This window comes from Flavobacterium sp. AJR, from assembly GCF_002156885.1.
Taxonomy (GTDB): Bacteria; Bacteroidota; Bacteroidia; order Flavobacteriales; family Flavobacteriaceae; genus Flavobacterium.
The window spans coordinates 1-46,849 of the sequence record NZ_NCWQ01000024.1 but is presented as its reverse complement, the minus strand read 5'-3'; the positions used below and the strand labels follow the sequence as shown (position 1 = coordinate 46,849).

38 protein-coding genes are annotated in these 46,849 nt (G+C 32.4%); 16 read left to right on the top strand and 22 right to left on the bottom strand.

Features of this window, described 5'->3' with window-relative positions; genetic code table 11:
- Positions 1-607, top strand: a 607-nt coding sequence (locus B8T70_RS08095) for a Crp/Fnr family transcriptional regulator (protein WP_242667440.1), incomplete at its 5' end; no start/stop codon positions are given.
- A 133-nt stretch (positions 608-740) separates the two neighbouring features.
- Here the strand turns inward: B8T70_RS08095 and B8T70_RS08090 are convergent.
- The 4 genes from B8T70_RS08090 to B8T70_RS08075 all read right to left on the bottom strand — a co-directional run bounded on the left by B8T70_RS08090 (position 741) and on the right by B8T70_RS08075 (position 4,126).
- A complete protein-coding gene (locus B8T70_RS08090; protein ID WP_052259575.1) occupies positions 741-1,289 on the bottom strand; it encodes a HutD family protein in 549 nt (182 codons plus the stop codon).
- A gap of 262 nt (positions 1,290-1,551) precedes the next feature.
- A complete protein-coding gene (locus tag B8T70_RS08085; protein WP_242667439.1) occupies positions 1,552-2,094 on the bottom strand; it encodes a GNAT family N-acetyltransferase in 543 nt (180 codons plus the stop codon).
- A gap of 19 nt (positions 2,095-2,113) precedes the next feature.
- Complete coding sequence (locus B8T70_RS08080; RefSeq protein ID WP_086894549.1) at positions 2,114-2,941, bottom strand: hypothetical protein; 828 nt, start codon at positions 2,939-2,941, stop codon at positions 2,114-2,116.
- Positions 2,942-3,073: 132 nt separating this feature from the next.
- Positions 3,074-4,126 carry a serine hydrolase gene (locus tag B8T70_RS08075; protein WP_086894548.1) on the bottom strand — a complete coding sequence of 351 codons (1,053 nt, stop codon included), beginning with the start codon at positions 4,124-4,126 and terminating at the stop codon, positions 3,074-3,076.
- A 443-nt stretch (positions 4,127-4,569) separates the two neighbouring features.
- Between B8T70_RS08075 and B8T70_RS08070 the strand changes: the two genes are divergently transcribed.
- From B8T70_RS08070 to B8T70_RS08060, 3 genes are all read left to right on the top strand, one after another.
- The gene (locus B8T70_RS08070) at positions 4,570-4,974 is read left to right on the top strand and encodes a helix-turn-helix domain-containing protein (protein ID WP_086894547.1); all 405 of its coding nucleotides are present in this window, start codon (positions 4,570-4,572) and stop codon (positions 4,972-4,974) included.
- Positions 4,975-5,253: 279 nt separating this feature from the next.
- Positions 5,254-6,342 (top strand): DNA cytosine methyltransferase, encoded by a 1,089-nt coding sequence (locus B8T70_RS08065; protein WP_086894546.1) that lies wholly within the window; start codon positions 5,254-5,256, stop codon positions 6,340-6,342.
- A complete protein-coding gene (locus B8T70_RS08060; RefSeq protein ID WP_086894545.1) occupies positions 6,342-7,421 on the top strand; it encodes a restriction endonuclease, SacI family in 1,080 nt (359 codons plus the stop codon). The genes B8T70_RS08065 and B8T70_RS08060 overlap by 1 nt, the downstream gene beginning before the upstream one ends.
- A gap of 288 nt (positions 7,422-7,709) precedes the next feature.
- Here the strand turns inward: B8T70_RS08060 and thrC are convergent, their stop codons facing one another.
- From thrC to thrA, 3 genes are all read right to left on the bottom strand, one after another.
- Positions 7,710-8,999, bottom strand: coding sequence for a threonine synthase (gene thrC / locus B8T70_RS08055; protein ID WP_086894544.1), 1,290 nt, complete (start codon positions 8,997-8,999; stop codon positions 7,710-7,712).
- 118 nt (positions 9,000-9,117) lie between these two features.
- Positions 9,118-10,038 carry a homoserine kinase gene (locus tag B8T70_RS08050; protein ID WP_039116325.1) on the bottom strand — a complete coding sequence of 307 codons (921 nt, stop codon included), beginning with the start codon at positions 10,036-10,038 and terminating at the stop codon, positions 9,118-9,120.
- A gap of 189 nt (positions 10,039-10,227) precedes the next feature.
- Positions 10,228-12,675, bottom strand: coding sequence for a bifunctional aspartate kinase/homoserine dehydrogenase I (gene thrA, locus B8T70_RS08045; RefSeq protein WP_086894543.1), 2,448 nt, complete (start codon positions 12,673-12,675; stop codon positions 10,228-10,230).
- Between the two features lie 639 nt (positions 12,676-13,314).
- Here thrA and B8T70_RS08040 point away from each other — a divergent pair.
- The 7 genes from B8T70_RS08040 to B8T70_RS08010 all read left to right on the top strand — a co-directional run bounded on the left by B8T70_RS08040 (position 13,315) and on the right by B8T70_RS08010 (position 21,690).
- Positions 13,315-14,391 (top strand): hypothetical protein, encoded by a 1,077-nt coding sequence (locus tag B8T70_RS08040; RefSeq protein WP_039119598.1) that lies wholly within the window; start codon positions 13,315-13,317, stop codon positions 14,389-14,391.
- A 187-nt stretch (positions 14,392-14,578) separates the two neighbouring features.
- Positions 14,579-16,093: a histidine ammonia-lyase gene (hutH, locus tag B8T70_RS08035; RefSeq protein WP_086894542.1), complete on the top strand. Its 1,515-nt coding sequence runs from the start codon at positions 14,579-14,581 to the stop codon at positions 16,091-16,093.
- Between the two features lie 48 nt (positions 16,094-16,141).
- Positions 16,142-16,786: a DUF47 domain-containing protein gene (locus B8T70_RS08030; protein WP_035627329.1), complete on the top strand. Its 645-nt coding sequence runs from the start codon at positions 16,142-16,144 to the stop codon at positions 16,784-16,786.
- 34 nt (positions 16,787-16,820) lie between these two features.
- The gene (locus tag B8T70_RS08025; protein ID WP_039114616.1) at positions 16,821-18,161 is read left to right on the top strand and encodes an inorganic phosphate transporter; all 1,341 of its coding nucleotides are present in this window, start codon (positions 16,821-16,823) and stop codon (positions 18,159-18,161) included.
- Positions 18,162-18,484: 323 nt separating this feature from the next.
- Positions 18,485-19,489, top strand: a complete 1,005-nt coding sequence (locus tag B8T70_RS08020; RefSeq protein ID WP_086894541.1) for a GlxA family transcriptional regulator — start codon at positions 18,485-18,487, stop codon at positions 19,487-19,489.
- 51 nt (positions 19,490-19,540) lie between these two features.
- Entirely contained in the window at positions 19,541-20,173 is a 633-nt protein-coding gene (locus tag B8T70_RS08015; RefSeq protein ID WP_086894540.1) for a DJ-1/PfpI family protein, read from the top strand.
- Positions 20,174-20,289: 116 nt separating this feature from the next.
- Positions 20,290-21,690: an SMI1/KNR4 family protein gene (locus tag B8T70_RS08010; RefSeq protein WP_242667438.1), complete on the top strand. Its 1,401-nt coding sequence runs from the start codon at positions 20,290-20,292 to the stop codon at positions 21,688-21,690.
- A 121-nt stretch (positions 21,691-21,811) separates the two neighbouring features.
- On the opposite strand, the gene B8T70_RS08005 is transcribed toward B8T70_RS08010, so the two are convergent.
- The 4 genes from B8T70_RS08005 to B8T70_RS07990 all read right to left on the bottom strand — a co-directional run bounded on the left by B8T70_RS08005 (position 21,812) and on the right by B8T70_RS07990 (position 26,956).
- Positions 21,812-22,207 (bottom strand): tautomerase family protein, encoded by a 396-nt coding sequence (locus B8T70_RS08005; protein WP_086894538.1) that lies wholly within the window; start codon positions 22,205-22,207, stop codon positions 21,812-21,814.
- Between the two features lie 94 nt (positions 22,208-22,301).
- Positions 22,302-22,814, bottom strand: coding sequence for a DUF421 domain-containing protein (locus tag B8T70_RS08000; protein ID WP_039114609.1), 513 nt, complete (start codon positions 22,812-22,814; stop codon positions 22,302-22,304).
- Between the two features lie 92 nt (positions 22,815-22,906).
- Positions 22,907-24,277 (bottom strand): 30S ribosomal protein S6--L-glutamate ligase, encoded by a 1,371-nt coding sequence (gene rimK / locus B8T70_RS07995; protein WP_039114607.1) that lies wholly within the window; start codon positions 24,275-24,277, stop codon positions 22,907-22,909.
- A gap of 132 nt (positions 24,278-24,409) precedes the next feature.
- Positions 24,410-26,956, bottom strand: coding sequence for an ATP-dependent Clp protease ATP-binding subunit (locus tag B8T70_RS07990; protein WP_039114606.1), 2,547 nt, complete (start codon positions 26,954-26,956; stop codon positions 24,410-24,412).
- Positions 26,957-27,213: 257 nt separating this feature from the next.
- Between B8T70_RS07990 and gyrA the strand changes: the two genes are divergently transcribed.
- Complete coding sequence (gene gyrA, locus B8T70_RS07985) at positions 27,214-29,859, top strand: DNA gyrase subunit A (protein WP_039114604.1); 2,646 nt, start codon at positions 27,214-27,216, stop codon at positions 29,857-29,859.
- 47 nt (positions 29,860-29,906) lie between these two features.
- Positions 29,907-31,175, top strand: a complete 1,269-nt coding sequence (locus B8T70_RS07980; RefSeq protein WP_039120423.1) for a tetratricopeptide repeat protein — start codon at positions 29,907-29,909, stop codon at positions 31,173-31,175.
- 97 nt (positions 31,176-31,272) lie between these two features.
- On the opposite strand, the gene nth is transcribed toward B8T70_RS07980, so the two are convergent.
- The 3 genes from nth to B8T70_RS07965 are packed head-to-tail and all read right to left on the bottom strand — an operon-like array spanning position 31,273 to position 33,222.
- Complete coding sequence (gene nth / locus B8T70_RS07975) at positions 31,273-31,911, bottom strand: endonuclease III (protein WP_086894537.1); 639 nt, start codon at positions 31,909-31,911, stop codon at positions 31,273-31,275.
- A 2-nt stretch (positions 31,912-31,913) separates the two neighbouring features.
- Positions 31,914-32,306 carry a peptide-methionine (R)-S-oxide reductase MsrB gene (gene msrB / locus B8T70_RS07970; RefSeq protein ID WP_039114599.1) on the bottom strand — a complete coding sequence of 131 codons (393 nt, stop codon included), beginning with the start codon at positions 32,304-32,306 and terminating at the stop codon, positions 31,914-31,916.
- Positions 32,307-32,355: 49 nt separating this feature from the next.
- Positions 32,356-33,222, bottom strand: a complete 867-nt coding sequence (locus B8T70_RS07965; RefSeq protein WP_039114598.1) for an alpha/beta hydrolase — start codon at positions 33,220-33,222, stop codon at positions 32,356-32,358.
- Positions 33,223-33,426: 204 nt separating this feature from the next.
- Between B8T70_RS07965 and B8T70_RS07960 the strand changes: the two genes are divergently transcribed.
- Entirely contained in the window at positions 33,427-34,236 is an 810-nt protein-coding gene (locus B8T70_RS07960) for a M48 family metallopeptidase (RefSeq protein ID WP_039114596.1), read from the top strand.
- Between the two features lie 110 nt (positions 34,237-34,346).
- Here the strand turns inward: B8T70_RS07960 and B8T70_RS07955 are convergent, their stop codons facing one another.
- Positions 34,347-36,044, bottom strand: coding sequence for a hypothetical protein (locus tag B8T70_RS07955; protein ID WP_039114594.1), 1,698 nt, complete (start codon positions 36,042-36,044; stop codon positions 34,347-34,349).
- Positions 36,045-36,336: 292 nt separating this feature from the next.
- Between B8T70_RS07955 and B8T70_RS07950 the strand changes: the two genes are divergently transcribed.
- Entirely contained in the window at positions 36,337-37,668 is a 1,332-nt protein-coding gene (locus B8T70_RS07950; protein ID WP_086894536.1) for an MFS transporter, read from the top strand.
- Positions 37,669-37,725: 57 nt separating this feature from the next.
- On the opposite strand, the gene B8T70_RS07945 is transcribed toward B8T70_RS07950, so the two are convergent.
- The 7 genes from B8T70_RS07945 to B8T70_RS07920 form a co-directional block, all read right to left on the bottom strand.
- Complete coding sequence (locus tag B8T70_RS07945) at positions 37,726-39,372, bottom strand: serine hydrolase (RefSeq protein ID WP_086894535.1); 1,647 nt, start codon at positions 39,370-39,372, stop codon at positions 37,726-37,728.
- A complete protein-coding gene (locus B8T70_RS23580; protein ID WP_123912086.1) occupies positions 39,293-39,574 on the bottom strand; it encodes a hypothetical protein in 282 nt (93 codons plus the stop codon). The genes B8T70_RS07945 and B8T70_RS23580 overlap by 80 nt, the downstream gene beginning before the upstream one ends.
- A gap of 48 nt (positions 39,575-39,622) precedes the next feature.
- The gene (locus tag B8T70_RS07940) at positions 39,623-40,747 is read right to left on the bottom strand and encodes a serine hydrolase (RefSeq protein WP_086894534.1); all 1,125 of its coding nucleotides are present in this window, start codon (positions 40,745-40,747) and stop codon (positions 39,623-39,625) included.
- A gap of 50 nt (positions 40,748-40,797) precedes the next feature.
- Positions 40,798-41,529, bottom strand: coding sequence for a head GIN domain-containing protein (locus B8T70_RS07935; RefSeq protein WP_039114592.1), 732 nt, complete (start codon positions 41,527-41,529; stop codon positions 40,798-40,800).
- A gap of 30 nt (positions 41,530-41,559) precedes the next feature.
- Positions 41,560-42,621, bottom strand: coding sequence for a hypothetical protein (locus B8T70_RS07930; protein ID WP_086894550.1), 1,062 nt, complete (start codon positions 42,619-42,621; stop codon positions 41,560-41,562).
- Entirely contained in the window at positions 42,605-43,141 is a 537-nt protein-coding gene (locus B8T70_RS07925; RefSeq protein ID WP_086894533.1) for an anti-sigma factor, read from the bottom strand. Before B8T70_RS07925 ends, B8T70_RS07930 begins: the two co-directional genes overlap by 17 nt.
- A gap of 92 nt (positions 43,142-43,233) precedes the next feature.
- Complete coding sequence (locus tag B8T70_RS07920) at positions 43,234-43,788, bottom strand: RNA polymerase sigma factor (protein ID WP_035627285.1); 555 nt, start codon at positions 43,786-43,788, stop codon at positions 43,234-43,236.
- A 306-nt stretch (positions 43,789-44,094) separates the two neighbouring features.
- On the opposite strand from B8T70_RS07920, the gene lon reads away from it, so the two are divergent.
- A complete protein-coding gene (gene lon, locus B8T70_RS07915; protein WP_039114589.1) occupies positions 44,095-46,548 on the top strand; it encodes an endopeptidase La in 2,454 nt (817 codons plus the stop codon).
- The last annotated feature ends 301 nt before the right edge of the window (positions 46,549-46,849 follow it).

Genomic DNA, 46,849 nt, shown 5'->3' with positions numbered 1-46,849 from the left:
AGTTATAATGTTTTTGCTAAAAATGAAAAATAACCATATGTATAAATTATTAAGGGATAATATTGAGCGCAAAATTGCCCTTACAGATACTGAATGGGATATAATTATAGAAAAAACAGAATTTATTAAACTGAAGAAAAACGAGTTTCTACAAATTCAGGATTCTAATAGTGTATATGAAGGTTTTATTTTAAAAGGAGCATTTAAAATCTATATCCTAAACGAAAGCGGAAGTGAAAGTGTTCTCTTTTTTGCTTTCGAAAATGATTGGATGTGTGATATTGAAAGCTTCTATCATCAGAAACCAACTAAATACAATATTAAAGCAATAGAAGATAGCGAAATATTAGTAATTAATAAATCTAATAAAACGTTATTATTTAAAGAAGTGCCAAAGCTAATTCAGTTTCATATAGCAATGGTAGAAAGAGCCAATATCCTTATACAAAACAGACTTCTTGACGTTTTAAACAAAACATCCAAACAACGTTATCTTGAATTTATAAAGACTCATCCAGACAAAACCCAAAAAATAAATAACAAAAATTTATCCTCATACCTTGGAGTTTCACATGAGTTTTTATCGAAGATAAAGAGAAATGTTTAGCTCTTTTTTTAGGTTCAAAGTGGCAAAGGCTCTAAGGTTTGAACGGCATAATGTTAATGATTCTCAAAACTTTTTTTCTTTGCGACTTAGCGTCTTAGTGAGATAACATCTTAACGAACTTTGCGGTTAAATTTTAAAAATCCAATATTCCATAGAGGCATTCATCAGAAAAATGAAGCATTATATTCTCCTTTTTTTGATTTTCAATGACTAATAAATCATAAGGTTCTAGGTAGTATGGCTTCTCATTAATTTTAATAACTGTTGTATATAAAGGATATAAAATTACTATCTGAGCATTACAACTCTGATTACTATTCGTTATTTTTAGTTTGTGATGGGATACTTTTTCAGAAACCATCCAATTAAAATCAATACCTTTTGTATAAGAAGTCACTTCATCATCCGAATTAAATTCCATGATTTCATATTTCTCATATGTTTTTTTTTCTTTGTTTATCTCAATCTGCAAGCCGTTATCAAGCATAACCAAGTATCGGTAATAACCCTTAAATTTGGTAAACTCTGAAGGCTCTTTCTCTATTGTAGCACTGCTTATCCTGAATATAAAATCCCTATCGGTATAGTTTGCCGTTTTCGGATATATCAGATATTCATATGTCAATCCACCACTCCAAATAGAGGCTGTACAATCTTTTTTAGGCAAAAGGTGTATGTTCATTATTTTGTTATTTTTTCTAAGGTTCAAAGGTTTTCTGTAGAGACGCACCGCAGTGCGTCTAAAGGTTCAAAGGTTCAAAGGTTCAAAGGTTCAAAGGTTCAAAGGTTTGAAAGGCACAAAGTTACTGATAACCAAAGCTTTTTTTCTTTGCGACTTAGTGTGTTAGCGTGATAACACTAATATCTTAGCGAACTTCGCGTATCTCTTTGTGACCTTTGCGGTTAATTTTTTCGGGTGACTTATAAACTTTGTGGTTAAACAATTAAACCTTTTTCTCTAATACAACAAACTCCAAAGGTTCTTCTGCAACAGTAACATGAACATCACTTTCAGGAAAAGGTTCTCTTACTCCCGTATCTACATAACCATTACGTTTGTACCAAGCAACGAGCTCTTCACGAACAGATATCACTGTCATTATGATTTTAGGCAAACCCAATTCTTTAGCGTGAATTTCGGCTTGATGTAATAATTTTTTTCCAATACCACTATTTTGCAGTTCAGGCGAAACCGTAAGCATTCCTAAATAGAGTTTATCCTCTTTTTCTACTAACAAAACGCAACCGATAATCAGGTCATTCTCAGTAAATTTTAAGATAGTATTTTTCGTCCCGAAGTTTCGGGATTGAAGAGTTTCACTTAATTCTTCTTCAGTTGTTCTTTTTCCTTCTAATAAATTAGCCTCGGTAGTCCATCCTTTTTTAGATGATTCTCCGCGATAAGCAGAATTTATTAATGTATTTAATGCTGGAATATCTTGTAATGTTGCTTTTGTAATCATGGGTGAAATAGAATGGATTATCATTTTTGTTTTTATTGTTACTTTATTCAAGAGAATAGGCTGTGATAGTTTTTTTGAAAAGCGAAGGAACATAGACTATTTTTTTCTCGTAATCCAGTCCAATATCTCCCGAATAATACTCTTCTTTTCTTGTATCTGAAAGTATTTCTTTTGAGCCATCTTTATTTACATAATAAATAACTCCAGTCCAGCAACTCACAACAAACTCTCCTTTTGCTATTTGCTCAATTCCATCTGTATTTTCATCCATACCGTCTGTCAAAAGGTGCTTGTTCTTTTTATTATCCATTTTGTATAATGAACCATTGTCTAGATAATATAAATCATTATTGATGAATTTTAGACCATTTGGTTTATTTAGGTTTTCCAAATAAACACTTGCAATATCATTTTCTAATTTGAAAATTTTACCAACTTTTGGATCAGATACATAAACAACTCCTTTTTTATCAACAGTTACATCGTTTAATATTTTGGAATCATCAACGGTTATTTTTTTTAGTATTTTTTGTTGTTTTATATCAATAATTACAATTTCTGTAAGGTCGGCTACAAATAATTTATCTTTGAATTTTGCCATTCCTTTTGGAGCATTTAAGCCAGATATCCAATTTAAATTAATGATTTTTCCGTCAGTTGTTAATTTTGCGATACTTCCTTTTCCATCACGTTCAGCTGGTGAACCATCCATTAAAGAGCTATATAATACCCGATCTGTTTTATCATAAAATACCGATTCTGGAATTGGTAAAATACTATCTGTTACCCAAATTCTTTTTAAAGAATGTTGAGCAATACTTGAAAAACTTATTATAAATAGCAATAAAACATAAAAAGTATTTTTTTTCATTTTGATTGGTTTTTGGTTCGTTTTTTTAGCAATGCTGGTCAATTCGATAAATTAAATAGCTATCGAAACTTCATGTAATCTAAATATTTTTATATTGATAATATTTCACAGTTATTGAGTTCTTATGTCTGATTAATTCAATAACCCACTATTCAATACGATTTTTCGAATTTCAGCTTCAAAATAATAAGAAATATCAAAATTATCAAAGGTTTGGTTTTCCAGAACAATGATACTTGTTTTTGTTTCAGGATAATACAAATTAACAGAAGTAAATCCTTGATCAGGTACAATTCCGGTATGACCAAATTCTTTAATTTTAGTTTCGTCGTTTACACGAATGCCATAACCATATCCAATTTCTTTATCGCCAAAAACTGGGTGTTGGTTGGTAATTGTATAAGTGGTCATTCGGGCGTAGGTAGCTTCTTTTAAAAGTTTACCATTATGTAGTAAATCATTCCAAATAGCCAGATCTTTAACCGTGCTAACAAGTCCTGCAGCAGGAACTCGATCTTTAGGAATGATAACACCTATAATTTCTTTGGTTGTATTGTCTTTATGATATTGACGACCGTTTACAACTTCATCTTGGTTATCTGCATTTGGGAAAAAACTATCTTTCATTTTGTTCACTTTGAACAATTCGTTTACGACAGTTTCATAGGTTTTATTAGTTACCCTTTCGATAATCTGACCTAACAAAATATAATTCAAATCGGTATATTTAAATTCAGTTCCAACAGCAAAGGCAGTTGGTTTTTCTAAATCTACAATTCCTGAGGTATGATTTAATAAATTTTCGACTGTAACAGTACTTGTCCAAGGTTGTTTTAAGTTTGGTAAATATTTTTTTATAGGAGTATTTAAAACAATCTTTCCTTTTTCAACTTCCTGAAGAATTAAAACAGCAGTTATTTGCTTACTATTGGACAAAATAACAAAATGGTCATCTAATTTTAAAGGTGTTTTTTTTGTATAATCAGAATAGCCGTAAGCTTTAGAATATTTGGTTTTTCCGTTTTGAGAGATTAGTACATTCCCATTAAACGGACGTACTGAAGTTGTTTGAACCAAACTATCAATTCTGGCTGTGTAATTGTCTTTGGCTTGAGCAAAAAAGCTTTGGTTTGATGCAAAAAATATAAGTAAGGCAATAGGAAGAAAAGATAACTTGTTTTTCATTTTTTTAGAAGATTACTTTTGTGTTTTATGATAAGGTTTATAACACAAAAGTAATAGAATCTTTGTTAATCTATTTTCTGTAAGTAATAAATATTTACGCTAAAAATCATTTTAATTCATCTTTTTTCTTCTAATTAATAGCTTCGTTAGTTCATCCTTTTAGAGGCTTAGCTTCTGTAAGTCGAATTGATTAATATTTTTAATGCGGGAATGTCTTCGAGTAATTCTTTTGTAATCATATTATTTAGTAAAATATGAATTGCCTCCAGCTTTAGCTGGAGAAATAAAATTACATTAGAAATGGCTTTAGCCTAATCTTTTGTGTTTTTGGCTAAAGCCGAATTTGCCAATTTATCTCGATTATGAAAAGAGTATCTTACAGAAATAGGCTTGTTTTTTACTGAAATCTATTTTCGTTTAAGAATTTTAAATATCTTTGAATTATGAGTACAGCAATAAAACCAAAACATATCGGCAGAAATATAAGCCGTATCAGAGAGCTTAAAGACATGAAACAGGAAGCACTGGCACAGGCTTTAGGAACAAATCAGCAGGCAATTTCGGCTATTGAAAACAGCGAAACTGTCGACGAACAAAAACTAATTGAGATTGCAAAAGCTCTTGGAGTTTCCGTTGAGGCAATTAAAAACTTTTCGGAAGAAGGAGTTTTTAATTATTTTAATACTTTTAATGACACTGTTTCAAATAGTAGTTTTGGACAAGGTTCAAATAATAATTACGACTGCACTTTTAATCCTTTAGATAAAGTAGTTGAACTTTACGAACGTTTGGTGCAAGCTGAAAAAGATAAAGTTGAATATTTAGAGAAATTATTGAACGGGAAATAACCGTTTTAAACATATATTGAATAGAAAAAGAGATCTTATAAGGTCTCTTTTTTTATTCTTGACTTGGTGTTCACTAGAGGGACATTCGAACTGGTGGGGTACGACACGCTTGTTGAGTACGAACGATTTGATATTCCAATTGTCTATTACAATTTTAGTAAGCTTTTCAACTTTTGATTCTGTTCTAAATAGTTTCCGCTTTTGAATTATAAATTTCATTAGTTACATTTTTCAGAAGAGAAAGATCGAACTCAATACAAAAAAATGTAACTTTGAAACATGAAAACAGTATCATTATTTTCGGGAGCTGGCGGGCTTGACATAGGATTCAAAAAAGCAGGATTTGATATAGTCTGGGCAAATGATTTCGATAAAAACGCATGTGATTCTTATGTTAAAAATATTGGGAATCATATAAAATGTGGAGACATTAATGTTTTTTTTAATGAACTTACACAAATCAAGGATGTTGATTTAGTTATTGGTGGTCCACCATGTCAAGGGTTTTCTGTAGCAGGAAAAATGAATCCTAACGATCCAAGAAGCGAGCATGTTTGGACTTTTACAAAAGCTGTGGAAGAACTGAACCCAAAGGCTTTTGTTATGGAAAATGTAAAGGCTTTAGGATTATTACAAAAATGGGAACCTTTAAGAATTGAACTTTTAAAAAAATTTAGAGATTTAGGATATTCTGCAAATTATGTTGTTGTTAATGCTACTGATTATGATGTCCCACAAGCAAGAGAAAGAGTTCTTTTTATTGGATTTAAAAACAATTGCAAATTAATTCCAGATTTAGAAAAGATGCTTGAGCCTTATAAGAAAAAAGCTCAAACTGTGCGTGAAGCTCTTTCTGTTTTAGATAAAGCAGGAACAGGAAATAATAAAAGTATTTGTAATGCGAAAATAACTCTTACTTCAAATCCTGTAATGCGAAAGTCTCCTTTTGCAGGAATGTTGTTCAATGGTGCAGGTCGTCCAGTTAAAATAGATGGATATTGTGCGACTCTTCCTGCTTCAATGGGAGGAAATAAAACCCCAATAATTGATGAGTTAGAACTATATGAAAATAGAGAAGGTTGGGTTCAAAATTACCATAAAGGTTTACTTAACGGAAATACACCTATGAATTATCAAAATGCTCCTGAAAGATTACGTCGTTTGACTGTTGAAGAAGCTTCTGTACTACAGACATTTCCCTTAGACTATGATTTTTGCGGTTCTCAATCATCAAAATATAAGCAAATTGGAAATGCAGTTCCGTGTAATTTAGGTTTCAACGTTGGAAGAATGATTATGGATACTATAGAAAACGGAGAGATTGATAATTACATTACTAACTTACAATATCAATTAGAAATAGCATAATGGCAGAGATTATTTTAAAAACCGATGCAGAAAAAAATCTATTATCTGCATTTAGAACAAGATGCTCAAAAAAAGATGATATTTCGGGTAGTATTATGGCGGTATTAAATGGAAATCATAAAACCTATAAATACATTCTTGTCAATGGACTATTAGCTAAAGCAACAAATGAAAAAATTAATGCTCTTGCTTTACAAGCAGGAGCGCCAATTTCCGGTGCTTTTGATGCAAGAAGTTTGTGCCACAGTGTGCTTGTACCTTTCGAAAGAGATTTTTTGCAAAATTCTCTAGGTGGTTCAAATGAACCTTTTCTTAATAAGCCTGCTAGATTTACTCATTTAAGTGATCAGAATGCAGTAAGAAAAGGCAATGATAAAGAAACTTTACTACTTCTTATAAAAATTTTCAATTCAATATCTACAAGTGTACAAGCAAAAGCTTATTTAGCTTGCGCATTAGAATTTTTAAATCAAAGAATTGAAGAAAACAAAATTCTTCAAGAGACAACTTTAAAATACAATCCAACTCTTGTTGAAATTTATGAGTTTGTGTTTAGATTTTTGGAAAAATCATTTGAAGGAGAATCATCTGCAATTATTGTTGGTACTTTAGAAAAAATTTATCATAATAGATTTTCTAAAAATTTTAAAGTTATTACGCATAAAGTCAATCAGAGTGGTGCTTCAACAAAAGAAATTGGAGATATTGATATCTTCAAAGAAAATAATTTCTATTATGCAATTGAAGTAAAAGACAAACATTTCACTTCTTACGATTTAGAGCATGCTTTTAATAAAATTAAAGCTAATTCAGGAATTAAAGGTCAATTTATTTATGGACCAAGTGGTACTTTTGATAAAGAATTATTGGAAAATAGAATTACGAAATTTGAGAAAGAAGGTTTTATGGTTTTATTTCAAAATATTTATACTTATTCAAAAACGATGATATTCAAAATTGATTTGAATAGTAAGCAAGAATTTATTGATACTCTTATGGAAATAGCGATAGAAATAAATTGTAAAAACGAAACTAAGACTTGGATTCAATTATTACTTGAAGAACTTGGGTGGAAATAAACGACTCTATTAAAATTAGCTATTTCTTGTTAAAGAATCTACTATAACTCATTTATAAAGGAGAGAGACCTTCGGATTTATGCCTAAAATCGGGTAGATAAGCTAAGGTTTGTTTCGTTTTCTTGCTTTTCAAATATGTGTTTTTTTTAACCATATTTTAAATTAATATAGAACAATTGTCTTTTTTTGAGAAGAAAACAAATCTAAAGAGTACTTAGTAAAGTATCGGTCGAAAAAAGCGGCTGAAATTAATCTCAGCCGTTTTGTATGCGATGTAATATGAATTTGTTACCCCAAAAACGCCTTCAACTCCTCATAGCTAGAAATCTTCACACTAACTTTATCCTCATTAATAACACTCTCAATTTGCTCCGGAATAGGAAGTTTAATTCCCAAAGCAGGCTCAACAATATCAAGAAATTTAATTGGATGAGCAGTTTCTAAGAAAACACCAATTGCATTGTCATGCTTTTGTAATTCTTTCTTTAAACCAAGGTACCCAACAGCACCGTGTGGCTCAGCAATATAACCGTTAGCTTTATAAATCTGTTTCATCGCTTCCAGTGTTTCTTCATCAGTATAACTATAAGAAGAGAAGTCTTTTTCGAAAGCTTTCAAGTCATTTTGATACATTTCCTGAATACGGATAAAGTTACTCGGATTCCCAACATCCATTGCGTTTGAGATAGTAGCTTTGGATGGTTTTGGATCATATTTTCCGTTTTCTAAGAATCTTGGTACCGTATCGTTTACATTGGTAGAAGCTACAAAGTGAAGTATTGGTAAACCTAATTTCTTGGCTATAATACCAGCACAGATATTCCCGAAATTCCCACTTGGACAAGAAAATACTAATGGTTTGTTTTGGCTTTTCAAGGCTTTATAAGCAAAGAAGAAATAGAACATTTGCGGCAACCAACGTGCAATATTGATAGAATTTGCTGAGGTAAGGTTTTTATGTTTTAGAGTTTCATCTAGAAAGGCTTTTTTTACCATATCCTGACAATCATCAAAAACACCATCAACTTCCAACGCTTTGATGTTTTGACCTAATGTGGTCAGCTGCTTTTCCTGAATATCGCTTACTTTTCCTGATGGATATAAAATCACAACTTCTACACCCGCAACGCCGAGAAATCCGCTTGCAACTGCTCCACCAGTATCACCCGAGGTAGCGACAAGAACCGTGTTTTTACTTTCTGCTTTATCTTTGTTAAAATAGGCCAGACAACGTGACATAAATCGCGCTCCAACATCTTTAAAAGCCATTGTAGGCCCGTGAAATAATTCAAGCGAATAAATTCCTTTTTCGACCTCAACAACAGGGAAATCAAAACATAGCGTTTCGGCAATAATTTCTTTTAAAGTCTGCTTAGGAATTTCATCTCCAACAAATTGTTTGATTGCTTCAAAAGCGATTTCTTCGTTGCTCAGATTTTCGATTGTCTCAAAAAAAGAAGCATTTAATGGTGTGATAGTTTCTGGAAAATATAATCCTTTATCACTTGCTAATCCTTGTATTACAGCTTCCTGAAAAGAAACCTTTGGGGCATTATGGTTTAAACTATAGTATTTCATTTTTTTATTGCTTTGCGCAGTAAGCTTTAGGCTAAAGGCTTTAAGCTTTTTTGCTAAATGTTTAATTATTTTTATGCTTCAAACGGTAGGCTTAAGGCTTAAAGCCTATTGCTTAAAGTTAAATTACGCGTACTCCATCTGGATTAATTTGCGAGATATGAATTTCGTATGGTAAATCTATATTATCATACACTTCGCTCATGGCTTTACCGATTTTTTCAGCGTTTTCTTTTCCTCTGCTTAAAGCAAAAATAGAAGGGCCTGATCCTGAAATTCCAGAACCTAGTGCGCCATTTTCGAGAGCTGCTTGTTTGATTGCATCAAAACCAGGAATCAAGACACTTCGTAAAGGTTCTACGATTTCGTCATGAAGAGATCTTCCGATCAAATCGTAATCTTTAGTATATAATCCAGCGATTAAACCACCTACATTTCCCCATTGCATGATGGCGCTTTTTAGGGAAACATTTTGTTTTAATACCGAACGGGCATCAGATGTTTTTAGTTCGATTTGAGGATGTACAACTGTAGCATATAATTCTTCTGGACTATCTATTTTTATGATATCCAGCGGATTGTAACTTCTTACCAAAGTAAAACCACCCAAAAGGGCAGGAGCAACGTTGTCGGCATGAGCATTTCCACTAGCTAATTTCTCCCCTTGCATGGCAAATTGCACTAATTCTTTTCTAGAAAATGGACGCTCTAATAATTCGTTTATACCAAATACAGCACCAGCAGAACTTGCGGCACTACTACCAATTCCGCTTCCAGCTTTGATGTTTTTGTAAATTTCGATTTCAAATCCGAAGTCGGTTTCTATAGTTTCAAGCATTGCCAATGCAGCAACTCCAGCAACATTTTTTTCTGTTTCTAGAGGTAAATCGGCACCAACAATTTTTGTAATGCGAACGCCTTTCTGGTCTGATTTACGAACAATCATTTCATCGCCCGCAGTTTCTAAACAAAGTCCGAGAACATCAAATCCACACGAGAGATTGGCAATTGTTGCCGGACAAAATAGTTTTATTTCTTTCATTTTTTTTTAAGTTTCTGAGGTTCTAAGTCGCTAAGTTTCTAAGCTTTTACTTTGCGTATAGGTCTCTTTATATCTTTTATTTAAAGTCTAAGAAGTAAATTTCTAATATTTTTCACTTAGTATCTCAGTCACTTAACAACTTAGAACCTTTTAAAAAACTCAGAACCTTAGCGTCTTAGCATCTTAAAATTAATTATTTCCTATTCGAATTACATCTGCAAAAATTCCCGAAGCAGTAACTGCAGCACCAGCACCAGCACCTTTTATAAGTAGCGGCTGATCAACATAACGGTCGGTGTAAAACAATACAATATTATCTTTTCCTTCCAGATTATAGAACGGATGGTCTTTTGGGATAAATTGCAATCCTACGCTTGCTTTTCCGTTTTCGAATTGAGCTACATATTTTAACCTTGAATCTTTACTTAAAGCTTCATCATAAATAGATTCAAAATGAGCTGAATGTTTCTTTAATGATTCAAAGAAAGCTTCATTTGTAGTTGTTGCAAGAGATTCTGCAGGCATGAAAGATTCATTTGCAATAGCATCAATATCCATTTCATAACCACTTTCTCTAATTAAGATTAAAATTTTTCTGGCAACATCAATTCCGCTTAAGTCAATTTTAGGGTCAGGCTCAGTAAATCCTTGAACTCCGGCTTCTTTTACCACATCGAGGAAGGAGTTGTCTTTATCAAAATTATTAAAGATAAAATTCAAACTTCCTGATAAAACAGCCTGAATTTTATGTACTTTATCACCAGATGCGATTAAGTTTTTTACTGTATCTATAATTGGTAAACCAGCGCCAACATTGGTTTCGAATAAAAACGGGGCGTTAAACTGGCGTGATAAATTTTTTAGTTTTTTATAATTAGCATATTCAGATGAACAAGCAATTTTATTACAAGTTACTACTGCAATACTTTGTTTTAAGAACTCTTCGTAAGTTTCAGAAACAGTTGCATTTGCTGTGATATCAACAAAAATACTATTACGTAAATTCAGTTCTTTTGCACGTTCTATAAAAGCATCTTTATTGGCAGTTTCTCCATTCTCAAGATCCGATTGCCATTCTTTAAGTGAAATGCCATCTTCGTCGAAAATCATTTTTCTCGAATTAGATAAAGCAATAACACGAACATTTATCTTTAGGTTTTCTTTCAAAAACTTTCTTTGGTTGTGAATTTGCTCGATGAATTTTTCTCCCACGTTTCCAACTCCCATTACAAATAAGTTGAGTTGTTTAGTATTCTCTTCAAAGAAGTTTTCGTGTAGGGTATTCAATGCTTTTTTTACATCACGCTCATTAATTACAACCGAGATATTTCTCTCGGATGCACCTTGAGCAATGGCACGAATATTTACGTTGTTTTTACCTAGAGTACTAAACATTCTTCCGCTTAAACCTTGGTGGTTTTTCATGTTTTCACCAACCAAAGCAATGATGCAAAGGTTTTTCTCAACAATACAAGGATCCACTTTATTTTGGGTAATTTCTACTTCAAAAGCACCATTAATTGCTTGTTCTGCATTTTCGGCATCAGCATTTAAAATACCGATACAAATAGAATGCTCCGATGATGCTTGAGTAATGAAAATAACATTGATACTTTCGTTAGACAAAACTTCAAAAAGACGTTTTGAAGAACCCGAAACACCAATCATACCTGAACCTTCAAGAGTTATTAGCGAAATGTTATCGATATGACTAATTCCTTTTACAATAGTATCTTTTGATGAAACTTGATTCGAAATATAAGTTCCTTCCGATTCTGGTTCAAAAGTATTCTTGATTACAATAGGAATGTTTTTTCTTAAAACGGGTTGGATTGTAGGTGGATATAACACCTTGGCACCAAAATGCGATAATTCCATCGCTTCCTGATAAGAAATAGTTGCAATAGGATGTGCTTGTTTTACAATTTTAGGATTGGCAGTGTACATTCCGTTTACGTCAGTCCATATTTCCAGTCCTTTAGCATTCAGTGCGCCTGCCAGAATTGCAGCAGTATAATCAGACCCGCCACGACCTAATGTTGTAATGATTCCATCTAGTGACGAAGCTATAAAACCAGGCATGATAACGACTTGAGATTCATTTGTAGCAAAGTAATCACGAATTAATTGATTTGTAACTTCAAAGTTTACAGCGGCTTTTCCAAAATGGTTATTGGTTTTTATAAGTTCGCGGCTGTCTTTGTAGCCACTATTTTTATTAGTTTGTTTTAAAGCTTCGGCAATAATATAAGAAGAAAGCAATTCACCAAAACTCAAGATAGTATCAGATGTTCTATTGGATAATTCTCCTAATAAGAAACATCCGTCAAGTAAAGTTTCAAGATGATTTATAATTCTTTTTACGTGGCTTAATAAGCTACTTTGTTCGCTAACAGGAATCAGAGCTTTTAACGTATCTAAATGCTTTTTCTCTATTTCTGCAACTATATCTTTAAAACTTTCGTCATTAGAAGCTGCTTTTGTAGCAGCAGCCTGAAGTAAATCGGTTACTTTGCTTAAAGCTGAAACAATAACTACTAATTGATCTTGTTCTGATTTTTGGTTTACAATTTCTAAAACTCTTTTTATATTTTCGGCATTGGCGACCGAAGTTCCACCAAATTTTAATATTCTCATTTTGTGTTTTTTATTTTATAAATACAAGTGTTTATACGTATTCAATGCTTTTCTTCTTTCTGGAAAAAAAGTATGGATAACCGGATTATATGTAAAAATGTATACCCCTAAGGGGTAGTAGTAATTGTAGAAGTTGTTGTAGCAGTAATTGCAACCCAGTTTTGAGTTGTTATCGAAGAGTGATATTTTATACTGTTATCTTTCATTTTTGATTTTTCAAATGTACAGGTTTTTCTAAAGAGCAAAAAATCAAATTGAGTTTTTGCGAATATTTTAATAATCAGGAGGGTAAAATTGCAATACTGACTATTTGTTAAAATTTAAAGCTCCAAAATGGGGTATTCATATATTTATCTCAGATTAAGAGGGGTGTTTTCTTTTGTCTGAGCAACAATATGAGTTTAAATCGCTTACAAATCGAACTTCAATAGTTAAATACATATATGCAGTATAATTTCTCGTTTCAATATTTACCATCTTAATTTTGCTGTCAAATTATAGTGGTTTATATTTTTGAGAATTGATATAATTTTATAATTAATCCTAAAAAAAAGATTATTATTCATTTAATTGTATGTTTAACATGTAGAACCTTTGGTTATTTTAGCTATTTTCGCCGAAATAATTATAAAAATAAAAATGAAGAAAAAAATTACTCTGTTATTTATATCTTTTTTCATACTTGCATCTTGTAGTAGTGATGAAGATAGTTCAGCTACTCCAGTAGCTCCAGTGGCTCCTCTGACTATAAAAGCAGCATTAAATGGGGGTGGAGTAGATGTAAGCTGGTCTGTTGTGGGAGGTACTGGTATTACGTACAATGTTTACAGAAACGATAATCCTGTAAAAATTAATGCCACCCCACTTACAGAAGCAAAATTTAAAGATGTACTTACATCTACTGGTTCTTTTACATATACTGTTACTGCTAATTCAGGAGGTATGGAAAGTGCTAAAGGAGTAGTTTCTGAAAAAGTAATATTAGAACTTCCTAAAACAAGAACTGTAGAATCAATTAGTACTAGAGAAAACACGAAATCTGAGTATACGTATACTTACGATGCAACCAATATTACTAAAATAATAAGCCAAACGATCAAAAGTACTACGACTAGATTAAGTGATCAAACCGTAACTGTATATGATGTAACAGCAAAGTATACGTATAACGAGGATTTAATTACAAAAGTAACCTACTATAATGTTGATAATACTGTTAAGTCATCTTATGAATATGTATATAATACAAAAAGAGATTTAACATCTATGATAAGAAAGGGATTTGATGGAACTATTGATTATACAATTAATTATGCTTACGGTACGGATGGTTTAATCACTGAGACGAGCGATTACCCTGATTGGGGCACCTGGGTTTATACTTATGAAAAAGGTAATATGATTAAATATGTTCATTCAACTTCATACGTTGATATGACTAACTATGTTGAAACATCAGATTTTGTTTATGACACAAAAAATATGTCTACAAAAAATATTTTAGGATTTAATACTACTCTTATAGGTGTTAATAGTGCTAATAATGAAGCTAGCTCTTCGGTTATTGTAACTGAAGATGGAAATGTAGTCAATACCAGATTATCGAGAAGTGAATATACCTATAATGAAAATGGTTATGTTTTAACAAAAATGAGATTTCATGGAAAACCTACTGCAACAGTGCTAAATGAAAAAACAGTTATTACTTATTATTAATTTAATAGATTTTTAAAGTTTATATAAATTACAATAAAAGCAACTCATTTAGAGTTGCTTTTATTGTTTTTACTACTGTTTTTTCATTTTCTTATTTTTTATTTGAGAAGAAGTATTAAATAATCCTCAATAAACATTGCTTTTTAATATTGATTTGCTGAATTTTGACATTCAAATACAATATAAAATGAGCAACATTCATTATATCAGTACGGAGCTACTGAATTTAGAGCAATTACAAGAGATAATCGTAGAGCAAAAAACATTAGAACTATCTGATGAAGCTAAAATCAATGTTCAAAAATGCAGAGATTATTTAGATAAAAAAATGGCTTCACATTCTGAGCCTATTTATGGTATCAATACAGGATTTGGATCACTTTGTAATGTGAAGATATCTAATGAAAATTTATCTAAACTTCAAGAAAACCTTGTAAAATCTCATGCTTGTGGAACAGGTGAGGAGGTACCACAAGAAATTGTAAAATTAATGTTATTGCTTAAGATACAATCATTAAGCTACGGACATTCGGCTATACAATTACAAACATTAGAACGTTTGGTTTCTTTTTATAACAATGATATTTTACCAGTTGTTTATACGCAAGGATCACTTGGAGCGTCTGGAGATTTAGCTCCATTAGCACATTTATCATTGCCGTTATTAGGTGAAGGTGAAGTGTATTTTGAAGGGAAGAAAGTACACTCAAGTGAAGTTTTAAAACACTTTAACTGGGAGCCAATAGTATTAAAATCTAAAGAAGGATTAGCATTATTAAACGGTACACAGTTTATGAGTGCTTACGGAGCTCATATTTTAATGAAAGCTTATAAGTTCTCTTATTTAGCCGATTTAATTGGAACAATTTCTTTGGAAGGTTTCGACGGAAGAATCGAACCGTTTCATGAATTGATTCATTTTATCCGCCCTCATAAAGGACAAATTGTTACCGCACAACGTGTCAAGGAATTTTTAGAAGGAAGCGAAATCATATCTCAGGTAAAAACGCATGTTCAGGATCCATATTCGTTCCGTTGTATTCCGCAAGTTCATGGAGCTTCAAAAGATGCGATTGATTATGTGAGAAAGGTTTTTAAAACAGAGATTAATTCGGTTACTGATAATCCTAACATATTTGTAGAAAGCGATGAGATCATTTCTGGAGGAAATTTCCACGGGCAACCTTTGGCTTTAGCCTTAGATTTTATGGCAATTGCTTTGGCTGAATTAGGAAGTATTTCTGAAAGAAGAACGTATCAATTAATTTCGGGATTACGTAATCTTCCTGCATTTTTGGTAGATAATCCAGGATTAAATTCAGGATTAATGATTCCGCAATATACAGCAGCAAGTATTGCTAGTCAGAACAAGCAATTAGCAACACCATCTAGTGTAGATAGTATAGTTTCTAGCAACGGACAAGAGGATCACGTGAGCATGGGTGCAAATGGTGCTACAAAAGCATTGCGTGTTATGGACAATTTGGAGCGTATTCTTGCTATTGAATTATTAAATGCTTCGCAAGCAATTGCTTATAGAAATCCGTTGAAATCAAGCGACTTTATCGAGATGTTTTTAAGCAGCTATCGCGAAGTTGTACCGTTGGTTACTGAGGATAGAATCCTACATTATGATATCGAAAAGACAATTTCATTCTTGAATAGTTTCCAAATTGAAAATGATTTGTTAACAATGGCTTAACATAGCGAAAGAATAATGAAGTAATTTTGCAGTATTAAAAATATAAAAATGTCAATAAACAGTATTTTCCAATTTTTAGTGCCGAAAGACAAGAAATTCTTTCCACTTTTTGAAGAAGCATCAAGCAATTTAATTGAGTTAGCTTCTAACTTACACGAAGCAGTAAATCTTCCTTTGAAAGAAAGAGAAGTACTTTTTCAAAAGATTGATGAATTGGAACAAAAAGGCGAGGATATTACTCGTCAGACAAATCTAGAATTAAGCAGAAACTTCATTACTCCATTTGATAGAGAAGATATTCATACTTTGATTACTTCTATTGATAACGTAGCCGATTATTTACATGGTGCTGCAAGCAGAATGAAGTTGTATCAGGTTGATAAGATTACAAAATCTATCAGAAAAATGACTGAAATCAATCTTGAAGCATGTCAGAATATTGATAGTGCAGTAAAAGAATTGAGAAATTTAAAGAATTTCAAAGTCATTAAAGATGCGTGTGCCAGAATTAATAAACTGGAAAACAAGTCGGATAATGTTTATAACAAAGCAGTTTTTGAAATTTTTGAAAACGAAACAGACGCTAAAAATATTATTAAATATAAAGAAGTGTTATCTGTTTTAGAATCTGCAACAGATAAATGTAAGAGTGTTGCAAACATACTAGAATCTATTTCTGTAAAACATTCTTAAATTCAATTTATTTCAATTCTGAAGTTATAATTTTATGACGCTACTTATAATTATTATAGTATTAGCTTTAATCTTTGATTACATCAATGGTTTTCACGATGCGGCAAATGCTATAGCTACAGTTGTTGCTACAAAGGTATTAACGCCTTTTCAGGCCGTTCTTTGGGCAGCATTTTTTAACTTTTTGGCTTATTGGGTTTTCGGTTTTGGTGTAGCAGATACTGTTGCTAAAACGGCAAACACCATGGAAATCAATCTAGTTGTGATTTTGGCAGGAGTTATCGCTGCTATTTGTTGGAACTTATTAACTTGGTGGTTAGGAATTCCTTCAAGTTCATCTCATACCTTAATTGGAGGTTTTGCTGGTGCTGCAATTGCTCATGCAATCGCTGTACATGGTTTCTCTGGTTATGTAGGAGAAGATGGTACCACACAATATTGGTATCAAATTGTAAGCTGGTACAAAGCAGGAAAAGACGGAGGGATGCCCTCGGGAGTTCTCGTCATAGTTGCTTTTATCGTTTTAGCACCGTTGTTAGGAGCATTGGCTTCTTATTTAATTTCTATTTGGTTATTGAACTCTTCTAAAAAAAGTATTTTACCAAAGTTATTCACGATTGCTTTAATGATTTTTACAGCTGTTTTTATCTATTACCAAATGATTCCTTATGAAACAATCATAAAGGATGGAGGAAAACCTCGTTTTGCGTCTTCAGAATTTTGGAGCGTTGTATTAGAGGCACATAATATAAAATGGTTTTTGGTAGGATTTATTATCTATTCAATTTCAGCATTTGCTTTGATATTTAGTAGTTTAAATCTTCATCAGGCAGATGGAGCACTGAAAAAAATGCAATTACTATCTTCGGCTGCTTTTAGTTTAGGTCACGGTGGTAACGATTCTCAAAAAGTAATGGGTATTATTGCAGCAGCAGTTGCGGTTTATATTCATACAAATCCAGGTGTACATATGGATGCTTGGTTAGATGTGGTACTTCCGTCAGATGACGGAGCATTCAAGATGCCATCTTGGATTCCTTTAGCTTGTTACTCTGCAATTGCAGCAGGAACATTAAGTGGTGGTTGGAAAATTGTAAAAACAATGGGTTCTAAAATCACTAAAGTAACTTCATTTGAAGGTGTAGCTGCAGAAACTGCAGGAGCATTAACATTATACTTTACAGAGCATTTTAAAGTACCAGTAAGTACAACGCATACTATTACAGGATCAATCATCGGGGTTGGATTAACAAAACGTGTATCTGCCGTTCGTTGGGGTGTAACAGTAAGTTTATTATGGGCTTGGGTATTAACGATTCCTGTTTCGGCACTTTTAGCTGCAATAGTGTATTATATACTTAGTATTTTTATATAATAGAAAAAAAGTATTTGTGAAATGTGAGATTCAAAATCGCATTTTAAACCTATAAAAAAAGCTAGTTTCTTTATTGAGACTAGCTTTTTTTGTTTGTTGAATGTTTTTTACTACCTAAATTTTATTTTCTATTATTAATATGTTGATTTAAAAAGATTAATCTTTCTGAAGCTTTAATAATATAAAAGACAATTTAATGGTTATTGTTTTGTTTTTTAAAAACTAGTTTTTTTAGAAGTTTTCATTCGTGTTAATTGCAAGGATGGCATAAATTAAGGTAAAAATGGCATTTACGCCAAATCTGAAGTTTATACCTTTGAATTATGGAAAAAAAACTGATAGTTATTGTTGCAATACCCGATATGCTTATTCTGGATCTTGCAGGTCCTATGGATGCATTTCGCCTTGCAAAACATCTGATTGAAGAACAGGATAAGCAATTTAAATCTTTTAATTATGATGTTGTAATTGCATCACCTACGGACGAATTATATTTAGGTAATTTTAATGGTTTAAACTTTAGTTGTGATAAGAAAGTTGTTGACATTGTTGAGCCAATTGATACCCTTATTATTAGTGGATTTTCCTTTAAAACTCCACCACAGGATTATCTGATTTTTCAGGAATGGTTACAGAAAAATGCAGACAAAATCCGTCGTGTTTGTTCCGTTTGTGTTGGAGCATTTTTATTAGCAGGATCAGGATTGTTGAATGGTAAACATGCGACTACACACTGGATGTATTGCGACTTACTAAAAAAGAAGTATCCCTTAATTCAGGTAGAATCGAAACCTATTTATATACAACAAAATTCAATATATACAGCTGCGGGTGCATCAACTGGTATTGATTTGTGTTTGGCTTTAATAGAAGAAGATTGTGGAAAGGAAATAAGTCTTTCTATAGCAAAAATATTAGTTATGTATTTACAAAGACATGGTAATCAGAGTCAGTATAGTAACTTTCTCTTACAGCCTGTGGTAGATAGTATGATTATTAAAAAACTTCATTTCTGGATATTAGAAAATTTAAATAAGCCGATAACTGTTCAAAATATGGCTGAAAAAGCAGCTATGAGTCTGCGTAATTTTAATAGAGTCTTTACTGCCGAAACAGGAATTACTCCTGCTAAATACGTAGAAAAAGTACGATTAGAAACGGCGAAAAAATATTTAGAAGAAACAGATCATGAACTAAAAAATATAGCACATCTGGTAGGATTTGTATCAATAGATACTATGAGAGGAGTATTTATGAAACATTATCAGATTTCTCCCGCTGTTTATCGCATACAGTTTCAGAAATCAGACTTTAATCTGCTATTATAAAACCGTAGCGTTAAAAATGTAGAATAATAATTAAAATTAAAATCATTTAAAATGGAATCAAAAAAATTTCCACAATTCAACGAAAAAAAAACAATAAAAGTCGCGTTTCTAGTATTTGATCAAGTTGAAGCACTTGATCTGAATGGCCCTATAGACGTATTTGCTAAAGCTAATTTTTTTGGTAACAGATTTGAGCTCTATAGTGTTTCCCCTAATGAAAGTTTGGTATATTCTGAAGGTAATATCCTTCAAATCAAAGCTACTTATAATTTTTCTAATGCTCCACAGGCAGATATTATAGTGATTCCAGGAGCAGAACCATCTTTAGCAAAGCAGATTGGGGATACTAATATTGAGATTGTCGAATGGATTAAAAGTCAACATAAGGCGGCTGCATTGATATTCTCAGTTTGTACAGGCTCTGTGATTCTTGCTGCAACTGGAATATTGAATAATAAAAAAGCAACTACTCATTTTGGAGCAATGCAGTATTTAAAGATGCATGAAAGTATTGAGATTGTTGAAAATGTACGATACGTCTTAGATGATGAAGTACTCACCACTGCAGGAATCACTTCGGGTTTAGACGGAACATTATATGTAATTGAAGAAATATTGGGTAAGGAAATTGCTGAGAACGTTTCGAAAATACTGGTTTACAATCGCGATGCGGTTTATGAATAATTAAATTTAAATTTATTAAATGAAAGCTACAGGAGTAAAAAATCTTGTAGCTTTTTTGTTTGTTGAAATAATTTGTGCAAAAACTAAAATAGAGTACATTTATTCTATTCTAAAAATTGAACGAAGGAATAAAGATTAAAATGGAAGAATCGAATAGTAAGTTCGTAGCTGAACAAATAGAAAGGATTAAAAGTAAGTTAGTTGAAGCTAAACAGATAGATAAAGACTTAAAAGTATTTGGCGCTTCGAGCCATAAATATGCTTTGGGAGAAGTTGTAAGTAAAGAAGATATATTAAAGTTTGAAACCGAATACAGTGTAGAGCTTCCTAATTGTTATAAAGCATTTTTAATGAATATTGGTAATGGAGGGGAATCGTTTTCATTTTCGTCTGCAGGACCTTTTTACGGAATATACCCACTGGGAAAGAATGTAAATGATTTAATCTATGAAAATACTAAGGAGTATTTAAAAGGAGATTGTATCCTGTATCCTAAAATGTCAGATAAGTATTGGGACGATTTAATCGAAAATATAGAAGAAGATGCCATTTCAGATGACGATTATGAAAAGGAATTAGGCAAGATATATGGGGGATTGTTGCCTGTTGGTGAGCAAGGTTGTTCTTGTTATCATGCAATTGTTTTAAATGGAGATTTTAAAGGAAGAGTTGTGAATATTAATAGTGAAAGATATAATCCTCAGTTTACTTTCGAATTAAATTTTCTGGATTGGTATGAAAGATGGCTTGACGAAGTAATTTCGGGTGATTTAATGCAGGATAATGCAGGATGGTTTGGGTATAGAATAGGAGGTTCTTTGCAAGATATTCTAAAAATGTACTTTTCGACTAATGCTGATGAGGTGAAGAGCGATTGTTTGACAGGAATTTTGATCAAGCAAAAGCTAGATGCCGAGACATTAGATATAATCGAAGAAGAATATAAAATAAGTAATGGCGAAATTCAAAAAGAGTTACTTCAGATACTTACAAAATTTGATTATGAACGTGCGTATCCTTATTTAGTTGATTTTGCCGATGTGAGTTTATTGCATGTTTTTCAATTTGTATTTTGGTATGCAAAAGACAAAAGTTCAGATTGGCTAGGAGTAATCGAGTCGAATATGGAAATGATAAAAGACGACGAAACTTTTAGTTTTTGTGCGTATTTATTAAAAGAAATGAATATCGATTATAGCTATCTTATAGTTCCTTTTACTGAAAGGGATAATGAGAGTATAAAAGTTACTACATATTATATGCTTGGACAATTAAGTAATAAAGAAAATTATATTGATGCTTTTATTGTTGGGTTAAATGATGAATCAAACAGGGTTGTTCATACGGCTTTGCAAGCTTTAAATGGGATAGAAGACAAGAAGCTTTTAAAGCATTATAAAAGTATCGCAGAAAGATTTCCTGTAGAGCAAGATTATATTTTGGTAAATCTAAACCACAGACTTAAGCCGTTCGGGCTATCCAATATTACAATTAAAGATTTGGTTCTAGATGCTTAAAGTAATTTTAATTCTATAAAAAAAGAGGATAATTTCATTGGAATTATTCTCTTTTTTATGATTTATGCTTTCCTGCAAAGTTTTTTTTGACCTTGTAGGTATTTTAATGATTATTTCGATTTTAAACTTCAACTTTAAATCCTAGATCAACATCATATGCCGATTGTCCTCCTTGAACACCCCAACTTTCTTTCTGACTGTCTCTAACAACAATTAAAACATGGTCTTTTGGGATGCCTAATTCAGATAAGTTTTTAGTCATTTCACTGAATAGTTTTCTTTTCGCATCAATAGAACGTCCCGAAAATGCATCAACACTTATTAAAGTGTATAATTCAGGTTGAGTTTTAGTTGGTGAAACTGCAAATCTATGTGGCGGATGAACTAAAAGTCTGACGGTTTTATCTTCAGGTGGGATCTGAAAAGCTGTTACCATTGCTGAATGAACCGCATCGATAATTCTAGTACCTTCTTCTTCGTTATAGTCTTTTCTAACTTCTATTAAAATTGCCGGCATAATATTTTTGTGTTTGAGCTACTTGGTTTTAGTTGTTTTGACTGATGTTGATCCTTTTGACTTTATGACTTTTAAACTTTCGACTTACTTTTAACTACTTCTGAAAGTTTTTGTGATTGTGTTTTCGCTTGTATATTGTCTGCTTTAAATGATTTGTACTTTTTGAGATAATACTTATTGTACCATCTATTTCCAGCATGGCTAATTTTACCTCTTTATAATGTTCTACACCATGTTCCCGCATAGCTTCTTCAATTTCATCCGAAGATATATTTAATTTACTTAACGATTTAAAATCGATATGTCCATTATGAATGAGAACTTCAGGTTTTTCTAGCAAAAGATTATGTAGTCCTTTGTATTTGTAGGTAAGTTTTTTTAGAATATAATTAATGATAAACAATACGGCTGCTGCGGCAATTCCTCCTAAAAGGCTTGTGTCGCTACCAACCATTGCGTTCTGGACAGCATTACTAATCAATAATATCAGGATTACATCGGCAGTATTGAGCTGAGATAATTCCTTTTTTCCAAAAACACGTAATGCGATTACCATAAAAAAGTAAACCGAAGCACTGCGGATGACAATATCGAGATATGGATTCATTTTTTTAGTATTCGGTTTTTTAGTAACAGTGTTTAGTAACAGTATTCAGTTGCAGTAACTGAGACTGTAAACTGCAACTGTACACTAAAAACTTATCTAAGTTTAAAATTCTTTTCGATAGCTTTTATCATTTCACTGGCAACATCTTTATTAGTAGCTCCTTCAATTCCTTCTAAACCAGGAGAAGAGTTTACTTCTAGTAATAAAGGTCCTTTAGATGAACGTATAATATCTACACCAGCAACTTTTAAATCCATTGCTTTGGCAGCTTTTATAGCGATTCTTTTTTCTTCGCTAGTTATTTTTAATATCGATGCGGTTCCGCCTAAGTGAATATTTGCTCTAAATTCACCAGGCATAGCTTCACGCTGAATTGCTGCAACTACTTTTCCGTCGATTACAAAACAGCGTATATCTTTACCGTTTGCTTCTTTAATGAACTCTTGTACCAGAATATTAGCATTTAGGCTTTTAAAGGCATTTATAACACTTTCTGCAGCCTTTTTTGTTTCAGCTAATACAACGCCTTTTCCTTGAGTTCCTTCTAATAGTTTTACGATTAAAGGAGAGCCTCCAACCATTTTTATCAAATCGTCAGTATCCAAAGGAGAATTAGCAAAACCAGTTGTCGGAATATCAATTCCGCTATGCAATAATAATTGTAAAGAATATAGTTTATCGCGTGATTGGGTTATTGCTGAAGCAGAGTTTAAGCAAAAAACCTTCATGGCTTCAAACTGGCGTGTTAATGCACAGCCATAAAAAGTTATGCTTGGGCGAATACGCGGAATAATAGCATCAAATTCATTTAGAATTTTTCCGCCACGATAATGAATTTCTGGAGTTTTGGCATCGAGTTTCATGTAGCATTCTTTGATGTTCAAAAACTGCATGTCATGACCTCGCATTTCGCCAGCTTCCATGATTCTTTTGTTGCTGTATAATTCAGGATTACTAGCCAAAAGACCAATCCGTAAACCGGAACTTGCTTTTTCAGAATTTTGATATAATTCTTTTAGCGTATCAGATGAAGGTTGTCCTAAAAGATATTTTTCCTCAGGATCAACAAGTACTCTGCCGCTCATTGCTTCTCGACCTAAAAGCATCCTGAAACCCATCGAATCTCGATTGGTTAAAGTCATTTCTATAGGCCATTTAGTATCACCAATTTTTAAGCTGGTTTGTATAACATAGCGTTGCTCTCTAAAACCGCTAGAGCTTTTTACAACCCTTTTGTCTACTAGCGGAGCTTCGCAATGTATTATTGTTTTTGTATTGTTTTGTATCGGATTAATATCAAATTTAACCCAATTTGCATCATTTTTTATAAAAGGAGCTATGTTAATGGCATGCATCGCCGAGGTTTTTGCACCCGAATCTACACGTGCTTTAATTGTAGGGATTCCCAATTCAGGAAATGAGCACCATTCTTCGCTACCTAAGATGACTTTATTTTGAAGCATAATTTGATTTGTTTTACTTAATCAAAAGTAAATATTTGTTTTTAATAATTGACCGATTTCATATAAAGAATAAACCCGTTATGTTATAAAAAACGTAACGGGTTTATGATTTGTTATAAAAAATAAATTATATTATTGATTTGTTGGTTCTTCTGCTTTATGAACATCAACAGTAAGTTCTTGTGATTCTTCATTTAAATCAATTAAGATTTCATCGCCTGAAGTAATTTTAGAAGTAATTATTTCTTCTGCCAATATATCTTCAACGTATTTCTGAATCGCTCTTTTTAATGGTCTTGCTCCAAATTGCTTATCGAAACCTTTATCTGCGATGAAAGCTTTGGCTTTATCAGTAAGATTTAATTTGTAACCTAACTCTTCTACGCGTAAGTATAGTTTTTTAAGTTCAATTTCGATAATCAAATCAATATCGCTTTTCTCTAAGCTATTGAATACAATAACATCATCAATTCTGTTTAAGAATTCTGGTGCAAATGTTTTCTTCAATGCATTTTCGATAATGCTTTTAGAATTATCATCGGCTTGAGCAATTTTTGCAGCAGTTCCAAATCCTACTCCTTGACCAAAATCTTTTAATTGTCTTGCTCCAACATTTGAAGTCATGATAATTATAGTGTTTTTAAAGTCAATTTTTCGACCTAAACTATCTGTTAAATAACCATCGTCTAGAACTTGAAGCATCATGTTAAATACATCTGGATGTGCTTTTTCAATCTCATCTAAAAGTACCACACAATAAGGTTTTCTACGAACTTTTTCGGTTAATTGTCCACCTTCTTCGTAACCAACATATCCCGGAGGCGCTCCAACTAAACGAGAAATAGCAAATTTCTCCATGTATTCGCTCATATCGATACGTACTAAAGCATCTTCAGAATCGAATAGTTCTTTTGCCAGAACTTTTGCTAGTTGTGTTTTACCAACACCAGTTTGTCCTAAGAAAATGAATGATCCAATAGGTCTGTTTGGGTCTTTAAGACCAGCTCTGTTACGTTGTATAGAACGAGCGATTTTTAAAACAGCTTCGTTTTGACCAATTACTTTGTCTTGAATTAATTCAGGAAGTTTGGCTAATTTGTTGCTTTCTGTTTGTGCAATTCTGTTTACAGGAATTCCTGTCATCATAGATACTACATCGGCAACATTATCTTCGGTTACAAGAATTCTATTATTTTTAGAGTCTTCTTCCCATTGTTCCTGAGCTATAGCTAGTTCTTTTTCGATACGTTTTTCGTCATCGCGAAGTTTAGCAGCTTCCTCGTATTTTTGTTTTTTAACAACTACGTTTTTCAGCTCACGGACTTCTTCTAGTTGGCGTTCTAAATCCAGAATTTGTTTTGGAACATCAATATTAGTAATATGTACACGAGATCCAGCCTCGTCAAGAGCATCAATAGCTTTGTCTGGTAAGAAACGCTCCGACATGTATCGGTTTGTTAATTTTACACAAGCTTCGATTGCTTCTGGAGTATATGTTACGTTGTGGTGATCTTCGTATTTGTCTTTGATGTTGTTTAAGATTTCAATTGTTTCTGCAACAGAAGTTGGTTCTACAATTACTTTCTGGAAACGTCTCTCTAAAGCACCGTCTTTTTCTATATATTGTCTGTATTCATCAAGTGTTGTTGCTCCAATACATTGGATTTCTCCTCTTGATAAGGCAGGTTTAAACATATTCGAAGCGTCTAGAGATCCAGTTGCCCCTCCAGCACCAACGATAGTATGAATTTCGTCGATAAAAAGGATGATATCATCATTTTTCTCTAACTCGTTCATTACGGCTTTCATTCGTTCTTCAAACTGACCACGATATTTGGTTCCTGCTACAAGGCTTGCTAAGTCTAGGGTAACTACACGTTTGTGAAATAAGATACGGGATACTTTTTTCTGAACAATACGCAAGGCTAGTCCTTCGGCAATAGCAGATTTTCCTACTCCAGGTTCACCGATTAATAAAGGGTTGTTCTTTTTTCTACGGCTTAAAATTTGCGAAACGCGTTCAATTTCTTTCTCACGCCCTACAACAGGATCTAGTTTTCCTTCCTCTGCCATTTCTGTTAAATCTCTCCCAAAATTATCTAGAACTGGTGTTTTTGATTTTTTGTTGGACTTATTGGCTGGATTATTAAAACTTCCTTCTTTAAGACTGTCATCTTGTCCTGAATCATCATTATATGATTCGTTTCTTGGCAAGTTTTCTAAAAATTCTTCTTCGCTTGGAGTCATATTTAAGTATTGTTCTTTAGCTATATCATAATCTATTTTCAGCTTATTCAATAGCTTGGTTGTTGGATCGTTTTCGTTTCGTAAGATGCATAAAAGCAAGTGTGCCGTACTAATAGATGAACTCTGGAATACTTTGGCTTCTAGAAATGTAGTCTTTAGCGCTCTCTCAGCTTGACGTGTGAGGTGCAGGTTTTTTTTCTCTACATTGACTTCGGCACTAAGATTGGCAGGGCTCAGTATTTCGACCTTCCTACGTAAATGCTCTAAATCGACTGCTAGGTTATTTAATATATGAATGGCTTTTCCGTTTCCATCCCTTAAAATGCCTAGCATCAAATGTTCAGTACCAATAAAGTCGTGACCCAATCTTAAGGCTTCTTCTTTACTGTAGGTAATAACATCTTTTACTCTTGGTGAAAAATTATCATCCATAATATATAATTAGTATTGTAAATTTAGTGAATTAGTGTATGAAAAACAAAAACCATACCCATTAGAAACTCATGTCAGCTAAGGGACGAAAAAAATAATAATAAAAGAGTTAAATAAGATTTAAATTATTAACTAAAATGTAAAATAAAGTTGTTAATAAATCATTGAAATAAGTAGGGGAAAATACCCTCAAAAATTTCAAAAAGGCGTATATTGGCACGTTTTGAAACTAATATAATTTTTTAATATAACAACTTATGTCTGAAGGAGAAAAGTTAATTCCTATTAACATAGAGGATGAAATGAAATCAGCTTACATCGATTATTCGATGTCAGTAATCGTATCAAGAGCACTTCCAGATGTTAGAGATGGCTTGAAACCAGTGCATCGAAGAGTTCTTTACGGAATGTATGACTTAGGAGTAACATCAAAATCTGCCCACAAAAAATCTGCGAGAATCGTAGGGGAGGTTTTAGGTAAGTATCACCCACACGGAGATACTTCAGTATATGATGCCATGGTACGTATGGCTCAAGAATGGAGTTTACGTTATTTATTAGTGGATGGCCAAGGTAACTTTGGTTCTGTAGATGGAGATAGCCCGGCAGCAATGCGTTATACGGAGGCTAGAATGCGTAAGATTTCAGAAGAAATAATGGCTGATATCGAAAAAGAAACAGTTGATTTTCAATTGAACTTTGATGATACTTTATATGAGCCTAAAGTAATGCCTACCAGAGTTCCTACCTTATTGGTTAACGGAGCAACAGGTATTGCAGTTGGTATGGCTACAAATATGCCACCACACAACTTAACAGAAGTTATCAATGGTACATTAGCGTATCTTGACAATAACGATATTGAAATTGACGAATTAATTACTCATATTAAAGCTCCCGATTTTCCAACAGGAGGTATAATATATGGTTACGAAGGCGTTCGTGAAGCATTTAAAACAGGTAGAGGACGTATTGTAATGCGTGCCAAAGTAGGTTTTGAAGAGGTAGATGGTAGAGAATGTATCATCGTTACCGAAATTCCATACCAAGTTAATAAAGCAGAAATGATCAAACGTACTGCTGATTTGGTAAATGATAAAAAAATCGATGGAATTGCAAATATCCGTGACGAGTCGGATAGAAACGGTATGCGTATCGTTTATATCCTAAAACGTGATGCAACTCCTAATGTAGTTTTAAATACATTATATAAATATACGTCATTACAATCCTCTTTTAGTGTAAATAATATTGCACTGGTAAAAGGTCGCCCACAAATGTTGAATCTAAAAGATATGATTCACTATTTTATTGAGCACCGTCATGATGTTGTAGTTCGTAGAACAAGATTTGAATTACGTAAAGCAGAAGAAAGAGCTCATATCTTAGAAGGTTTAATTATTGCATCTGATAATATTGATGAAGTAATTGCTTTAATAAGAGGTTCGAAAAACACCGAAGAAGCTCGTGAGAAATTAATCGAAAGATTTAAATTATCAGATATTCAGGCACGTGCAATCGTAGAGATGCGTTTACGTCAATTAACAGGTCTGGAACAAGACAAGTTAAGAGATGAGTATAATGAATTGATGAAATTAATCGATCATTTGAAAGCATTATTAGCAGATGTAGACTTAAGAACTAATTTGATTAAAGAAGAACTTATCGAAATCCGTGATAAATACGGAGATGCCCGTCGTTCATTAATTGAATATTCTGGTGGAGACGTAAGTATCGAAGATTTAATTGCCGATGAGAATGTTGTAATTACAATTTCGCATGCAGGTTATATCAAGCGTACAAACTTAACAGAATATAAGACACAAAATAGAGGAGGAGTTGGACAAAAAAGTGCAGGAACAAGAGATCAGGATTTCCTTGAGCATATGTTCGTAGCGACCAACCACCAATATATGATGTTCTTTACCCAAAAAGGAAAATGTTTCTGGATGCGTGTTTATGAAATTCCAGAAGGAAGTAAAACGGCAAAAGGTAGAGCAATTCAAAACTTAGTAAACATTGAGAGCGATGATAAAGTAAAAGCTTTCATTTGTACACAAGACTTAAAAGATAAAGATTATATCAATAGTCATAATCTTGTAATGGTAACTAAAAAAGGACAGGTTAAGAAAACTTCTTTAGAGAAATATTCTAAACCTAGAGTAAATGGTGTTGCTGCAATTACAATTAAAGATGGTGATGAATTACTTGAAGCTAAATTAACTAACGGAGAAAGTCAAATTATCTTAGCTGTTAAGTCAGGTAAATTAGTTCGTTTTGAGGAAACTAAAACGCGTCCGATGGGAAGAACAGCTTCTGGAGTTCGTGGAATTACCTTAAAAGATGATACTGATGAAGTAATTGGTATGGTTACTGTTGATAAAGACAACGTTAACGATTCACAAATCCTTGTTGTAACTGAAAACGGATACGGTAAACGTACTAAATTAGTTGATGATGATGGAGAAGATGTTTACAGAATTACTAACCGTGGAGGAAAAGGAGTGAAAACTCTTAATATTACCGAAAAAACAGGTAAACTTATCTCTATTAACGCAGTTACAGATGCTGATGATTTAATGATTATCAATAAATCTGGATTAACAATTAGAATGGCTATTGAAGATTTACGTGTAATGGGTCGTGCAACGCAAGGTGTTCGATTAATTAACCTTAAAGGTAAAGATTCTATTGCAGCTGTTACTAAAGTTATGAAAGATGATGTTGCAGAAGTTATTGTTGACGAAGATGGTAATGTTATCGAAAGTGTTATCGAAAGAGTAAAACCAGATTTAGAAGTTCTTGAAGACGATGGAGTTGTTGAAGACGATGAAGACGACGAAGATGATGTTGAGGACGAAGACGGAGATGATTCAGAAGAAGAGGAAGAGTCTGAAGAATAAATAATAAGAACCCAACAAACAATTTAAATAAATCAAAAATTAGAATTATGAAAAGTAAATATGTAATACTAGCGTCAGCATTATTGATATCGGTAGCTACTTTTGCTCAAAAAGATCAAATTAAAGACGCTGAAAAAGCATTAAAAAATGGCGATTCTAAATCGGCTATTACTATTCTGGATGCAGCAGATTACCTAATTGTAAATGCAAAAGATACTGAGCAAGCTCAATATTATTTCGTAAAAGGAAATGCTTATTTAGACATGGCAAAAAAAGGAGTAGAAGAAAGTAAATACCTTCTACTTGCTGCAGATGCATATAAAACATTAATTGATACTGAAAAAACATCAGGAAAAGTTAAATATTCAACTCAGGCTGCTGCTTCAATTACTGATATCAAAGGAAGATTGATTAATGGAGCTATAGCAGATTCAAAAGCTAATAAAAATGCTGATGGTGCAAAAAAAATATATGATGCTTATTTGTTAGACAAAAAGGATACTATTAATTTGTATTATGCTGCTTCTACTTATGTAAATGCAGGAGACTATACAGCTGCTTTACCTTTGTATGAAGAATTAAAAAAACTGAACTACTCAGGAAAAGGAACAGCTTACTTAGCAACAAACAAAGCTTCAGGAGAAGAAAATGCATTTAATACTGCAAGTGAAAGAGATCTTGCTGTTAAGATTGGAACTCATGAAAAACCAAGAGTAGAAGTTTCTCCTTCTAAAAGAGGTGAGATTTATAAAAACATCACTCTTATTCTAGTTCAAAGTGGTAAAATTGAAGAAGCTAAAAAAGCAGTAGCTGAAGCTAGAGCTGCTAATCCAGAAGATTCTTCATTAATCTTGACTGAGGCAAATTTATACTTAGAAACTAAGGACTTTGAGACTTATAAAAAATTAATCGGTGAGGTTTTGAAAAACAATCCAAACGATCCTGATTTACTTTTTAATTTAGGTGTACTTAGCGGAAATGCTAAAAATGCTGCTGATGCTGAGAAATATTACACTAAAGTAATCGAAATCAAGCCTGATTATACTAATGCTTATATTAACCTGGCTGCATTAAAATTAGAGGACGAAAAGCCTATAATTGATGAAATGAATAAGCTTGGAACATCTGCAAAAGATATGAAGCGTTATGATGAATTGAAAGCTAAAAGAAATAATCTTTTTAAAAGCACAATTCCTTATCTTAAAAAAGCTTCTGAGTTAGATCCTAAAAATGAGGATATTTCTAAGACACTTTTAAACGTTTACAGCGCACTTGAAATGACAGCTGAATACAAAGCATTGAAAGCAAAAATGTAAAATTATTTTGCAAGCATAAAAAAACCGAGACATATATCTCGGTTTTTTTATGCTTTGTAAAGATGTAGCGCAGTGCATCTTTTTTCTCTATTAATTTTTAAGAACTGAGATAATAATTGCAATGTGAGTTAATCAGACATTCATTGCATTTTGGTTTTGGACGACAAATTTCTCTTCCTAAAAATGATATTGCCATTCCTATTTCTCCCCAAATATCCTTTGGTAAAATCTGCATTAATTCTTTCTCTACTTTATTACCGTCTTTAGATTCCTTTGTTAATCCAATTCTTGGAGCAACTCGTATAACGTGTAAATCAGCAATAATTCCTTCTGCAGGTTTTTTCGATTCTCTCAAAATTACATTTGCAGATTTTCGACCAATACCTTTTAAAGCAACCAGATCTTTCATCGTCATCGGGATGTTTTCATCTTTTTTAAGAGTATTTGCAATTTCTATTAACCATTCCGCTTTCGTTCTGTAGTTTCTAACTTTACTAATGTCAGCAAAAAGTTCTTCCAGACTTGTTGCAGCAAGACTTTGCATATTTGGATATTTAGCAAAGAATGTAGGTGCAATGGAGTTAATATTTGCATCAGAATCTTGTGCAGACAATATGAGCATTACAAGCAGCTGATACGTGTTTTTATAATCCAAAGGATGTTTTCTTCCCTTATATTTAGCAAGAAGAGGCTCTAGATTTTCTTTCCAATTTGGCGAATCTCCAAATAAATCCATGACTATTTGTCTTTAAAATCTATCGATAAGGAATTTACACAATAACGTTGTCCAGTTTCAGTCGGACCATCGTTAAATACATGTCCCAAGTGACTTCCGCAATTGGCACATAAAATTTCAGTTCTTTTCATACCATGGCTCACATCCGAGATATATTCTACTTTACCTGGAATCGATTCGTCAAATGAAGGCCATCCACAATGTGCATCAAATTTTGAGTTGCTCTCAAACAAAAGTTCATTACAAGCACCACAACAATAAACGCCTTTTTCGAAATGAAGATTGTATTCTCCAGTATGCGGGCGTTCAGTTCCTTTTTGGCGAAGTACTTGATAACGGTCATTACCAAGTTGCTCTCTCCATTCTTGTTCTGTTTTTTCGATTGGATATTTCATGTGTTTTATTTTAATTTATTTTATCAAAAAGTAAGACTAACAAAATTAGTTACTTATGTTCGATAAATTGTACGGTTTTATTAATAACATTAGTATTGCCTAATATTTTTCGATGACCTAATCCTTCAGTTAATATTAGTGTACCATTTTGTAAATGTTCATTAATATGAATTCCAGCTTTTACGGCAACTTCAGGGTCATCTTTATCATGAATAACCAAGACAGGAATAGTTACAGCTGCTGCGGCTATATATGCCGAAAAATCATTCATTTTTATGTTGTGCTTTTCTTCAAAATAGTCACGTAAACGAATGCCTATTTCTGGTTTTAATTCTAGTTTAGCAACAAAGTCATCAACAATATCCTGAACAATATCACCGCTACCAATAAGTACTGCTCGATTAATCTTTAGTCCCTGCTTAATAGCGTTTAATACAGACATACCGCCTAATGAATGCCCGACTGCAGCTACAAAAGGACCATATTGTTTTTCAATCTCTAAGATTGAAGCAATAAAATCTACCATATGAGTAGTTTTTCCAGGAGATTTTCCGTGAGCAGGAGCGTCAAAACTTATGGTTTCATAACCATGCTTAAGTAGTTCATCGGCAATCTTAAATAATTGCGTTCCGCGGCCTGACCAACCATGAACCAATAGAATCTTTTTTTGGCTTTGGCCAAACTTATAAACAACAACTTCTTTATTAATCGCAGGAACTTTTATTGTATTCTGGATGCTTTTATGATCCATTTCTAGTTCTCTTTTCGGAACTTTATGTTTTATTGGAGTTATAAAAAGTTTTATTGCATAGGAAGTAACCCACTTAGGTGAAATGAAATTAAGGAGTTTGCCTGTAAATATTATAAATTGAGGAACTTTTAATGATTCTGCAGGGCTAGGCTTTTTTTTAGACATTATAATACGTTTTAAGGAGCTTTTGTTGTAATCAAATTTTAAAAATATAAAAGTAACACAATTAATAAAATCTATTGATAAGTTATAATTTAATAAATGTGCGATGCATAGGATAATAATCTAATTATGATATTTTTTAAACGAATTGTATAAAAAATGAATTTAGAATAATCGTATTTTTGTATGTCATTAAATGTAAAAGTCATGAGAAATAAATTATTGTTGGGAATATTCACTATAGCTTCAGTGTATTCATGTGCAGTAAATCCTGTTACGGGAAAAAAGAGTCTTAATTTTGTTTCTAATAGTGAGTTATTTCCATCTTCGTTTCAGCAGTACAATACTTTTATTAAAGAAAATAAAGTAATTACAGGAACTGCCGATGCTAAGCGAGTTGAAGTTGTTGGAATGAAAATTAAAGCAGCAGCCGAGAAATATCTAACTTACTTAGGACAATCTCAATATCTTAAAGATTATCGCTGGGAATATAAATTGGTAGATAATAAAGAGGTGAATGCCTGGTGTATGCCAGGAGGTAAAATTGTAGTTTATTCTGGTATTTTGCCAGTAACTAAAGATGATGCTGGTTTAGCAACAGTTCTAGGGCATGAGGTTTCGCATGCTTTGGCTAATCACGGTGCACAACGTATGAGTGCAGCTCAATTACAACAATTAGGTGCAGTAGGAGTTGCTGCAGTAACAGGTAGCCAGAGTGCTGACAAGCAAGAAATGTGGCAAAAATATTATGGAATTGGCTCACAAGTAGGAGTGATGCTCCCATTTAGCCGAAATAATGAAAGTGAAGCTGATAAGATAGGGTTAACGCTTATGGCAATTGCAGGATATAACGTAGATGAATCTATAGCTTTTTGGAAAAGAATGTCGGCTCAATCTTCGGGACAAACGCCAGAATTTCTTAGTACACACCCATCTGATGCTACTAGAATTGCTAATTTAAATGCGTTAATTCCAGAAGCAAAAGCTACAGCGCTTAAAGTTGGTATTATTAAGTAAAAAGAATTTATAGGTTTTGAAATATATAATTAAAAACCTTGGAATAAATTAAAACAAAAAAGATTGACCTTTTAAAGTCAATCTTTTTCTATTTAGTATTTGTTTGAATGTTATTTTGTAACAGTCATTTGTGGGTATACGCTATTTGTTGCTGGGTTAATAACTCCAGTAGCTAGGTAACCATTAGCATCTTTAATAGTAATATTTTTGATATTACTTGTTTTTGCTACACTAAGAATATTGATTTTTCTGAATGGAATACAAAGATTGAATTTAAAACTATTTGCTGTGATATCCTTTGCAGCAACCGTTACTTTTTTGGCAGTTTCTAATACAGTTCCTGTATCCGAATATACATCATAAGTAACTTCTAAGTTACCAGAAGAGAGTACTTTACCAGTAATTGGGTATTTGTAATCTAAAGTAACATCAAAACCATAAGAATAAAGACCACTACAAGGTAATGCAGAAGTTTTAACTGATCTGAAATTAGATACGGTCATGGTTTTTTTGTATTCTCCAATATTCCATAATACTTTGTTTTCTTTAAATAATTCTGTAGTATAAACAGTTAATCCTAAAGCTCCAAAAGAGAAAGTTCCTGAAGAATAGAAATTTCCTGTAGAAGCAAAAGCAGATGGTTGAGTTAAACTTCCGTTTCCAATAGTAAAGCTGTTTATTCCGAATACAATATTTCCTTTTACATCTAAAATATTAGAATCTAATAATTGAATTTTAGGTTTGATTGATATTTTCATATCCGTACTAACTTCTCCTGCTAAATCACCTTCAGTAATTTTTGAATTTGTGATAGTATTTTCATAGATAAAATGACTCTTTTTTCCAGGAATACCATTATAATAAGCAAATCCTATTTTGAATATTCCATTTGAATTAATGGCAAAATGAGAACTTTTTGATAAGTTAGCTTCAACTTCCATTGGGAAAGCAATTTCATCAATACTTATTTTTGCAGGAATATCTCCTAAAAGATCTCCAGCAGGAATAGTAACATCTATTTGTACTTTTTTAAGTAAGTCTAAAAGATTTGCAGGAACATTATCGATTAGGTTATAAGAGTATTTTTTATTTACAGCTCCAGCAAAGTTATAATATGGGTTGATAGCGCTGTTAATTTGATAATACACTTCAATTTCGTTAGGAAGTAATTTAGACTTTCCGAATCCTATTTTCATGCTAAGAACTGAATTTACAGAAGTATTTGGACTCATAGAGAAACCGTCAGCCTTATATTCAGTGATGTTATTGAAAATGTCATAAGTAAAACTGTTGTCATAATTACCTCTTGCAGTAAGTAATGAAGTGTTTTTAGATCTTAAAGCTTTTTCATTTTCTTGTACATCCATCGATAGTTCAATAGAACCACCTTGAAATAAATCCCCTATATGAGCATCAGCTGTTTTCAGTGAGTAGCTATTATTGTTCTTAGTAACACTAGCTATTGTTCTGAAATATACTTTACCTTCATCAGATGTTAAGTAAATTAAGTTTCCAGCAATAAGTTTTTCAACTACGTCAGAAGTTGAAGTTTCAATTTCGAAATTACCACTTTTCATTTCTGCCTCTGAGCTAGTAATTATAGCATTTTCAGAAGAAATTTTTGTTAAATCTGGGTTTACAGTTAAGTTTTGGAGTTTATAAGTTACCCCATCTGCAGATCCGGACGCATTGATTACTTTGGTAGGATCAGTAACGGTCGAGGAAAGGTCTTTGCTCAAATCATTATCATTGGAACATGATGTAAGCGTCATAAAACCAGCAATAAATAAGTAGAAGATTTTTTTCATGATTTATTTTTTTTAAATTCGAAACAAAATTACCCAGACATAAATCTTAAAATTACCTCAAAAGATTATTAAAATGTTTAAATAAGACTATATTTTGCTTTTGAATTAAGACGTGTTTTGTTTTAAGAAAACATAACTATTTTTTAAGCTTTTTATCGAGTTGTAAAATGATGTGGTTGAGAAGGATAAAAAATTATCAACAACAGGTTATTTAATGTATGTTTTTTCAGAAATCTATTTAATTACAAATAATAAATAGATAAATTCGCAGCCTATTAACGAAACTATTTTTATGAAAAACTTACCAAAAGGTGATAAGAAATTATTAAATGCGTGGGCATTTTATGATTGGGCAAACTCGGTTTATACTCTGACTATAGCATCGGCAGTATTCCCAATATTTTACGAAGCTTTGTTTGCAGAACGTGATCATTACATTCATGTTTTTGGGATGAATCTTAAAAATTCTGCTTTAATTAGTTTTATAACTGCGATGGCCTTTTTGGTTGTTTCTTTTATTTCCCCGTTATTATCAGGAATTGCTGATTATGTGGGAGACAAAAAAACATTTATGAAGTTCTTTTGCTATATGGGAGCCTTATCTTGTATGGGACTATATTGGTTTAACCTTGAGAATATATACGTAGGATTAGCATTTTATTTTCTGGGATTACTGGGATATTGGGGAAGTTTGGTTTTTTATAATTCGTATTTGCCAGATATAGCTTTTGTAGAGCAGCAGGATAAGATTAGTGCCAAAGGATATTCTTTAGGATATATAGGTAGTGTTGTTTTATTACTTCTCAATTTAGCTATGATAATGAAACCAGAGTGGTTTGGAATTGAAGGAACAGAAACAGAAAAAGCTTCAAATGTGGCTATGCGTTATTCCTTTTTAATGGTAGGAGTTTGGTGGATATTATTTAGTCAGTATACCTACTATTATTTACCAAAAGGAAGTAAAGATAAAGGAGAAAAATTAACTAGATCTGTAATTTTTAATGGCTTTAAAGAATTAAAAAAAGTCTGGGCATTATTGAAACAAAATATTCCTTTACGAAGATATTTGGGCGGATTTTTCGTTTCAAGTATGGCAGTTCAAACCGTTATGCTTGTTGCTACTTATTTTGGAGCACAGGAAATTCAATGGTCATCCGAAGAAGAAAGCACTATTGGGTTAATTAAATGTATTTTAATAATTCAATTAGTAGCTGTTATTGGTGCTGTATTTACTTCGAGAGCTTCTGCAAAATTTGGAAATATTCCAACCTTGATTGTAATTAATATTATTTGGGCAATTTTTTGTGCACTAGCTTTTTTCATCACATTACCAATTCATTTTTATGTGATGGCTACAGTTGCTGGATTTGTAATGGGAGGTATTCAAGCGTTGTCACGTTCTACGTATTCCAAGTTATTACCTGAAACAGAAGATACTGCTTCATTCTTTAGTTTTTATGATGTGGCTGAAAAAGTTGGAATTGTAATCGGAATGTGTGTTTACGGTATAATTGATCAAATAACGGGAAGTCCGCGCGCAGCGATTGTAATTTTAGGAATCTTTTTTGTAGTAGCTATTTTTCTATTAAGAAGAATACCTAAAAATGACATGGTAAATAAGTAAAATATAATTATAAGATAATTACTTCGCCACTATTAATATGTTGTGGCGAAGTAAAAATTATTTGTTTATTCTGTTTTCGATTTTAGCGAGCATTTGCTTGGCATTATCATTTTTAGGATTTAATTCTAGTGATTTTTGATAGTTCTTTTTTGCAAGATTTAGATTCCCAGTCAATTCATAAATTTCCCCTAAGCTGTCGTATGTATTAGCTGAATTTGGGTATTCATTACAATTAAGAGCGAAAATTTGAATAGAAAGATTCGTCTGATTTTTGTTGTAAAAACTATACCCTAAATTGTTTAATGTATTTTCAAAATTGAAATCTGGATATTTTAATCTCAATTTATTGAATTTGGCAACAGCCATTTCAAAATTAGCATCACTAAAAATTTCGATTGTTTCTGTTTGAGGAGTTCTTATTTGATCCAGCGTGAGTTCTAGATCTTTTACCTTATAACCTTGGCGAGAAATAGTTATTCCTTTTAATTCATTACTTCCGTTTAAGTTAAATTGAATGGTATTTGGATAATTATTAATCTTAAAAGTATTGTTTCCTATATAGTACATTTTGCTTTTGTCCTCATCAAAATTTTCTTTTAAAAACGGAGAGTTGAGGTATAGCTTTTTGTTCTCTTCAAATATTTGAGTAGTTCCCATTCTGTCATATCCATATAAGATTTCAGTATAATATCCTTTTATAGCTTTGCTTAACGCCAAAGGAATATCCTTTGTAGTTTTTTCATTAATAGGTGTATACCAATTAAGTTTATTAATGACTTCTTTCTCTACATAGCTCATTACAGGTAAACGATTAGGTTTATCACCATTTGCCAAAATAGCTATTCCGTTACCATTTGTCATTGTGCCTAATAATTCTCCGCCTGTTCCAGTGTTAGAACCATCATGAGAGAACCAATCTTGATTTCCCCATCCCAGACTTCGTTGCCAACCGTAACTCCAGCCTCTGGCACCGTTAAGGGTAACAATGTTGGTAACTTTTTTGGCAACAGCCGTAGAAATTACTTTATTTCCTTTTCCTAATAAAGCCTTTTGCATTTCGATGGTAATTGTTGCCAAATCAGTAGGAGTAGACCATAAGCCTGATGGCGCTACTTGAGGCGTTATAGGGATTCCTGTTCTAATGATTTTGCCTTTGCTATTATGTACTTTGGCAATGTTGGTTAAAAATCCTTTTTCATTAGGCTGTAACATTGTTGAGTTTTGCAACTTTAAAGGATCAATAAGGTACTCTTTTACAATTTCGGCAAGTGGTTTGCCAAGATGATCTTCGAGAGCGCATTGAATAATTACATAACCACCACCGCTATATTCCCAATTAGTTCCTGGTTTAAATAGGAATTTAATTGCCTCTTTAGACCTTGGAAGTAATTTTCCTTGTAAACTCTCTACAATTGTCGGTATTGAATCTCCTGTGTAATAATCTTCAAAACCTCCCTGACTTGTTCCAGCAGTATGAGATAAAAGTTGTTTCCACGTTACATCGATATCTTTTGTAAAATCACTTTTTGGTAATTGCCATCTTTTAAGATATTTAGAAATTGGATCATCTAGGTTAATTATGCCTTTTTCTTCTAGAATTGCACAAACTATTGCGGTGATAGGTTTAGAGATTGATGCTGTTGAAAATGCGGTATTTGGATTGACTTTTTTCTTCAGAATCTGATGCTTTTGTTCCCCATTCATTTGTCCAGATTATTTTATAGTTTTCAAAAACAGCAACACTCAGTCCTTTAAGGTTATACTTTGTCATTAATGATGCAGTGCTAGCCTTTAGGCTATCTAGGGCGATGATTTTATTTGCTGGTTTTTCCGTATATTCTTTTTTTTGCCCAAAAGACAGGGCACAAGAAAGCACCAGAAGGAAAATATAAATTATCCGTCTCATTTTTATCGAGTTTTAAAGGTTTTTTTTAGGGATTATATCCCTTCGGTTTTATTTGCTGGAATTTTTTAAATCGGTCAATAAACCTAGAGATGCAGCTTCAAGGTAAGTGCCTGAATTGTTATCGCTTTGATTCATAATAATTATAAAACCTAAATTATATTCAGGATATATTTTCAGCATATTTTGCGTGCCATTAGAGCCACCATCTTTGGCATAACTAAGCTTTTTGTTGCTATCTTCCTGAATTTCCCAAAAATAGCCCATATCACCATTTACATAGATTCTTCGATGCGATTCTATTACAACCTTATTGGTCGTATCTAATTCAAATTTTATGAATTTGATTAAATCACTCATCGTTGATTTTAGCATTTTTGAAGCTCCCCAAAGATTGCTTGATAAATTTGTCATTAACAATCCACTTCCGTTATAACCATTAGCAAGAACATCATTAGGAGCTAATTTTACCTTTGTGTTTTTCATTCCTGCTTTGTCAAAAATCACCTGACGCAATAGGTCTTCATAATTTTTTTTGTAAATATTTTCCAAAATATGTGCACATAATTCGGGACCTAAAGCTCCGTATTTAAACGCTGGGCTTGAGCCTGGTAAAGTATCAACTTTTACTTTTCTTAAAGCGTTAAAAAAATCAGTTTTGGTATAAGATTTATCTAGCCTGTTTTTATGAACAAGAAAGCTATCAGGGCTAAATTTTTGTCTTATTTCTTTGGTATCAGGAAAGGGAGTTAGAATTCCGCTTCGGTGTGTAATTAGATTTTTTATTTTGATAGGAGTTCCTTTAAATTCTAAATTCGGGAATCCTTCATTGAGATACTTTCGAATATCATCGTCTAATTTTAATTTTCCATCTAAAACTGCATTTGCAACAAGAGTTCCTGTAAATACTTTAGTAGTAGACGCTATTTCAAATAGCGTTTCGTTTGTGGCTTTATTCCCTTTTCCTTTATCTATTTCGCCATAATGTTTGGTATACGTTTTACCGTCTTTTATTACACCAATAGAAACCGAATAGGCTTTTGAATCTTTTAGTAATGCATTGGCATTTTTATCTATAGATGCGAAAATTTCTTTTTCGCTAAGAGTGTTTATTTTTTGCTGACTTGAGCATGAAAAACCAATGCTTAATAAAAAAGCAATAATTATATTTTTCATAGTTAGTTTTTTTTGTTTAATAATTATTGCTTCTTTGGGATCTTTATTTTTTAGGCTTTCGAGATACTTCCCGAACCACTTACTTTGGTATCTTTTGTTTTAGGATCTCCCTTATATTGAATATCACCTGAACCCGAAACTCTGGCTTTTAGGTTTTCGCTACAAAAAACTTTGCTGTCACCAGATCCAGAAATGGTAATATCTACATTTTTAGCTTTTAATGCATCTGAATCGATATCGCCAGAACCAGACAATTTTGTTGTGAAATTTCCAGTATTTCCTTTTAAAACAACATCTCCGGAACCGCTTACGGCAAGGTTAAATGAAGTTGTGTCAACATCTAGATCTAAATTTCCTGAGCCTGATAACGCTGCCGAAAAAGAATCAGATTTTATTGTACTTTTAGATCTTACATCTCCAGATCCTGAAAGTGTAACACTAGATATTTTTTCGAAAGGAATAGTTAGTTGGATGTTTTTACCCATGCTCGAACTAATATTTTTGTTTTTTTCGGTGTAAATTTTAAGCACATTGCCTTCAACTTCAACTTTAATATACTGTTGTAAATTTTCTTCGGCTTTAACTATAATTGCACCTTCTTTTCCTGCAACTAAATCGACATCAAACGATCCCATTACTTTAATATCATCATAAGAGCCAGTTGAGCGAGTATTGGTTACAACTTTTCCATTTCCTTTTATGCGTTCTTTAGACCATTGTGCATTGGCAACTGTACTTAAAAAGAATACGCTACAAACTAATAATTGAATTGATTTTTTCATTTTTTGATTGATTTTTAATGATTTATTATTTTATTGTTTTTTAACTAATGATATACTTCCATAACTTGAGATAAGAACGACTTTGTTTTGTCCTTTTTTCTTGTAAAATCCGTCGATTTTTTTTGCATTACTCTTTTCTTCACTGTTAGAAATCTGAAGAGAAGAATCGGTTTTTATGCCAGAATACCTTGCCGAAATATCAAAGTCGAAAGCATAGTTGCTATCATATCCCAGTGATATATCCGAATATCCAGAGGTAACATTTATATTATTGGCTTTTTCGTTTATGATTCCTACAGCCAGATTACCATAATTAAGATCTATGCTTAATGTATTTAAAATTTCACCAATATTAACAGTCAGATAATTTCCTGCTCCTGCAATAGAACCCATTTTCTGAAATTTAAATGTTCCGTAATTACAATCGTACCTAATATTCTGACCATCCCCCATAACAATATCAGTATAATTGGTGTCAAGATTAATTCTTCCAGCACTATTAATTTTAAGTCCTGAATATCTAGCTTCTAGATTTCCGTTTTTAATATATTGTATGCTAGAGTTTTGACAATATTCTATATGAATTGTATTTGCATTCCCATTTAATCTGCCCAGGTTTACTTTTCCATATTTACAAAAGATATCTGTAGTTGATGCTAAATCTCCTGTAGTGATATTTCCATATTTATTATTAAGCTTTACAGTTCCATTTTTCGGGATTTTTAAGGTGTAATTAATCTCAAAACTATTATTACTCCCTTTGCTTTTGTATGTTGAGTTCCCAATGCTTGTGCTGGCAGTAAGCATTGATTTTAATGCTGTGATATTTACATTGATACTGTTTAATTTTTCGTTTACCCAGTTTTCATTGTTTCCAGATACTTTTATAATTACTTCAATATCGATTTTATCTTCATCCCAGGTTGTAACCGTAATATTTCCGTATTTACTGTCGATATCTATTCCGGCATCAGAGTTAACGATATAGGTTTTTTTGATAACTTTTTGCTTTGTCGAATAACCATCGTCGTTTGCAAATCCTAAAAAGGGAATTATCAGTAATAAGATAAGGAAGTTATAGTGTTTTTTCATGAGTGCTGTTTTTAAATTTTTCATTTTCGTCAATACGGGTTAATACATTTTGCAAGAATGAAATACGGGTTTGTAAATTGCTAATCATAGCGTAAATAATCTGTTTGTTTTCGCCGTTTTTTTGTAGTTCGGTAATGATTTTTGCATAATCATTATCCATAACTTTCATTTGTTTAAGGGCATCGCTAATTATTTGCTCGTTTTCGGGCGATTTCTTGTCATGAAGTTTTTCAAGTTCATTGGCAATTAGAGCTCCAAAAATCGAATCAGTTCTTTTGGTTTCCTGTGAGGCAAATTTTAATTCTTTTGGTTTTTGATTTACATTAAAAAACACAGAAATCCCCAGCATAAGTACTATCGAAGCTGCGATAGCATATGTAATTGTATAATTCTTTTTCGGTTTTGTTTTCTTTAATTTATTTAAAAAATCTGCTTCATGTTGGGGTTCCATCTCCTGAATATCCCACTGATTTTCAAATTTTTCAAATAATTGGTCTAGTTTGTCATTTTCCTTTTTCATATATCCAAATTTTTATTTTTTAGAGGTGATATATAGTATCGCCTTTTTGATAATTAGTTCTTTGTTTCCACAAAATTGTTTAAGTGGCGATTTCATATCTCCTCTAATTTTTTTCTTAAACTGTTTTTAGCTCTGTTCAATGTAGTCCGGCAATTGGCATAGCTAATAGTAAGTATTTCACTTATTTCTTCTTGATCGTACCCTTCAATATAAAATAAGGTCAAAACCATTCGATAGTTATCCTTTAAGCTTAAAATAGCTTCCATGACTTGTTTTACCTTCAGAGAATCCAGATCTAGATTTTCAGAAAAGAAACTATCATTTTCCTCTATTTTGTATAAAGTCTTACTAAGATCTTCTATTTGAAACTTATTGTTTTTTTTGTAAAAATCAATACTGTAATTAATTACGATTTTCTTGAGCCAGGCTCCAAAAGCGACTTCTTGTTTATAGTCATCAATTTTGGTGAATGCTTTAAGAAAAGCTTCTTGCATAACATCTTGAGCATAGTGTTCGTCTTTTACAATACGATACGCAACATTATACATGGCTTTACAGTATCTGTTGTATACTTCAAATTGTGCTTTTTGATTCTTTTGTTTGCACAATGTTATTAATTCTTCGATATTTTGGTTAGTTATATTCAAGTAGCGTCTAATGGTTTTTATTAATGACGGTGGTTTTTTTGGTTTGTTACACTTTTGATAAAATTAAATGTAAATTTTTTATAAAAGTTTTTTTGAGGCTTTAATTTAAAGCGAAACTTTCTATATTGCCGATTCTTAAAAATCAAAGTCGTTGTTTGCATTTGTTTGGCACAATGATTGTCTATTTTTATAGTTATGCAAATAAATTAAGCTCCTGTGGCGTTTTTATTTGAGATTAAGCAAGTTTATTCGATAATTTGCGATTTGAATTTATTTTTTTAATGACAAAACGACTTATATTATACTATGTCAAATCATAAAATACTTACTATTGACAATCTGTCACTTCAAGAATTTGATTCTGAAGCCGAATTAATACCGTTATTGACTCCTGAAGATGAGGAAGAAATGAATAACGAAGAATTACCTTTTTCGTTACCAATTTTACCTTTACGCAACACTGTTTTATTTCCAGGAGTTGTTATTCCTATTTCTGCGGGTAGAGATAAATCTATAAAACTTATAAATGATGCAAATGCGGGTGATAAAATCATCGGAGTTGTATCTCAGATAAACGAAGAAGACGAAGATCCATCCAAAGATGATATTCATAAGGTAGGAACAGTTGCGAGAATTCTTCGTGTCTTGAAAATGCCTGATGGAAACATCACGGTTATTTTACAAGGAAAAAAACGTTTTGAAATTGCTGAGGTAATTTCTGAAGAACCTTATATTACTGCAAATGTAAAAGAGGTTGAAGAAACGCGTCCAGATAAAAACGATACAGAGTTTAATGCTATTGTTGATTCTATAAAAGAATTAGCAATCCAGATTATTAAAGAAAGCCCAAGTATCCCATCTGAAGCTACATTTGCAATTAAAAATATTGAGAGCCAATCATTTTTAATCAATTTTGTTTCGTCGAATATGAATTTATCGGTGAAAGAAAAACAAGGATTACTTTCGATAAATGGCTTAAAAGATCGTGCGCTTGAAACGTTACGTTACATGAACGTTGAGTTGCAAAAATTAGAACTGAAAAACGATATACAATCAAAGGTTCGTTTTGATTTAGATCAGCAACAACGCGAATATTTCTTGCATCAGCAAATGAAAACCATTCAGGAAGAATTGGGTGGCGTTTCGCAAGAGGAAGAAATGGACGAGATGAGTCTAAAAGCTAAAGAAAAGATTTGGGATGAGAAAACGCAAAAACATTTCGAGAAAGAATTGTCTAAAATGCGAAGAATGAATCCGCAATCGCCAGATTTTGGTATTCAAAGAAACTACTTGGAGTTATTTCTGGAATTACCTTGGGGAACATTCTCTAAAGATAATTTTGACTTAAAACATGCTCAAAAAGTATTAGATAGAGATCATTTTGGTTTAGAAGAAGTAAAGAAAAGAATGATTGAGCATTTGGCAGTTTTAAAATTGCGAAATGACATGAAATCACCAATTATATGTTTAACAGGACCTCCGGGAGTTGGTAAAACATCGATAGGAAGATCTGTTGCCGAAGCTTTGGGTAGAGAATATGTACGTATTTCGCTTGGTGGATTACGTGACGAAGCCGAAATACGTGGACACAGAAAAACATATATTGGAGCAATGCCAGGTAGAATAATCCAGAGTTTGAAAAAAGCTGGAACTTCTAATCCAGTTTTTGTTTTAGACGAAATCGATAAATTATCAAATAGTAATAGCGGTGATCCATCATCAGCTTTACTAGAAGTTTTAGATCCAGAACAAAACAATGCTTTTTATGATAACTTCCTTGAAATGGGGTATGATTTATCTAAAGTAATGTTTATTGCAACTTCTAATAATATGTCGGCTATCCAACCAGCGTTGAAAGACAGAATGGAAGTTATCAAAATGTCTGGATATACAATTGAAGAAAAAGTAGAAATTGCACGTAAGCACTTGTTTCCAAAACAACTTTTGGCTCATGGTTTAACCGCAAAAGATTTGACTATTGGAAAAAAACAATTAGAAAAAATCGTTGAAGGATATACCAGAGAATCAGGTGTTCGTAATCTTGAAAATAAAATGGCTCAGGTAATCCGTAATGCTGCTAAATCGGTAGCGATGGAGGAGGAGTACAATAAAAAAGTAACCGACGAAGATATCGTTAAGATATTAGGTGTACCAAGATTAGAGCGTGATAAATATGAAAGCAATGATGTTGCTGGTGTAGTAACAGGACTAGCTTGGACAAGTGTTGGTGGAGATATTCTTTTTATAGAATCATTAATATCCGAAGGAAAAGGTTCTTTGAGCATTACAGGGAATTTAGGAACTGTAATGAAAGAATCGGCTACAATTGCATTAGAGTATATTAAGGCAAATGCTAAGAAACTAGGATTAAACCCAGAATTGTTCCAGAAATATAATATTCATATTCACGTACCAGAAGGAGCAACTCCTAAAGATGGTCCGAGTGCAGGTATTGCAATGTTAACTTCATTAGTGTCATTATTAACACAAACTAAAGTGAAGAAAAATACTGCAATGACTGGAGAAATCACTTTGCGTGGAAAAGTATTGCCAGTAGGCGGAATCAAAGAAAAAATATTGGCTGCCAAAAGAGCTAACATTAAAGAGATTATTTTATGTCATGAAAACAAAAGTGATATTGACGAAATAAAACCAGAATATTTAGAAGGTTTAACTTTTCATTATGTGAAAGAAATGAGCGAAGTTTTAGCACTTGCTTTAACAGATCAGAAAGTTAAAAATGCTAAAGATTTGAAATAAAAGACAATTCAAAATCTGAAATAAAATTCCAGATTCTAAACGATATAATAAAAAGTTTAGGGTTTGGAATTTTTTATTTGATACATAGAAGATTTAAGTAAATTTTCACCATTAAGTAATTAAGAAAAGTTAAGTATTCGGGACGAGAAGAAATCCGTGTTTATCCGTATTTTCGCTTTAGCGAATCCGTTTAATCCGTGTGTCATTTGCGCTGAATTTTCACCATTAAGTAATTAAGAAAAGTTAAGTATTCGGGACGAGAAGAAATCCGTGTTTGTCTGTGTTTTCGCTTTAGCGAATC

Bases quoted from the DNA above. Each gene is read 5' to 3' on its own strand.
- B8T70_RS08090 (WP_052259575.1), bottom strand. From the start codon at position 1,289: ATGAACATACACCTTTTGCCTAAAAAAGATTGTACAGCCTCTATTTGG.
- B8T70_RS08085 (WP_242667439.1), bottom strand. From the start codon at position 2,094: ATGATAATCCATTCTATTTCACCCATGATTACAAAAGCAACATTACAA.
- B8T70_RS08080 (WP_086894549.1), bottom strand. From the start codon at position 2,941: ATGAAAAAAAATACTTTTTATGTTTTATTGCTATTTATAATAAGTTTT.
- B8T70_RS08075 (WP_086894548.1), bottom strand. From the start codon at position 4,126: ATGAAAAACAAGTTATCTTTTCTTCCTATTGCCTTACTTATATTTTTT.
- B8T70_RS08070 (WP_086894547.1), top strand. From the start codon at position 4,570: ATGAGTACAGCAATAAAACCAAAACATATCGGCAGAAATATAAGCCGT.
- B8T70_RS08065 (WP_086894546.1), top strand. From the start codon at position 5,254: ATGAAAACAGTATCATTATTTTCGGGAGCTGGCGGGCTTGACATAGGA.
- B8T70_RS08060 (WP_086894545.1), top strand. From the start codon at position 6,342: ATGGCAGAGATTATTTTAAAAACCGATGCAGAAAAAAATCTATTATCT.
- thrC (WP_086894544.1), bottom strand. From the start codon at position 8,999: ATGAAATACTATAGTTTAAACCATAATGCCCCAAAGGTTTCTTTTCAG.
- B8T70_RS08050 (WP_039116325.1), bottom strand. From the start codon at position 10,038: ATGAAAGAAATAAAACTATTTTGTCCGGCAACAATTGCCAATCTCTCG.
- thrA (WP_086894543.1), bottom strand. From the start codon at position 12,675: ATGAGAATATTAAAATTTGGTGGAACTTCGGTCGCCAATGCCGAAAAT.
- B8T70_RS08040 (WP_039119598.1), top strand. From the start codon at position 13,315: ATGAAGAAAAAAATTACTCTGTTATTTATATCTTTTTTCATACTTGCA.
- hutH (WP_086894542.1), top strand. From the start codon at position 14,579: ATGAGCAACATTCATTATATCAGTACGGAGCTACTGAATTTAGAGCAA.
- B8T70_RS08030 (WP_035627329.1), top strand. From the start codon at position 16,142: ATGTCAATAAACAGTATTTTCCAATTTTTAGTGCCGAAAGACAAGAAA.
- B8T70_RS08025 (WP_039114616.1), top strand. From the start codon at position 16,821: ATGACGCTACTTATAATTATTATAGTATTAGCTTTAATCTTTGATTAC.
- B8T70_RS08020 (WP_086894541.1), top strand. From the start codon at position 18,485: ATGGAAAAAAAACTGATAGTTATTGTTGCAATACCCGATATGCTTATT.
- B8T70_RS08015 (WP_086894540.1), top strand. From the start codon at position 19,541: ATGGAATCAAAAAAATTTCCACAATTCAACGAAAAAAAAACAATAAAA.
- B8T70_RS08005 (WP_086894538.1), bottom strand. From the start codon at position 22,207: ATGCCGGCAATTTTAATAGAAGTTAGAAAAGACTATAACGAAGAAGAA.
- B8T70_RS08000 (WP_039114609.1), bottom strand. From the start codon at position 22,814: ATGAATCCATATCTCGATATTGTCATCCGCAGTGCTTCGGTTTACTTT.
- rimK (WP_039114607.1), bottom strand. From the start codon at position 24,277: ATGCTTCAAAATAAAGTCATCTTAGGTAGCGAAGAATGGTGCTCATTT.
- B8T70_RS07990 (WP_039114606.1), bottom strand. From the start codon at position 26,956: ATGGATGATAATTTTTCACCAAGAGTAAAAGATGTTATTACCTACAGT.
- gyrA (WP_039114604.1), top strand. From the start codon at position 27,214: ATGTCTGAAGGAGAAAAGTTAATTCCTATTAACATAGAGGATGAAATG.
- B8T70_RS07980 (WP_039120423.1), top strand. From the start codon at position 29,907: ATGAAAAGTAAATATGTAATACTAGCGTCAGCATTATTGATATCGGTA.
- nth (WP_086894537.1), bottom strand. From the start codon at position 31,911: ATGGATTTATTTGGAGATTCGCCAAATTGGAAAGAAAATCTAGAGCCT.
- msrB (WP_039114599.1), bottom strand. From the start codon at position 32,306: ATGAAATATCCAATCGAAAAAACAGAACAAGAATGGAGAGAGCAACTT.
- B8T70_RS07965 (WP_039114598.1), bottom strand. From the start codon at position 33,222: ATGTCTAAAAAAAAGCCTAGCCCTGCAGAATCATTAAAAGTTCCTCAA.
- B8T70_RS07960 (WP_039114596.1), top strand. From the start codon at position 33,427: ATGAGAAATAAATTATTGTTGGGAATATTCACTATAGCTTCAGTGTAT.
- B8T70_RS07955 (WP_039114594.1), bottom strand. From the start codon at position 36,044: ATGAAAAAAATCTTCTACTTATTTATTGCTGGTTTTATGACGCTTACA.
- B8T70_RS07950 (WP_086894536.1), top strand. From the start codon at position 36,337: ATGAAAAACTTACCAAAAGGTGATAAGAAATTATTAAATGCGTGGGCA.
- B8T70_RS07945 (WP_086894535.1), bottom strand. From the start codon at position 39,372: ATGAATGGGGAACAAAAGCATCAGATTCTGAAGAAAAAAGTCAATCCA.
- B8T70_RS23580 (WP_123912086.1), bottom strand. From the start codon at position 39,574: ATGAGACGGATAATTTATATTTTCCTTCTGGTGCTTTCTTGTGCCCTG.
- B8T70_RS07940 (WP_086894534.1), bottom strand. From the start codon at position 40,747: ATGAAAAATATAATTATTGCTTTTTTATTAAGCATTGGTTTTTCATGC.
- B8T70_RS07935 (WP_039114592.1), bottom strand. From the start codon at position 41,529: ATGAAAAAATCAATTCAATTATTAGTTTGTAGCGTATTCTTTTTAAGT.
- B8T70_RS07930 (WP_086894550.1), bottom strand. From the start codon at position 42,621: ATGAAAAAACACTATAACTTCCTTATCTTATTACTGATAATTCCCTTT.
- B8T70_RS07925 (WP_086894533.1), bottom strand. From the start codon at position 43,141: ATGAAAAAGGAAAATGACAAACTAGACCAATTATTTGAAAAATTTGAA.
- lon (WP_039114589.1), top strand. From the start codon at position 44,095: ATGTCAAATCATAAAATACTTACTATTGACAATCTGTCACTTCAAGAA.